The 57,671-nt window shown below is 52.1% G+C and carries 53 protein-coding genes and 1 pseudogene (1 of these 54 running past the window's edge); 22 read left to right on the top strand and 32 right to left on the bottom strand.

What is annotated here, in order from left to right; genetic code table 11:
- The 6 genes from MWU62_RS06975 to rpoE all read right to left on the bottom strand — a co-directional run.
- Positions 1 to 1,619, bottom strand: partial view of an EAL domain-containing protein gene (locus MWU62_RS06975; protein ID WP_247114180.1) — the 5' portion only. 1,105 nt of this gene lie to the left of the window's left edge; 1,619 of the gene's 2,724 nt are visible here — the first part of the coding sequence; it begins with the start codon at positions 1,617 to 1,619; its stop codon lies beyond the left edge, outside the window.
- Between the two features lie 138 nt (positions 1,620 to 1,757).
- On the bottom strand, positions 1,758 to 3,158 hold the full coding sequence (locus MWU62_RS06970) for a DegQ family serine endoprotease (protein WP_247114453.1): 1,401 nt from the start codon (positions 3,156 to 3,158) through the stop codon (positions 1,758 to 1,760).
- A 93-nt stretch (positions 3,159 to 3,251) separates the two neighbouring features.
- Positions 3,252 to 3,719, bottom strand: coding sequence for a SoxR reducing system RseC family protein (locus MWU62_RS06965; RefSeq protein WP_247114179.1), 468 nt, complete (start codon positions 3,717 to 3,719; stop codon positions 3,252 to 3,254).
- Positions 3,716 to 4,747 carry a MucB/RseB C-terminal domain-containing protein gene (locus MWU62_RS06960; RefSeq protein WP_247114178.1) on the bottom strand — a complete coding sequence of 344 codons (1,032 nt, stop codon included), beginning with the start codon at positions 4,745 to 4,747 and terminating at the stop codon, positions 3,716 to 3,718. Before MWU62_RS06960 ends, MWU62_RS06965 begins: the two co-directional genes overlap by 4 nt.
- 21 nt (positions 4,748 to 4,768) lie before the next feature.
- A complete protein-coding gene (locus tag MWU62_RS06955) occupies positions 4,769 to 5,344 on the bottom strand; it encodes an RseA family anti-sigma factor (RefSeq protein WP_247114177.1) in 576 nt (191 codons plus the stop codon).
- 15 nt (positions 5,345 to 5,359) lie between these two features.
- Complete coding sequence (rpoE, locus tag MWU62_RS06950; RefSeq protein WP_247114452.1) at positions 5,360 to 5,977, bottom strand: RNA polymerase sigma factor RpoE; 618 nt, start codon at positions 5,975 to 5,977, stop codon at positions 5,360 to 5,362.
- A gap of 204 nt (positions 5,978 to 6,181) precedes the next feature.
- Here rpoE and nadB point away from each other — a divergent pair, with 204 nt between their 5' ends.
- The 5 genes from nadB to MWU62_RS06925 all read left to right on the top strand — a co-directional run bounded on the left by nadB (position 6,182) and on the right by MWU62_RS06925 (position 10,510).
- Complete coding sequence (gene nadB / locus MWU62_RS06945; protein WP_247114176.1) at positions 6,182 to 7,786, top strand: L-aspartate oxidase; 1,605 nt, start codon at positions 6,182 to 6,184, stop codon at positions 7,784 to 7,786.
- A gap of 22 nt (positions 7,787 to 7,808) precedes the next feature.
- Complete coding sequence (locus MWU62_RS06940) at positions 7,809 to 8,081, top strand: succinate dehydrogenase assembly factor 2 (protein ID WP_247114175.1); 273 nt, start codon at positions 7,809 to 7,811, stop codon at positions 8,079 to 8,081.
- Positions 8,065 to 8,526 carry a hypothetical protein gene (locus MWU62_RS06935; protein WP_247114174.1) on the top strand — a complete coding sequence of 154 codons (462 nt, stop codon included), beginning with the start codon at positions 8,065 to 8,067 and terminating at the stop codon, positions 8,524 to 8,526. The genes MWU62_RS06940 and MWU62_RS06935 overlap by 17 nt, the downstream gene beginning before the upstream one ends.
- A 21-nt stretch (positions 8,527 to 8,547) precedes the next feature.
- Positions 8,548 to 9,558 carry a folate-binding protein gene (locus MWU62_RS06930; RefSeq protein ID WP_247114173.1) on the top strand — a complete coding sequence of 337 codons (1,011 nt, stop codon included), beginning with the start codon at positions 8,548 to 8,550 and terminating at the stop codon, positions 9,556 to 9,558.
- Between the two features lie 118 nt (positions 9,559 to 9,676).
- A complete protein-coding gene (locus tag MWU62_RS06925; RefSeq protein WP_247114172.1) occupies positions 9,677 to 10,510 on the top strand; it encodes an HDOD domain-containing protein in 834 nt (277 codons plus the stop codon).
- 239 nt (positions 10,511 to 10,749) lie between these two features.
- Here MWU62_RS06925 and ung read toward each other — a convergent pair whose 3' ends face one another.
- The 13 genes from ung to ffh all read right to left on the bottom strand — a co-directional run bounded on the left by ung (position 10,750) and on the right by ffh (position 24,286).
- Positions 10,750 to 11,472 (bottom strand): uracil-DNA glycosylase, encoded by a 723-nt coding sequence (gene ung, locus MWU62_RS06920; protein ID WP_247114171.1) that lies wholly within the window; start codon positions 11,470 to 11,472, stop codon positions 10,750 to 10,752.
- Positions 11,473 to 11,474: 2 nt separating this feature from the next.
- Complete coding sequence (gene lysS / locus MWU62_RS06915; protein WP_247114170.1) at positions 11,475 to 13,022, bottom strand: lysine--tRNA ligase; 1,548 nt, start codon at positions 13,020 to 13,022, stop codon at positions 11,475 to 11,477.
- A gap of 53 nt (positions 13,023 to 13,075) precedes the next feature.
- Positions 13,076 to 14,171, bottom strand: a protein-coding gene (gene prfB, locus MWU62_RS06910) for a peptide chain release factor 2 (RefSeq protein ID WP_247114169.1) whose coding sequence is annotated in 2 segments (ribosomal slippage) — positions 13,076 to 14,098 and positions 14,100 to 14,171 — 1,095 coding nt in all. Because the reading frame shifts where the segments join, the coding sequence is not laid out codon by codon here.
- A gap of 118 nt (positions 14,172 to 14,289) precedes the next feature.
- Positions 14,290 to 16,023: a single-stranded-DNA-specific exonuclease RecJ gene (gene recJ, locus MWU62_RS06905; protein WP_247114168.1), complete on the bottom strand. Its 1,734-nt coding sequence runs from the start codon at positions 16,021 to 16,023 to the stop codon at positions 14,290 to 14,292.
- A gap of 6 nt (positions 16,024 to 16,029) precedes the next feature.
- Positions 16,030 to 17,430, bottom strand: a complete 1,401-nt coding sequence (thrC, locus tag MWU62_RS06900; RefSeq protein ID WP_247114167.1) for a threonine synthase — start codon at positions 17,428 to 17,430, stop codon at positions 16,030 to 16,032.
- 26 nt (positions 17,431 to 17,456) lie between these two features.
- On the bottom strand, positions 17,457 to 18,758 hold the full coding sequence (locus tag MWU62_RS06895; protein WP_247114166.1) for a homoserine dehydrogenase: 1,302 nt from the start codon (positions 18,756 to 18,758) through the stop codon (positions 17,457 to 17,459).
- 150 nt (positions 18,759 to 18,908) lie between these two features.
- Positions 18,909 to 19,640 (bottom strand): DsbC family protein, encoded by a 732-nt coding sequence (locus MWU62_RS06890; protein WP_247114165.1) that lies wholly within the window; start codon positions 19,638 to 19,640, stop codon positions 18,909 to 18,911.
- 135 nt (positions 19,641 to 19,775) lie between these two features.
- Positions 19,776 to 20,678 (bottom strand): site-specific tyrosine recombinase XerD, encoded by a 903-nt coding sequence (gene xerD, locus MWU62_RS06885; RefSeq protein ID WP_247114164.1) that lies wholly within the window; start codon positions 20,676 to 20,678, stop codon positions 19,776 to 19,778.
- Between the two features lie 113 nt (positions 20,679 to 20,791).
- Complete coding sequence (gene rplS / locus MWU62_RS06880) at positions 20,792 to 21,148, bottom strand: 50S ribosomal protein L19 (protein ID WP_247114163.1); 357 nt, start codon at positions 21,146 to 21,148, stop codon at positions 20,792 to 20,794.
- Positions 21,149 to 21,173: 25 nt separating this feature from the next.
- Positions 21,174 to 21,932 carry a tRNA (guanosine(37)-N1)-methyltransferase TrmD gene (gene trmD / locus MWU62_RS06875; RefSeq protein ID WP_348645630.1) on the bottom strand — a complete coding sequence of 253 codons (759 nt, stop codon included), beginning with the start codon at positions 21,930 to 21,932 and terminating at the stop codon, positions 21,174 to 21,176.
- A gap of 3 nt (positions 21,933 to 21,935) precedes the next feature.
- The gene (gene rimM / locus MWU62_RS06870; protein ID WP_247114162.1) at positions 21,936 to 22,463 is read right to left on the bottom strand and encodes a ribosome maturation factor RimM; all 528 of its coding nucleotides are present in this window, start codon (positions 22,461 to 22,463) and stop codon (positions 21,936 to 21,938) included.
- A 27-nt stretch (positions 22,464 to 22,490) separates the two neighbouring features.
- Positions 22,491 to 22,730 carry a 30S ribosomal protein S16 gene (gene rpsP, locus MWU62_RS06865; RefSeq protein WP_200361794.1) on the bottom strand — a complete coding sequence of 80 codons (240 nt, stop codon included), beginning with the start codon at positions 22,728 to 22,730 and terminating at the stop codon, positions 22,491 to 22,493.
- Between the two features lie 164 nt (positions 22,731 to 22,894).
- Complete coding sequence (ffh, locus tag MWU62_RS06860; protein ID WP_247114161.1) at positions 22,895 to 24,286, bottom strand: signal recognition particle protein; 1,392 nt, start codon at positions 24,284 to 24,286, stop codon at positions 22,895 to 22,897.
- A gap of 181 nt (positions 24,287 to 24,467) precedes the next feature.
- On the opposite strand from ffh, the gene ccsA reads away from it, so the two are divergent.
- From ccsA to MWU62_RS06835, 5 genes are all read left to right on the top strand, one after another.
- Positions 24,468 to 25,274 carry a cytochrome c biogenesis protein CcsA gene (ccsA, locus tag MWU62_RS06855; RefSeq protein ID WP_247114160.1) on the top strand — a complete coding sequence of 269 codons (807 nt, stop codon included), beginning with the start codon at positions 24,468 to 24,470 and terminating at the stop codon, positions 25,272 to 25,274.
- Between the two features lie 82 nt (positions 25,275 to 25,356).
- Positions 25,357 to 26,640 (top strand): HlyC/CorC family transporter, encoded by a 1,284-nt coding sequence (locus MWU62_RS06850; protein WP_247114159.1) that lies wholly within the window; start codon positions 25,357 to 25,359, stop codon positions 26,638 to 26,640.
- Between the two features lie 154 nt (positions 26,641 to 26,794).
- Positions 26,795 to 27,397, top strand: coding sequence for a Yip1 family protein (locus tag MWU62_RS06845; protein ID WP_247114158.1), 603 nt, complete (start codon positions 26,795 to 26,797; stop codon positions 27,395 to 27,397).
- 200 nt (positions 27,398 to 27,597) lie between these two features.
- Complete coding sequence (locus MWU62_RS06840; protein ID WP_247114157.1) at positions 27,598 to 29,796, top strand: DUF1631 domain-containing protein; 2,199 nt, start codon at positions 27,598 to 27,600, stop codon at positions 29,794 to 29,796.
- Between the two features lie 80 nt (positions 29,797 to 29,876).
- Positions 29,877 to 30,662 carry a TonB family protein gene (locus MWU62_RS06835; RefSeq protein WP_247114156.1) on the top strand — a complete coding sequence of 262 codons (786 nt, stop codon included), beginning with the start codon at positions 29,877 to 29,879 and terminating at the stop codon, positions 30,660 to 30,662.
- Positions 30,663 to 30,674: 12 nt separating this feature from the next.
- On the opposite strand, the gene grxD is transcribed toward MWU62_RS06835, so the two are convergent.
- Complete coding sequence (grxD, locus tag MWU62_RS06830; RefSeq protein WP_200361801.1) at positions 30,675 to 31,001, bottom strand: Grx4 family monothiol glutaredoxin; 327 nt, start codon at positions 30,999 to 31,001, stop codon at positions 30,675 to 30,677.
- Between the two features lie 242 nt (positions 31,002 to 31,243).
- Here grxD and argF point away from each other — a divergent pair, with 242 nt between their 5' ends.
- Positions 31,244 to 32,158, top strand: coding sequence for an ornithine carbamoyltransferase (gene argF, locus MWU62_RS06825; protein WP_247114155.1), 915 nt, complete (start codon positions 31,244 to 31,246; stop codon positions 32,156 to 32,158).
- Positions 32,159 to 32,163: 5 nt separating this feature from the next.
- Positions 32,164 to 33,237 carry an ABC transporter ATP-binding protein gene (locus MWU62_RS06820; RefSeq protein ID WP_247114154.1) on the top strand — a complete coding sequence of 358 codons (1,074 nt, stop codon included), beginning with the start codon at positions 32,164 to 32,166 and terminating at the stop codon, positions 33,235 to 33,237.
- A gap of 232 nt (positions 33,238 to 33,469) precedes the next feature.
- On the opposite strand, the gene MWU62_RS06815 is transcribed toward MWU62_RS06820, so the two are convergent.
- The 6 genes from MWU62_RS06815 to MWU62_RS06790 form a co-directional block, all read right to left on the bottom strand.
- Positions 33,470 to 35,038: an ATP-binding protein gene (locus tag MWU62_RS06815; RefSeq protein ID WP_247114153.1), complete on the bottom strand. Its 1,569-nt coding sequence runs from the start codon at positions 35,036 to 35,038 to the stop codon at positions 33,470 to 33,472.
- Positions 35,039 to 35,102: 64 nt separating this feature from the next.
- Positions 35,103 to 35,840, bottom strand: coding sequence for a response regulator (locus tag MWU62_RS06810; RefSeq protein ID WP_247114152.1), 738 nt, complete (start codon positions 35,838 to 35,840; stop codon positions 35,103 to 35,105).
- Positions 35,841 to 36,008: 168 nt separating this feature from the next.
- A complete protein-coding gene (locus tag MWU62_RS06805) occupies positions 36,009 to 36,482 on the bottom strand; it encodes a peptidylprolyl isomerase (RefSeq protein ID WP_247114151.1) in 474 nt (157 codons plus the stop codon).
- A complete protein-coding gene (locus MWU62_RS06800) occupies positions 36,482 to 38,692 on the bottom strand; it encodes an acetyl-CoA hydrolase/transferase C-terminal domain-containing protein (protein ID WP_247114150.1) in 2,211 nt (736 codons plus the stop codon). Before MWU62_RS06800 ends, MWU62_RS06805 begins: the two co-directional genes overlap by 1 nt.
- A 214-nt stretch (positions 38,693 to 38,906) precedes the next feature.
- Positions 38,907 to 39,236: a hypothetical protein gene (locus MWU62_RS06795; protein ID WP_247114149.1), complete on the bottom strand. Its 330-nt coding sequence runs from the start codon at positions 39,234 to 39,236 to the stop codon at positions 38,907 to 38,909.
- A gap of 243 nt (positions 39,237 to 39,479) precedes the next feature.
- Positions 39,480 to 40,517: an NADP(H)-dependent aldo-keto reductase gene (locus tag MWU62_RS06790; protein WP_247114148.1), complete on the bottom strand. Its 1,038-nt coding sequence runs from the start codon at positions 40,515 to 40,517 to the stop codon at positions 39,480 to 39,482.
- A 116-nt stretch (positions 40,518 to 40,633) separates the two neighbouring features.
- Between MWU62_RS06790 and MWU62_RS06785 the strand changes: the two genes are divergently transcribed.
- Positions 40,634 to 41,854 carry a glycosyltransferase family 1 protein gene (locus MWU62_RS06785; RefSeq protein ID WP_247114147.1) on the top strand — a complete coding sequence of 407 codons (1,221 nt, stop codon included), beginning with the start codon at positions 40,634 to 40,636 and terminating at the stop codon, positions 41,852 to 41,854.
- Entirely contained in the window at positions 41,820 to 42,392 is a 573-nt protein-coding gene (locus MWU62_RS06780) for a phosphatase PAP2 family protein (RefSeq protein ID WP_247114146.1), read from the top strand. The genes MWU62_RS06785 and MWU62_RS06780 overlap by 35 nt, the downstream gene beginning before the upstream one ends.
- A gap of 2 nt (positions 42,393 to 42,394) precedes the next feature.
- On the opposite strand, the gene dinB is transcribed toward MWU62_RS06780, so the two are convergent.
- The gene (gene dinB / locus MWU62_RS06775; protein ID WP_247114450.1) at positions 42,395 to 43,459 is read right to left on the bottom strand and encodes a DNA polymerase IV; all 1,065 of its coding nucleotides are present in this window, start codon (positions 43,457 to 43,459) and stop codon (positions 42,395 to 42,397) included.
- Positions 43,460 to 43,574: 115 nt separating this feature from the next.
- On the opposite strand from dinB, the gene MWU62_RS06770 reads away from it, so the two are divergent.
- The 5 genes from MWU62_RS06770 to minE all read left to right on the top strand — a co-directional run bounded on the left by MWU62_RS06770 (position 43,575) and on the right by minE (position 46,133).
- Positions 43,575 to 43,853: a DUF1244 domain-containing protein gene (locus MWU62_RS06770; protein WP_247114145.1), complete on the top strand. Its 279-nt coding sequence runs from the start codon at positions 43,575 to 43,577 to the stop codon at positions 43,851 to 43,853.
- Positions 43,853 to 44,239 (top strand): HopJ type III effector protein, encoded by a 387-nt coding sequence (locus MWU62_RS06765; protein ID WP_247114144.1) that lies wholly within the window; start codon positions 43,853 to 43,855, stop codon positions 44,237 to 44,239. Before MWU62_RS06770 ends, MWU62_RS06765 begins: the two co-directional genes overlap by 1 nt.
- A complete protein-coding gene (gene minC / locus MWU62_RS06760; RefSeq protein WP_247114143.1) occupies positions 44,236 to 44,985 on the top strand; it encodes a septum site-determining protein MinC in 750 nt (249 codons plus the stop codon). Before MWU62_RS06765 ends, minC begins: the two co-directional genes overlap by 4 nt.
- 80 nt (positions 44,986 to 45,065) lie before the next feature.
- A complete protein-coding gene (minD, locus tag MWU62_RS06755; RefSeq protein ID WP_247114142.1) occupies positions 45,066 to 45,878 on the top strand; it encodes a septum site-determining protein MinD in 813 nt (270 codons plus the stop codon).
- A gap of 3 nt (positions 45,879 to 45,881) precedes the next feature.
- A complete protein-coding gene (minE, locus tag MWU62_RS06750; protein WP_247114141.1) occupies positions 45,882 to 46,133 on the top strand; it encodes a cell division topological specificity factor MinE in 252 nt (83 codons plus the stop codon).
- Between the two features lie 45 nt (positions 46,134 to 46,178).
- On the opposite strand, the gene MWU62_RS06745 is transcribed toward minE, so the two are convergent.
- Positions 46,179 to 47,186, bottom strand: a complete 1,008-nt coding sequence (locus tag MWU62_RS06745; protein WP_247114140.1) for a DUF2804 domain-containing protein — start codon at positions 47,184 to 47,186, stop codon at positions 46,179 to 46,181.
- 137 nt (positions 47,187 to 47,323) lie between these two features.
- On the opposite strand from MWU62_RS06745, the gene MWU62_RS06740 reads away from it, so the two are divergent.
- The 3 genes from MWU62_RS06740 to MWU62_RS06730 all read left to right on the top strand — a co-directional run bounded on the left by MWU62_RS06740 (position 47,324) and on the right by MWU62_RS06730 (position 50,045).
- Positions 47,324 to 48,064: an START domain-containing protein gene (locus MWU62_RS06740; protein ID WP_247114139.1), complete on the top strand. Its 741-nt coding sequence runs from the start codon at positions 47,324 to 47,326 to the stop codon at positions 48,062 to 48,064.
- Positions 48,065 to 48,131: 67 nt separating this feature from the next.
- A complete protein-coding gene (locus tag MWU62_RS06735; protein ID WP_200361819.1) occupies positions 48,132 to 48,623 on the top strand; it encodes a CBS domain-containing protein in 492 nt (163 codons plus the stop codon).
- A 66-nt stretch (positions 48,624 to 48,689) separates the two neighbouring features.
- A complete protein-coding gene (locus tag MWU62_RS06730) occupies positions 48,690 to 50,045 on the top strand; it encodes a PhoH family protein (RefSeq protein ID WP_247114449.1) in 1,356 nt (451 codons plus the stop codon).
- Between the two features lie 59 nt (positions 50,046 to 50,104).
- Here the strand turns inward: MWU62_RS06730 and MWU62_RS06725 are convergent, their stop codons facing one another.
- From MWU62_RS06725 to MWU62_RS06710, 4 genes and pseudogenes are all read right to left on the bottom strand, one after another.
- Complete coding sequence (locus MWU62_RS06725; protein ID WP_247114138.1) at positions 50,105 to 51,499, bottom strand: methyl-accepting chemotaxis protein; 1,395 nt, start codon at positions 51,497 to 51,499, stop codon at positions 50,105 to 50,107.
- 60 nt (positions 51,500 to 51,559) lie between these two features.
- Entirely contained in the window at positions 51,560 to 55,087 is a 3,528-nt protein-coding gene (locus MWU62_RS06720) for a bacteriohemerythrin (RefSeq protein WP_247114137.1), read from the bottom strand.
- Between the two features lie 270 nt (positions 55,088 to 55,357).
- The gene (locus MWU62_RS06715; RefSeq protein WP_247114136.1) at positions 55,358 to 56,710 is read right to left on the bottom strand and encodes a sigma-54 dependent transcriptional regulator; all 1,353 of its coding nucleotides are present in this window, start codon (positions 56,708 to 56,710) and stop codon (positions 55,358 to 55,360) included.
- Positions 56,707 to 57,576, bottom strand: a pseudogene (locus MWU62_RS06710) (ATP-binding protein); the annotation flags it as partial. The pseudogene MWU62_RS06710 and the gene MWU62_RS06715, both read right to left, overlap by 4 nt.
- Positions 57,577 to 57,671: the final 95 nt, after the last annotated feature.

Raw genomic sequence — 57,671 nt, 5'->3', positions numbered from 1 at the left:
AGCCATTTAGCAACTTGCTGCAAAAGCTCGTCACCCGCATCGTGGCCAAGGGTATCGTTAATACGTTTAAAACCATCAAGGTCCAGGAACATCAAGGCAGCGGGTTTACCACTCCTTCGGCTTCGGCGCACCACATTGTTTAAACGATCCCGGAACAACTGACGGTTAGCCAACCCGGTAAGTGGGTCGTAAAACGCCAATCTGTGCAGCTCAGACTGAGCCGCTTTGAGCTGGGTCAAATCACGCAAGCTAAGCACAACACCCTCAACTCCGGGCACTGCAAGCATGTCGGTATAGGTGCCCTCCATGTTGCGCCAGCTGTCTTGTGCGTCGCAAATACGTGCCAGAATTACCGGCATTTGCTTACCCGGCGACTGCACCGCTTCGTCAAAGCCCTTTTTCAACTGGGGCCAATCATCTTCATGTACAAGTTTTTCCAATGTGAGCGTATGCACTTCACCGGGGTCGAAGCCGAGAATATCGTAGCTCGACGGGCTGGCATAAAGCGGCGCTCCCGCTTCGTCCATAACCAGAGTGACGTTGGCGGCCCCTTCCGTGATAGCGCGATAGCGTCCTTCACTGATTTGCGCCATGAGGCGTGAGCGGATTAGCACCAAAGCGATGACAAATAGCAGCAGGCTTATGACTGCACCACTTCCAAGCACGATGAGCGGGCGCGGATCTGACGCCAGATAATCAAAAGCCGGAGTGGAGCGGGTTTGTAGAAGCCAGTCTCGCCCACCGTGGCTGATGGTTTGGCTCATTTCAAAGCTGAATTCATTATCGAGCGACCCCAAATTCGAGCCGTACATGAGGTTTTCGCGGGCGCTCACGCCATTGTCGTATATGCGAACATCAAGAAACGGTGAAATAAGGCCAATAATGCCATCGAGAAGGTTGTTCATACGGAAGGCGCTGAACACAAAGCCCGCCAACATCATACGGCGTTCAGCCCGGATTTCGGGAACGTCTCCACCTTGATAAACCGGGTAATACATAAGGAAGCTGGCTTGGTCTTCCGCCAGCTCTTCTTGCACCAGAACCACCTTGGCCGTTACCGTCGGAATGGCATTATCCCGTGATTTTTCCATGGCCTTGCGGTGCACCGGATCGCTGAAAGCATCATAGCCAAGTGCTCGCAAGTTTCTCTCGGTACCCGGCTCCAGATACACCATAGGATAGTAGAAGGGTCCTGTTCCGAGGGGCTTAACTAGATACTTGTGCACGCCTTCTTCTCGCACCAGTGCGATATGCTCTGCCATGTCACGCACTTCAATGCGCTCGACAAAACCTATGCCCTGAATGCCCGGGTAATACCGGTCTATATCTACTTTTTGCACATACTCCCGCCACTGCTCACGGGATACGCTCCCGGCAACCGCAAAGAGCCCAGCACTACCAGCCAGAACCTGCTCGTAATTGAGCAAACGCTCCTCGATGGCTGTTTTGAGTTGCAATGACTGGGTTCGGAACCTGGCTTCAGTGCGATCTTCCACCAAGCGTATGGAAAACTGCCAGGACGCAGCGGTTAAGGCGGCTGCCACGACAAGGAGCAGCCAAGCAAGCCAGGAACTGCGGAGTTTAAGAAGCTGCAGGAGGGGGAGATCCTTTCTATTCATAATACGTTAACCTGATCCGTTCCGTGGCAGCTCTAGTTTTGGCGCGAGGCATTATAACAAAAGCCTCCAGACCTGTCGTTTTTAACATCAGGCCTGAAGGCTTTTTTACTATCGCCAGCGGGTTATCGGATAACGCTATTAGGGCTTCATTACCAAATAAATTGCACGCCCCTGACGCACTACGCGAACGGAGACCGCCCGCCCTTCCGGCAAGCTTCTGACAACTTTTCGGAAGTCCTCGACTGAGGATACGGCCTTCCTGTTAATTTCGGTGATAACGTCTCTCGCACGAATGCCCGCATTGTAAGCTGGCCCCCTGCCAACGCCGGTCACTACAACACCGCCGGATACTCCGATGGAATCGGCCAAATCCGGGGCCAATGGCTCAACGGTAAGCCCAAGAGGCGCTGTAGACGAGTTATCACTCGAGGGTGCCGCTTGTTGCGACCCGCGCTCATCCGGCAGTTGGCCGATTTCCACATCCAGCGTAATCTCTTTTCCACTGCGAAGAACGGTCAAGCGAGCGGACTCGCCTACTGGCGTGCGACCAACCATTGGCGGAAGATCTGACGACAAGTGAATGTCTTCACCATCGTACTCAAGAACAATATCTCCAGACTGCAATCCGCCTGCCTGAGCTGGCGAGCCGTCCATCACTTCTGCGATCAACGCACCCCTTGGGCGCATAAGGCCAAACGACTCAGCCAAATCCCGATTCACCTCTTGAATCAGCACACCCAGCCAACCTCGGGAAACTGAACCTTTATCACGAATCTGGCGAAATACGCTCATGGCGTCATCAATAGGAATGGCAAACGAGACACCCATGAAGCCGCCAGAGCGGGTGTAGATCTGGGAGTTAATACCAATAACTTCACCGTCCAGATTAAACAGCGGACCGCCGGAGTTACCAGGGTTGATGGCTACGTCTGTCTGGATGAAGGGTACATAGTTTTCTGATGGGAGTGACCGCCCCAAGGCACTGACAATACCCGCGGTAACCGTGTAATCAAAACCAAACGGAGAACCAATGGCGAATACCCACTCACCCACTTTGAGATCTTTGGAGCGCCCTGTTTTAACGACAGGCAAATCATCGCCATTATCCAATTTCAGTACAGCCATATCTGAGCGAGGGTCTGTACCAACCAGCGTGGCGGGCAACTCACGTCGATCGTTGAGCCGAACGATAATCTCGTCGGCACCTTCAACCACATGGTTATTCGTCAGCACGTAACCATCAGCTGACACAATGAACCCCGAACCCATAGAGCGGCGGGGCTGAGAACTTCCCGGTGCTCCGCCAAAAGGCGATTGAGGCCCACGAAAGAATTCTTGAAAAAACTCTGGCAGCTGGTCGAGCTGTCGCTCATCAAAAGGCAAACCGTGGAAGCGTGTATTCCCAGCTGATGCTGCACTAGTGGTACTTATATTGACTACTGCATCTGCATTTTCTTCAACCAGCCCAGTAAAGTCTGGCAGGCCCCGCGCCAAACTTGTCTGAGTCCAAACCAAAAGTAAAATCGCAAGTAGCATCATCAGCACAGAAGCCGGCACCCTCTGAGTGAGTGATGCCGGGGAAAACCGGGTCATTGCTGGTGCTATTCTCAGCATATCAGGATCCCCTGTTAGTCATGTTAGCGAGTCTGAATGGGAAACCACTCCGGCCGGGATACGGTTAACCCGAAGCAGTCTGGGTTCATAGCTGCCGGCATTCCGGCGTTGTAATTTTCGGCTGATTAAAAAGCCTGATGCAAGCCCGACAGCAGCGCCAGCCATAGCAAAAGCATCGCTGCCACCGGAAAGTTGGTGACCAACCATGCTGGCCACCACCATGAGCAGTAACGGGAGCGCATACACTAGCAGTGACGCACCGAGGAGTGCGCTTTCATCAATACCAAGAGTTACGTCTTCACCCACGCAGGCGTTTACGGAATTAACAACCCGAACCTGATTGGCGCGCCCGCCGGTGGCTGACGCCAAAACTTTCTGCCCGCACCCGTTGCGTGCCGAACAGCTCTGGCATGCACTGGTGCGGATGGTCTGGACCCAAGCATGCCCACCTGTAACGGCCACAACTTTTCCAGTTTCGGTAATCACGGTTCTCTGGCACCCAGTACAAAAGCTTCATCAATTCGAACAGACTCGGCCACCTGACGCGCTGAAGCAGGAGGCAATTCGCCCACCACGGTTACCAGAAACGCTCTATCGCCGCTCTCCAGCTGTCGCATATAAATGGTTGTAGCCCCTATGCGCGAAGCTCCCGTGGGCATAGTAACTTTACCGGCTGGCTCAACAAACACCGAAAACGCCGCCAGCCCATCCGAAAATGCTACCGCCTGTCCTTTTCCGGATCTCGGTGCGGCAGCCGGCTCAAATCCTTCCGGCCGCCAACCAAGATGCCACCCGTGCATGCGCGGCATTTTCGAATACTCTTCCCCTGAGTCTTTACCACCCAAAGTACGGGAAATTTCGCGGCCCTCGGTGCGAATCTGTAACTCACTGTCTGGAATATCGTCGGTAATCTCCAGACTGGTGAACTGGAAGTGCTCGAGTACCTCACCGCCTGCTGTGCGCACATGGCTTTTTACCAAAAGCCCGGTAGATTTTTCCAGCCATAGATTGTGACTGTATCTATGCCGGTCTTTGGCAGTTAACCCGATGGTAACCACCTCATACCCTGCAATTCGGTCTTCACCCTTTAATTCCGCACTGTACCAACGGCTAACCGGAACCAGCTTGCTGGTGAAAGCTTCCGCAAATGGCCCCGATGGAATAATTTGCTCAAGATGCACCTTGCCCTGCTCAGGGAGCACGCAGACTACATTCATGCCCCGGCGTACTATCTCGCCACTGCCGCCATCTTGCATTACCAACCGCTCCTCAACAATGCCATTGTGATAGCGATGCGCAATCTGCATAGAATGAACACTGGCCCCGCGAGCGTATACGAATACACCTCGGTAAGAGGTCATATTGAGGGCAGGCCCCAATTGTTCAAGCCAGTCGGCTGCTGTTTTCTCAACAGCAGCTACATGTGCTGGCATAAACATCGCCAACAAAAGCGCCAAAAACCCGCTTAACGTCAAATCGGTAGGGCTCCGGCCAAAATAACGAGCTTTGCTCATGGACACCTTCATTACTTACAGTCAGTAGCCGCCGCTTGCACTAACAAGGCGGGCATAGCCCACCGAACCCTGTCCGGCACCCACACTATTATGTTGGGCATGCTCCAGCAGGTAGCGGCTCATGTGTTCCCACTGTTTCTCATCAAGCCCCTGTAAAGTAACTTCCTGAACCGGGGCAACCTCGCCTACGTTTTCATTCACAGGCGTTACCGTTACGGAGTTCGATGCTATAGCACCTGCAGGCGATGCTGCACCGGAGTCCCAACCTGTGCCAGCGCCGAAGCCAACTAGCAACGCGGCCGCAACCATTGCAACCGCCGCGGGCCATTGCCACGGCCGTCGCGACTCGCGATACCGGGAAACCGCAGGCGTTTGCGATTTTGCCCGGCCATCCAGCTCTTCACGCACAGCAGCGCTTACATCGAAACCCTCCGCCGGAGAGTGGCCTCGATGCATCAAATCATGCACACCTTGCCACCGCTGCCATTGGGCACACACATCTGCTTGGTTTTCATGGGATAACAAACGCCGAACCGAAAGTTCGTCGGCCTCATCATCCATCATGGCAGACAATGTTTCTCTGAGACGATCATCCATAGGATGCACCTTCAATTACGTCACCGAATGATTGAGCAGAGGCCCCAGATGCTTATCAACTGCATCTCTGGCCCGAAAAATACGCGAACGCACGGTACCGATGGGGCATTCAAGAATCCGCGCTATGTCCTCATAACTGAGGCCGTCGTACTCCCGCAGGAGGAAGGCAGAGCGCAGCTCTTCCGGCAAGTTGGCAATTGCATTGCTAAGCTCCTTCTGCAACTGGTCACGTTGCAGCAAACGCTCTGGCGAGGCGACATCGCGTAGTCGCCGCCCGCCGTCAAAGTTCTCTGCTTCAGCAGAATCCGCACTGCCCTGAGGCCTTCGGCTGCGGGACTCAAGATGGTTTTTTGCGGTGTTCACTGCAATCCGATACAACCAAGTATAAAAAGCACTATCACCACGAAAGCGGTCAATGGCACGATATGCCTTGATGAACGCCTCTTGAGTAAGGTCCATGACTTCCTGACTGTCGTAGACATAACGGCTGATAATTGAAGCCACCCTTGACTGGTATTTCACAACCAAGAGATCAAACGCTGCGCGATCACCGTTCCGGACTTTGCGAACGAGTTGAAGATCGGTTTGGCTGTCTGGCTGATCTGCCTGCTTTGGTTCGTTATCGGGTGCCATGGACGCTATGCCGGTAAGCTCCGGTTTGGTGGCCAGTTTACCGGCCGATACGAGTTTCTGATGGTTCATATTCACTGTCCGGCGCCCGTGATTAGAAAACGACGACCCAGCCATTAAAGGCCAGTCATCCATCAGGCCAAATAGACAGCAAGCGTAAAGTTTAGTTCAATACACACCCACATTATGGCCTGCGATAACGACCCGATGCCACAGCCTTATGAATACGACGTGCTTATTATTGGTAGCGGAGCTGCCGGCTTAACCGTTGCACTGAACCTGCCAGAGCATTTAAAAATATGTGTTGTAAGCAAAGCCGACATTAGCAGCGGCGCAACACTCTGGGCTCAGGGTGGCATCGCCGCCGTTCTGGACGACCAAGACTCTACCGAAAACCATGTGCAAGATACACTTGCGGCAGGTGGCGGGCTTTGCAATGAAGAGGCCGTGCGCTTTACGGTAGAGAACAGCAAAGAAAGCATTGAATGGCTTATCGGAACGGGTGTTGACTTTACCCGGGACACAGACGCCCAGCTCCACCTTACCCGTGAAGGCGGCCACAGCCATAGACGCATTATCCACGCTGCCGATGCCACCGGGTACGCCGTATCCACAACACTCACCGCCCAAGCGCAAGCCAGACCAAACATTGAACTCAGATCAGGGCGCGTTGCAGTAGATTTGATCACCAACCGTAAACTGGCTTTACCGGGCAACCGCTGCGTTGGCGCCTACATACTGAACCTTGAAGATAACCATGTGGAGCTTTTTAGAGCGCGTTTCACTGTTATCGCAACCGGCGGTGCATCCAAGGCGTACCGGTATACCACCAATCCAGACGGCGCCTCTGGAGATGGCATCGCTATGGCCTGGCGTGCGGGCTGTCGCGTGGCCAACATGGAATTTAACCAGTTCCACCCAACCTGTCTGTACCACCCCCATGCAAAGTCGTTCCTGATAACCGAAGCCGTTCGAGGCGAAGGTGGGCTACTGAAACTGCCAGATGGCTCTCGCTTCATGGATCGTTTTGATAAGCGTGGAGAGCTGGCACCTCGGGATATAGTGGCCAGAGCCATCGACCATGAAATGAAACGGTTGGGTGCCGACCACCTGTATCTTGATATAAGCCACAAACCGGCCGACTTCATCCGGCATCATTTTCCCACTATTTACGAGAAATGTCTGGAATTTGGCATCGACATTACCCGCGAGCCTATTCCAGTGGTTCCAGCCGCGCACTATACCTGTGGCGGCATTGTCAGCGATGAGCGCGCACGAACCGATATCAACCAACTTTACGTGGTCGGGGAAGCAGGATTTACCGGGCTTCATGGCGCCAACCGAATGGCTAGCAATTCGTTACTGGAATGCCTGGTATATGGCCGAGCCGCTGCCGCCGATATAACGCGAAGGGAAGCAGACATTCCACCTCCGCCAGATGCACCGGCATGGGACGAAAGCCAGGTTCGAGATTCCGACGAAGACGTTGTGATCTCCCACAACTGGGACGAACTGCGTCATTTTATGTGGGATTACGTGGGCATTGTGCGCACTACCAAGCGCCTTCAACGGGCGAAGCACCGGGTTGATCTACTGTCCGCCGAAATCAGCGAATTTTACAGCAACTACCGAGTAACCAACGACCTGTTGGAGTTGAGAAACTTGGTCACAGTATCTGACTTAATTATCTGTTCAGCATTGCAGCGAAAAGAAAGCCGCGGCCTGCACTACACACTGGATTATCCGGGACTACTACACGAAGCCCGTGATACCGTACTGATACCAACGACCTACAGAACCCCTTCGCCGTAAAGGGATGACCAAGAGAGCAACTATGCAAGACACCCTCCGTTCTTCAGAAAACCCAGAGTTCAAACGCCTCTGGTGGCACAGCCGTCGTGGCATGCTGGAGTTGGACGTCCTACTGATCCCATTTCTAGAAGAAGCCTATCTTGATTTGGATGCGGGGGATCAGGCGCGCTACGAGAAACTTCTAACCTGTGAAGACACCGATATCTTCGAGTGGTTTATGCAGCGCAGCCGCCCAGAAGATGCCGATCTTCAGCGCATCGTTGATATTATTCTTACCCGTGTCCAGCCAGATTGATCTGAAGCTAACACGCTGTGGTGCTGTTGGCTGCCTAGCTGCCGCACCATGGCTGGCTGTAAGCATTTTCTTATTGATTGCCGGCGCTGCAGGAAAAAACTGGATGTACGGGCTGGTGCCACTAACTCTAGCGGGCGCTCTATTCCAATACCGAATAAACGGGCTTTTGGTTGGGGCATCGGCGGTTGTGGGCTTGAGCCAGAATCAAAACACCCTCTACGCACGCCTCGGCAATGGGCAAGTTCTCGCGGTGAGCGCTTGCCCTTCGAGCCGCATGAACTCCAAGATTGCGCTCTTGAAACTCAAGCCTGTCGCCTCCAAATATACTGCATACTCGGTAGTGTTACTCTCCGCCACACGGATTGCTGGTAACCTACCCGAAGATCAGTTTCGTCGCCTGAGAATGTGGCTCCGACTCGGACGCGCTCAGCAACCCTCTAAATAACATTTTGCCCGGAGTTCTCCAATGACTGGTACAGAAGCACCTGTTTCAGCCCCGGCTGTCTACACATCCGCGGAGTTTCCACCCCCAGCTTCCGGTCGCGCTGTCCTAACCAATCGCGTTCTGGTTCGCATCTCCGGACCAGGAGTAGATAAATTTCTGCAAGGCCAGCTGAGCCAAAATCTTGACGACGTAAAAACCGGCAAATCACCTCGTGCCGCAGGTGCCACACCTAAAGGACGGGCCTACTGCCTGACGCGTTTAGTCCGCGATGGTGAGGACATTCTAATGGACCTGCCCTCCGAGCTGGCAGAATCCATCATGAGCCACTTGCGCAAATACTTGATGCTCTTTCGTGGCACCTCTATGGAACTGCAAACAGAGGCACAAATCATTGGGCTGCTAGGCAATGAGGCTGCATCGAGCCTTGCTGGAGATAATCTAAGCACCCTGGCGTCCTCTGGAGATACTCTGGAGCTGAACTCAGGGTTTTTAATTCGGACAGAAAGTACAGCTGAGGGGCTGCCGCGTTTTGAACTCTGGCAAATCAGTGCAAACGATGTTGGTCTAGAGAGCATCCCCCAGAAAACCCTAGCCGATTGGCAAGCTTCTGAAATTGCCGCCGGAGTTCCAATGTTGAGCACGACTACCAGCGAATCCTATGTGCCGCAAATGCTCAATTGGCAACATCTTGGTGGCATGCATTTCAAGAAAGGCTGTTACACCGGCCAAGAAGTCATCGCTCGAATGCACTTTCTCGGGCAACTCAAAAAAAGCCTATTTCGATTTAGTGCCGCAAAAACCGACTCCATTCCTGCACCGGGCACCTCCATTATGGCGGGCGAACGTTCAGTGGGCGAGGTGGTTAATGCGGTCGGCTTCAATGATGGTTCTTGCGAATTACTTGCGGTGATCAGACACGATGCCGCTAACGGCGAACTCACTGCGAACGGTCTATCAGTGCCTTTGCTGGAGCAAAAGCCCCTGCCCTACACCGTGAGCGAACGTGAGGATACCGAACTAAAGGATACATAAGTTGACAGGAAAACTCGCGAGAGTTTGCTATAAATAGGGTTTACAATTCTGATCTTCGAAGGGCCCGATGAATAACACATCGGGCATCTCGAACTGACAAGCGGATCCTTACAGAACCATGTCGAATATTGCTGAAACCATCAAAGCTGACCTCACAGCCGCAATCGAAAACGACAAGCTGCTACTCCCCACCCTACCGGAAGCTGCACTTCAAGTGCGTGAGATAGCAGAGTCAGAAGACTCTGCAATTGGCGACCTCGTTAAGGTGATTAGCAACGATACGGCGCTTTCTGCTCGTATTATTCGTGTGTGCAACAGCCCTTTGTTTCGGGGTAACCGCGCCATAGAAAATTTGAACATGGCGGTAAGTCGGTTAGGCATGGCTTACACCAGCAACTTGGCTATGGGTCTGGCCATGCAGCAGATGTTTCAGGCAACCTCTGAAATGATCGACAAGCGTCTGCGCGCAACTTGGCAAACCAGTACTGAGGTTGCGGGCGTATGCCACGTACTGGCCCAGCACTACATCAAACTGAAGCCGGATCAAGCTACTTTGGCTGGTTTGGTTCACCTCATTGGTGTTCTGCCCATTTTGCGCTACGTGGAAGACGAAGACTTGCAGATCAGCAGCATTGTGCTGGATAACATCATTGAGGAGTTGCACCCTAAAATTGGTGTCGCCATTCTTAAGAAGTGGGATTTCCCCAAGGATTTGCAGAATGTTCCTCTAGAATTCTCGAACTTCCAAAGGGAAGTACCAGCCGCCGACTATGCTGACTTGGTTATGGTGGCAAACCTACAACTGGTTGCTGGCACTGAGCACCCTTGGGCGCAAATGGACTGGTCTACCATTTCAGCATTTGATCGTCTTGGCCTTGACCCGAATATTGATATGAGCGAAGAAGAAGACCTGAACGCCCAGATGGAAGCGGCTATGGCTTTGCTTCAGTAGCTCTTCTACTGATGGTAGCTGGCGAGTAGTCGTGAGGGGAAGCTTTTCCAAAACACGCTGTGAATACGTCCGTGTACGCTCGGCTCCGCTCCTCACTGCTTATTGCTCCTGCGTCGCAGTGAGGATCCGGGGCTGGCCATCCTTGGCCAACCCGTGAAGAGCTTTCTCTCTTCACCCATGGCTCCGCACGGTTTTGGGAAGGTTCCCCCACGACTACTCTCGCATCATCGGAGTTTGGGTCACAAACAGTCCAAATCGGCTTTGGGCGGCAATTCCCAATTTATTGGATCGAGCCCCTGTTTCCTGAGCCATTCATTAGCTCGGGAGAAATGCTTGCAACCAAAGAATCCGCGATAGGCGCTGAGTGGTGACGGATGTGGTCCTTCGAGGACCAGATGGCGGTTACGGTCGATGTGCTGCCCCTTCTTTTTGGCATAGCTGCCCCAGAGCAGAAAAACAACGCCATCACGTTCGCGGTTTACCGTCTCTATCACTCGGTCGGTGAACGTCTCCCAGCCTTTTCCCTGATGGGCGCCAGCCTGACCCTGAACAACGGTGAGCACACTGTTGAGCAGTAAAACACCCTGCTCTGCCCAAGGCTGCAAGCAGCCGTGATCTGGCGGCAATATTCCAAGATCGCTTTGGATCTCTTTGAATATGTTAACGAGGGACGGCGGCGTAGGAACGCTGGGGCTTACTGAGAAGCATAGGCCGTGGGCCTGGCCGGGGCCGTGGTAGGGGTCTTGGCCGAGGATAACAACACGAACCTGATCCAAAGGCGTTCTGTTGAGGGCATTAAAGCAATGTTCACTGTCGGGGAAGAGTATCTTTCCGGCGCTTTCTTCCGCAGCGAGAAATTCCGCCAGCGCCTGCATGTAGGGCTGGCGGAATTCGTCTGCGAGGTGTTCTTTCCAGCCCCGGTCGGGCCTGAGATGGTTTGCCAGTGTCTCAACCGGGTGCATGGTTACTCCTTGTCTTCAGTGCTCTCGCTTTTCGAGCTTTCGGCTTTGTGCTCAGGGCGCATCGCCGGGAACAGGATGACGTCGCGGATCGATGGTGAGTCGGTCAACAGCATGGCCAAGCGGTCAATGCCTATACCCTCACCCGCAGTCGGCGGCAAACCGTATTCCAGAGCCATCACGTAATCTTCGTCGTAGAACATGGCCTCGTCGTCACCGGCGTCTTTCTCGGCTACCTGCGCCTGAAAACGTTCAGCCTGGTCTTCGGCATCGTTAAGCTCGGAGAAGCCGTTGGCAATTTCACGACCACCTACGAAGAACTCGAAGCGTTCCGTCACAAACGGGTTGCTGTCTTTGCAACGGGCAAGAGGCGATACTTCTTTCGGATATTCGGTTATGAACGTAGGTTGCATCAGGCGATGCTCAGCAGTCGCTTCGAAGATTTCGATTTGAATCTTGCCCAAACCCCAACCGTTTTTGACGTGAATACCCAAGTCCTTGGCAACCTGACGGGCAGAAGCTTCATCCGCAAGCTGCTCAGCAGTCACATCGGGGCAGTAGCGCAGAATGGCGTCTACCACTGTCAAGCGCTCGAAGGGTTTGCCGAAGTCGTATTCAATCGACTCTTCCGTACCGTCGGCCAAAATACGGGTGTTCACTACCGTGGTGGTGCCCAACACTTGCTCCGCAATCGTGCGCAGCATGTCTTCGGTCAAATCCATCAGGTCATTGTAATCAGCGTAGGCCTGATAGAACTCCACCATGGTGAATTCTGGGTTATGACGGGTAGAGAGCCCTTCGTTTCGGAAGTTGCGGTTAATCTCAAACACCCGCTCAAAACCACCCACAACCAAGCGCTTCAGGTACAGCTCAGGTGCAATGCGCAGGTACATATCAATACCTAGAGCGTTGTGATGGGTCATGAACGGCCGTGCTGTTGCTCCGCCGGGAATCACTTGAAGCATGGGCGTTTCCACTTCCATGAAGTCGCGATCAGCAAAAAACTGACGCATGGCGGTAATGATCTTAGAGCGCGCAAGAAATACCCTGCGGCTATCTTCGTTAACCATCAAGTCAACATAGCGATGGCGATAGCGCGATTCCGTATCCGTCAGGCCTTTGTGCTTCTCCGGCAGCGGGCGCAGCGATTTAGTGAGCAGTACGTACTCATCCATGGTCACATACAGGTCGCCCTTGCCGGATTTTGTCAGCATGCCGCGCACGCCCACAATGTCACCCAGATCCCAGTGTTTGGTGTCTTTCTGCACATCTTTGGTAGCGTAAATCTGCATGCGACCAGTCATGTCCTGAATCACTTTAAATGCTTTACGATCAAGCATCATGCGACCGGCCACGGCAACTTTTATGCCCATGGACTCCAGCTCTTCCTTGCTCTTATCACCGTATTTCGCCTGCAGTTCGGCGGCGGTGGCATCTCGGCGGAAGTCGTTGGGAAAGGCGTTGCCGTTCTCGCGCAGCTCTGCCAGCTTGGCACGGCGCTCAGCAATCAGCCTGTTGTCCTCTTGCGGTGCATTCTTGGTGTGTTCAGTCATGTTGGCTCACTAGAAAATCAAAGGTGCTCGGGTTGGCTTGGCAATAGCGCTGGTTACAGCGCCATTTTCAGGCTGGCTTCAATAAACTTGTCGATTTCACCATCCAACACCCCTTGGGTGTTGCTGGTTTCAACCTTGGTACGCAAATCCTTGATGCGGCCATCATCCAGCACGTAGGAACGAATTTGGCTGCCCCATCCAATATCAGATTTTGCGTCTTCAGCTTTTTGCTTCTCGGCGTTACGCTCTTGCATCTCACGCTCATAAAGCTTGGCTTTAAGCTGCTTCATGGCTTGATCTTTGTTCTGATGCTGGCTTCGACCGGCCTGACAGGCAACAACAATACCGGTTGGGTTGTGGGTCAAACGCACTGCGGATTCTGTCCGGTTAACGTGCTGACCACCGGCACCGGAGGCACGATAAACATCCACCCGCAGATCTGCCGGGTTGATTTCGATTTCGAAGCTGTCATCCACTTCCGGTGATACAAACACAGACGAGAAGGATGTGTGGCGGCGGTTGCCGGAGTCGAAAGGCGACTTACGCACCAACCGGTGAACGCCGGTTTCCGTACGCGACCAGCCGAACGCATACTCACCTTGAATGTGAATAGTGGCGCTTTTTACGCCTGCTACATCACCTTCCTGCAGTTCTACAATTTCGGTCTTAAAGCCTCGGCTCTCTGCCCAGCGCAGGTACATACGCAGAAGCATATTCGCCCAATCCTGGGCCTCGGTGCCGCCCGACCCAGCCTGAATTTCAAGATAGGCGTTATTGGGGTCCATCTCGCCGGAAAACATGCGGCGGAATTCGAGCTTTTCGAGTTCGGCATCAAGTGTTTCAAGATCCGATTCGATTTCGGTTACTGTATCTGCGTCGTCTTCCTCCACAGCCATTTCGAGCAGGCTTTCTGCATCGGATAGTCCGGTTGTGAGGTTATCGATGGTGCTAACAATCAGATCAAGGTCAGAGCGTTCTTTGCCCAACGCCTGTGCGCGCTCGGGATCATCCCACACTGTGGGCATTTCCATTTCTCGTTCTACTTCGACCAGCCGTTCACTGCGCTGATCGTAGTCAAAGATACCCCCTGAGCGTCTCAGTGCGCTCACGAAGCTCTTTAATCTTCGTCACAATGGGATTAACTTCCATAAGACCATTACTCAATGTTGGAAAATGATGCGAAAAACAGTGGCGAGATTCTACCCGAATTCTGGCGGTAAATCAGCCGCGAAAACCGAGCTTCAGCATTGGTGCAAGCGCTGGTCAGCTAGGAAAGCGGCTCCAGATAATCCACCAAAAGCTGTAGATTAGTCCGCCCCCGAAATGTGTTGGCATCAGGCTTATAAACCACACGAGCCCCAGTGCGCGTGTAATCAGGAACTTCCGGCCCGGTGTTGAACGCTATGCCATCAATAATGCCGCTGCCATCCACAGGCTGCAAAACCAGCTTCAAGTGGTTTTCGCCCACAATACGCTGGCTGACCACCCGAAACTCGCCATCGAACAAAGGCTCCGGGAAATGTTGCCCCCAAGGGCCCGCTCGCTTGAGCAGTGCTGCCGTTTCCAGCGACAGTTCATCCGAACTTAGCGGGCCGTCGGTGGTGATCGCCGCCTCAAGATCTGCGGCTGTGAGAGTATCCCGCACAGCCTGATCGAAAGCATCCGAGAATGTATCGAGGTCACTCCGGGCTAAGGTCATTCCAGCCGCCATCGCGTGGCCGCCGTATTTATGCATCACACCTGGATACCGTGAATCCACAACCGCCAACACATCGCGGATATGAAGTCCCGGAATGGATCGGGCTGAGCCTTTTATATCCACACCGTTTTCATCTGGCGCAAACGCGATGGTGGGTCTATGGGTCTGTTCGCGGATTCTGGCCGCAAGAATACCAATGACCCCTTGGTGCCAATCCTGATCAAACAGCGCCAGCCCCCAGGGTAGCCCTTGCAGATCCAAAGACATGGAGGCGAGTAAATCCTGCGCCTGGGTTTTCATGTCTTTTTCGATGGTGCGCCTTTCCCGGTTGAAGGTATCCAGTTCACGGGCAAGTCTGCGGGCTTCGTCCGGGTTGTCTGCCAGCAGGCAGGCTATGCCAACACTCATGTCGTCGAGCCGACCAGCGGCGTTGAGCCGTGGGCCAACCACAAATCCGAGATCGGTTGAGCTTATGTTCCCATGCTCTCGGCCAGCCACTTCAAGCAGAGCAAGAATACCCGGGCGGGCTTCGCCTTGGCGGATGCGACGCAAGCCCTGCTCGACAAAAATGCGGTTATTGTGATCCAGCGGAACTACGTCAGCGACTGTGCCCAACGCAACCAGATCCAACAGGTTACCCAAGTTGGGCTCTGGCTGTGGCAAGAGGCCAGCTTCCCTTAGTTTTTTGCGCAGAGCAGTGAGCACGTAGAACATAACACCCACGCCAGCAGCATTTTTACTCAGGAAGGCACAACCGGGTTGATTGGGATTTACAATCGCGTCGGCATCTGGGAGCATTTCGCCAGCAAGGTGGTGGTCCGTAACCACCACTTTGATACCCAGCTCCTTCGCTGCGCGTACACCCTCGATGGCTGAAATCCCGTTATCCACCGTCACCAAAAGATCCGGCAGTTCACCCTCTTCTTTCAGTCGCTCAATAATCCCCGGGGTCAGCCCATAACCATCCGAAAAGCGGCTGGGCACTCGAAAATCGATGCGTTGCAATCCGAGCATGGAGAGCCCGAGCATGGCGACTGCTGTGCTGGTTGCGCCGTCAGCATCAAAATCACCGAGTACAAGCACACGCTGGTTCTGGGCAATGGCACCTGCTAGAAGTTCAACCGCACGGTCGATGCCGCGCAACTCAAAAGGCGAAGCCAGGTGCTTGAGAGTGTAACTCAATTGGCTATCGGAGGTAACACCGCGAGCGGCATAGAGGCGGCGGAGTAAAGGGGGCAGATCTTGCCCCCAACCCGGAAAGTTTTCCGGACGGGGGCGACGCAGGATCTTTTTGGGTGTCATACAGGGTTATGCATTCTTCCAGTGCTTTGCGATAAACGCCTGAACCCCTGCTCTATCGTTGTCGAGCACGGTGTATCGCTCCTCCCGCTCGAACAGATCCGCCATGTGAGCCGGAAGTGCCGGTTTAACCGTCAGCCCGGATTCAACGATGGCATCAGGGAACTTGGCAGGATGAGCGGTGCCAAGGGTGATCATCGGAATTTGATCATCACGGCGACAAGCCCTAGCAGCATGCACGCCAATGGCGGTGTGGGGGTCTAGCAGATATTCGTTCTGCTGATAGACTTCACGGATGGTGTCACACGTAGCCTTATCATCAACGGCAGCACTGTCAAACAGCTTACGCGCCTTCTTCCAGCGGTAATCTTCAATGCTAACAGGGCCTTTAGCCGCGTTTTCGAGCAGTTCTTTAACTGCAAGCCCATCACGGCCGTGAAGATCGAACAGCAAACGCTCAAAGTTGCTGGACACCATAATGTCCATACTCGGCGAAAGGGTGTGTTCAAGTTTATGTTGCTCGTATTTGTTGCCACTCATGAAGCGATGGAGAATATCGTTTTTGTTGGTGGCGATAACCAACTGCGATATGGGAAGCCCCATCTTCTTTGCCAGATAGCCGGCAAAGATATCTCCAAAATTACCGGTAGGCACAGAAAATGCCATGCTGCGATCCGGGCCACCGAGAGCTAGGGAAGCATGGAAGTAGTAAACAATCTGAGCCATGATCCGGGCCCAGTTAATAGAGTTCACTGCTGCCAGCTTGGCTTTACCACCCAGAAACGACTGGTCGCCAAAGCTCTCTTTAACCATGCGTTGGCAGTCATCAAAATTGCCTTTAATGGCAATATTGTGAATATTGTCACCCTGCACCGTGGTCATCTGGCGGCGCTGTACTTCCGATACACGCTCGTAAGGATGCAGAATAAAGATATCCACGTGCTCGCAGCGGCGACAGCCCTCAATAGCCGCAGACCCGGTATCCCCGGAAGTCGCACCCATAATTACTGCGTGTTCCTGACGCTTTTCAAGCACATAATCCAGCAAGCGGCCTAGCAACTGAAGGGCAAAATCCTTGAATGCCAAGGTTGGCCCGCGGAATAGCTCCATCACCCATTCGTTTGCGTCAAGCTGCACCAACGGAGCAACCGCTTTATGGGCAAAGCCACTGTAGGTGTCATCAAGCATCTGCCGGAAATCAGCCTCTGGAATGGCCTCTTCCACAAACGGATACATAATATTGAACGCAAGCTCTGTGTATGGAAGCCCGCGCCAGCCTCGGATTTCTTCCAAACTAAAGTGCGGGAGTGATTCCGGCACATAAAGGCCGCCATCGGGGGCTAAGCCTGTGAGCAAAACGTCTTCAAAGCCCAGTGCGGGTGCTTCTCCCCGCGTACTGATGTATCTCACGTGAGTACCTGCTGGTTATGGTTTTCTCAGTTAAAGTTTTCGGCGCGAATGCGTACAACCGGGCCATCTGTATCAGAGAGGGACTCCAGCTCTTCAATAGCGCGGTTGATCTGTCGCTCTTGCACAGTGTGAGTGAGGATAATGACCGGAATGCGACCGTCTTTCATTTCCGACTCTTTCTGCATGATCGACTCAATATTGATGCCGTGCTCACTCAGAATGGATGCTATCTTGGCCAGCACACCCGGGCGGTCCAAAGCGGTTATGCGCAGATAGTAGGCAGACTGAATATCTTCCATTGAAAGCACATCCAGATTTTCCATGGCATCTGCGGTAAATCCAAGATGAGGCACTCTCAATGAGCTTTCGCTCGCAACAATGCGCGCAACATCCACAATATCGGCAATTACCGCAGAAGCCGTCGCTTCATCACCAGCACCAGGGCCGTAATACATGGTTTGGCCAACCGCATCACCATCCACGAGAACGGCGTTCAGTACACCGTCAACCTGAGCAATCAGGTGGCTTTTAGGAACAAGTGTTGGATGTACACGCAGTTCGATTCCCTCATCCCTACGACGCGCAATACCAAGATGCTTGATGCGGTAACCGAGTTGCTCCGCATGGGCTATGTCGTAAGGTGTTAGTGATGAGATCCCTTCGGTAAAGGCTTTCTCAAACTGTAGAGGAACACCGAGGCCTGCCGAGGCAAGAATGGTCAGCTTATGGGCCGCATCGATACCCTCAACATCAAAAGTCGGGTCTGCTTCCGCGTAACCGAGATCCTGAGCTTCTTTAAGCACTTCAGCAAACGCACGGCCTGCGCGCATTTCGGTAAGAATATAGTTACCCGTGCCATTGATAATGCCAGCAATCCAATCAATGCGGTTACCCGCCAAGCCTTCACGGATTGCCTTCATTACGGGAATACCGCCTGCAACACCCGCTTCATAAGCAACCACAACGCCAGCTTTTTCTGCAGCGGCAAATATCTCGTTACCATGAACTGCAATCAACGCCTTGTTGGCCGTAACTACGTGCTTACCATTACCGATTGCTGCTAGCACAAGCTCACGTGCGGTTTCATAACCACCGATCAGCTCTACCACAACGTCGACCGCCGGGTCGTTCACCACATCGAAGATCTCGGTGCTGAAGGCCACATCGCCAAGATCTAAATCGTCACGGTTACGCCGGCTAGCTACCCGGGTAATCCGGATGTTACAGCCCGAACGGCCCGCTATAAGTGCAGCGTTACGAGTCAATACATTGAATGTACCGCCGCCAACGGTTCCCAGTCCGCAGATTCCGACATTGACGTCTTTCAAGCTCTCACCTCTGATCCCGAAGGGTTCCTGATGTATTGTAGTAGTGCAGCAAAGTGCAATTGCGACACTGAAAGGCCGCATAGTATACCGATTCAGGGCTTGATGAATAAGCCCTGAACCAAACGCAAGTCACAGAAGTTCGTAACCCTTTTAAAGCAGGCCAAGCCCATCGGCAAGACTCTTGGCTGGCACATAGCCTCGCACAATATTGCCGTCCTCCAGCACAATTGCAGGCGTGCCCGTAACACCAATCCGCTGACCAAGCTTAAACTGTTCCAACACAGGGTTTTCGCACTTGGCCGCAGGCACTACTTTACCGGCTTTTGCTTCGCTCATCGCAGCTTGCTGGTCCTCCGCGCACCAAACGGATTCGTATTTCACAAACGATGGCTGGCCAGGACCGGAGCGCGGATAGGCATAGTAGTTCACAGTAATACCGTACTCATTGAGTTGCGGTACTTCATCATGGAGTTTGCGGCAATATGGGCAGTCAATATCGGTAAACACGTCGATCACGGCCTTTTCATTGCTCGCTTTGAATGTGATAAGTCCATCTTTGCCATAGCTTTCCATGGTCATATGACGCTGACCAGCTCTAGCTTCTTCTGTTACGTTGGCGATGCCTTTTTCAGTAATCTTAAGCAAGTCACCGGTAAGCAGATACTGCCCGTCAGACGTGGTATAGATGGTTTCACCGTTAGCGCTTTGAACTTCGTAAAGCCCCTCGGCTTCGGACTCTTGCACCGACAGAATCTTCAGCCCCGGCACAGCATCAGAGAGCCTCTCGCTGATGCCATCTTCAACATCGCCTGCAGTACCGTAGGGCGAGCCCAGAACACCAACCACCATCGCAACCGTCACAAAAAACCGTTTTACATTCATTCTGGCAAACACACCTATTCCGTTGAATAATAATTGGACTTGCGGGAACACCCACGCCAGCCATGAAACCTAGAACCCTGCGACACCCGCGTGGAACAAAAGTTCAAAACACCACCTTACCGAAAAACCACATACTCAACCACGGGGATGATGAGCCTGATGCAGCGACTGCAAGCGCTGGCGTGCAACATGGGTATATATTTGGGTAGTCGAAAGGTCAGAGTGACCCAGCAACATTTGAACCACACGCAGGTCAGCACCATGGTTTAGCAAATGGGTTGCAAAAGCATGCCTGAGCGTATGGGGTGATAAATGCTTGCGAATACCAGTGCGCACGGCGTATTGACGAACACGGTGCCAAAAGGTTTGCCGCGTCATGGCTGCTGCTCGGTTACCAGGGAACAACGCATCGCAAGCACGACCCTTGAGAAGCTCCGGGCGTCCCTCTTTCATGTATCGCAAAAGCCAGTCTATCGCCTCTTCTCCCAAAGGAACCAATCGCTCTTTGCCGCCCTTACCCGTCACACGTATAACTCCTTGGCGCAGGTTTACCTGATCAACACGCAACTCGGTGAGTTCAGACACCCGGAGGCCGCACCCATAGAGTATTTCCAGCATAGCCTTGTCGCGCTGCTCGATGGGCAATCCGGGATCCGGCTCAGCCAGCAGCGCGTCTACTTCCTGCTCAGTCAGTGAGTCGGGCAGTCGGCGCGGTAATCGGGGGCTGTCGATACGCAGTGTGGGGTCTTCAGTTATCAAGCGTTCGCGAAGAAGAAACCGATAAAAGCGTCGAATACCAGAGAGCCGACGGGCTGCCGTGGAGGTTTTAAGGCCTTGAGCAAGGCCATTGGCCATCCAGTCCAGTAGATCTGTTCGCCGTACCTGCGCTAACAAGGGCTTATCGGGGCGACCCTCTAACCAGACGGACAACCGCTGCAGGTCGCTACGATACGCCTGACGGGTCTTTTCACCCAGACCATCCTCAAGCCAAACCGCATCGACGAACCGGACAACGACTGCTTCATCTTCGGGCCTCATAGACTCGCTCTCTGACTTCCTCATTCACAATACTGCATTCTGGCTCGCCAGAACCGAAAAAGGCAGCCCTAAGGCTGCCTTTCTCACTGCAAGGTTGCTCAGCAGATAGCTGATCAGCCCAGCTTTTCCTTGATACGTGCCGCCTTACCGGACAGCTCGCGCAAGTAGTAAAGCTTGGCTTGACGCACATCACCACGACGCTTAACTGAAACACTGTCGATCAGCTTAGAGAAGGTCTGGAAAGTACGCTCAACGCCTACGCCGTAGGAAATCTTCCGTACGGTGAATGACGAGTTCATGCCACGGTTACGCTTACCGATTACAACACCTTCGAACGCCTGCAGACGCTCACGGTTGCCTTCCGTTACACGAACCTGAATAACCACGGTATCACCCGGTGCAAACGGGGGGATTTCCTTGGTCATCTGCTCTGTTTCAATTTGATTGATGATGTTGTTCTTGCCGCTCATCGCAATGCTCCTGATACCCAATCTTTTAATGCCCTGATGATTCAGAGGCACACGGTTCGTTTAAAATCTCACCCAGCAACTCACGCTCTTCATCCGTAAGCACCCGCTTTTGGAGCAGGTCGGGGCGTCGTTCCCGGGTTCGCCTCAGCGACTGCTTGAGTCGCCAACGCCGGATCTGATCATGGTGACCGCCCAACAAAATATCCGGCACCGCCTGACCTTCGTAAACTTCGGGCCGGGTGTAGTGCGGACAATCCAGCAAACCGTCAGCAAATGAATCTTGCTCTGCCGACTGCGCATGACCCAGCGCTCCGGGGATGAGGCGTGTAACCGCATCAATAACAGTCATCGCTGCTAACTCGCCGCCAGAAAGCACGAAGTCTCCCAAAGATATTTCCCGGTCGACTTCTGTTGCTATCAGGCGCTCATCAACACCTTCATAACGGCCTGCAACCAGAATCAAACGCTCTTCTGCAGCCAGTGACTCGACTACAGCTTGATTCAGCGTTTCACCCTGAGGTGATAGATAAACCACACAGGCTTTTCCTGGCGCTGCTTTCCGTGCTGCGTGGATGGCATCTCGGAGCGGCTGAATTTTCATCAGCATACCCGGGCCACCCCCGTAAGGACGGTCGTCAACGGTGCGGTGACGATCTTCGGTAAACTCGCGAGGGTTCCAGCTATTGAAGGTCAAAAGACCATCACGCACTGCCCTACTCGTTATCCCGTAATCCGTTACCGCCTGAAACATTTCAGGGAACAGGCTAACTGCGCCAATCCACACCCGTCAGAACTCCGGATCCCAGTCTGCAACCAACTTGCGCGCTTCCAGATCAATTTCCCGAACCACTTGGTCAGGAAGATATGGAATCAGGCGCTCACGCTGATCTATTGAATCAGCCGTTGCGTGCACAACCAGAACATCATTGGAACCGGTTTCTATTAGGTGGTCCACTCTACCGAGGCACTCACCCTCAACCGTAAACACATCAAGGCCCTGCAACTGACGCCAGTAAAACTCGCCTTCAGGGAGCTCTGGCAACTCAGCAGTCGGAACCTTGATCTCAGCGCCACAATAGGTACGCGCCAGCTCACGATCGCCAATACCTTTAAGCCTGACAACGATCGCTTTACCTTGGCGGCGACCTTCCTCAAGCTTTGCAGGAATACGCTTACCTTCCAGATCAAGAACCCAGTTGGTATAGCCAAGTATTCCGTCTATGGGGTCGGTAAAGGAATAGACTTTAAGCCACCCTTTAACCCCAAATACCGAGGTAATCCGACCGATCACAGTTTCCTGCGAATTCTGCGTCATACTACAACCTCGGCTGTCAGTAAAAGCTTACTCAGCAGTCTTTAGCAGCTGCGCAACGCGATCGCTGGTTTGTGCACCCTGACCCACCCAGTAATTCACTCGGTCGCGATCAACACGCAGACGCTCTTCCTGACCGCGGGCGATCGGGTTGAAGAAGCCAACGCGCTCAATGAAAGCACCGTCACGTGAATTACGGCTGTCAGTTACTGTTAGGTGATAGAACGGGCGCTTCTTGGAACCGCCACGAGCCAAACGGATTGTTACCATTTAACCAATATCCTGTTCTGTTATACGAACTTTGTACGTTTCACGCTTGCCACAACCGTGGCTGACGCGGAGACCCATACTCGAAAGGGGCGCTATTCTATGCTAAAAATACGCCAAAGAAAACAGGCAAACAGACTGAATGCAGGTTTTCCTTGTAAGGCTTTTTACATACGGCCAAACGGAGGCATTCCACCGCCACCACCACCGCCCGGCGGCATCATACCACCAAGACCGCGCATCATATTCGCCATTCCGCCCTTTTTGCTAAACTTTTTCATCATCTTTTGCATTTGCTTGTGCTGTTTGAGCAGGCGGTTGACGTCCTGTATCTGCGTTCCAGAACCTGCAGCTATGCGGCGCTTACGGGAATTATTGATAACATCAGGGTGACGACGTTCTTTTGCGGTCATGGAACAGATGATCGCTTCCAGCTGCCCCATAGATTTATCATTGACCTGCTGCTGGGCTACCTGTGCCATTTGCCCCATGCCCGGGAGCTTATCCATCAAGCCACCGATGCCGCCCATATTCTTCATCTGCTGAAGCTGATCCCGGAAGTCCTCCAGATCAAAGCTTTTACCCTTTTTGATTTTTTTGGTGAGCTTCTGGGCCTTTTTCTGATCAAGCTTGCGCTCCGCCTCTTCAATAAGAGACAGCACATCGCCCATGCCTAGAATCCGGGACGCAACCCGATCTGGATAAAATGGCTCCAAAGCATCGGACTTTTCACCGACACCCATAAATTTAATAGGCTTACCGGTAATATGCCTGACCGAAAGCGCAGCACCGCCACGGGCATCACCGTCGGTTTTTGTCAGTACCACACCAGTCAATGGCAGAGCATCGTTGAACGCTTTCGCTGTATTAGCGGCGTCCTGCCCTGTCATGGCATCAACCACGAAGAGAGTTTCCACCGGCTTGACCGAATTATGCAGCCGACCAATCTCGCCCATCATCTGCTCATCAACGTGCAAGCGTCCGGCGGTATCCAGAATTACAACATCAATGTGCTTCTTGCGGGCCGCCGCTACAGCTCCCTCGGCAATGGTAACCGGGTCCTGATCCGCGGTACTGGGGAAAAATTCAACGCCCACCTCGCCCGCCAGCGTTTCCAATTGCTTAATAGCTGCAGGTCGGTAGATGTCAGCACTCACCACCAAAACAGATTTCTTTTGGCGCTCTTTTAGAAAACGCGCCAGCTTTGCAACTGTGGTGGTCTTACCTGCGCCCTGAAGGCCTGCCATCATGATCACAGCGGGGGGCTGAACTGCTAGGTTAAGGGTTTCATTCCCCTCACCCATCACTCGTTCCAGCTCCTGCTGAACCACCTTCACAAATACTTGGCCGGGAGTGAGGCTGCGCTGAACTTCTTGCCCGATTGCCCGCTGCCGGACACCTTCAACAAAGTCCTTTACTACCGGCAAGGCGACATCGGCCTCCAGCAGCGCCATGCGCACTTCCCGAAGAGTGTCCTTTATATTGTCGTCGGTGAGCCGCGCCTGACCGGAAATCTTGCGCAGGCTACCGGAAAGTCGGTCTTGGAGGTTTTCAAACATGTTGCTCTTCCGTACCCCGGGTAAATTGAGTGCACAAACCTCAGAGCCAGCTTTGGCTCCTTGATTCCTGTTGCATAATCGCGACATTATAACCAGACTATCGTCCTGAAACGACCAACCCGGTCAAATCGGCAGCCAAGCTTGCCGATCTCCAGCCAGCACAGTGGTGAATAAGGAAGTTATGGGAACGCTGATTCTCGCGGTCACCTCTCTTTTTCTGTATAGCGTCGGCACCGCTTTGCAGGCGCTCCACTTTCGTGGGCGCGTACAAAGTAACATTGCCATCACAACCCTTATTGGCATGCTGGCACTCACATCCCACGGACTCCTGATCACCCAAACCATTCACCATGACGGCGGTGTTGATCTGGGTTTTTTCAAAAGCTCAGTGTTAATTTCCTGGCTGATTGTATTTCTACTGCTAGGGCTAAACCTGAGAAAGCCGGTACAAAGCCTTTTTTTAGGCGTTTATCCGCTGGCAGCCTTCACCATCATAATGGCCTTAATCACGCACACACCGTCGCGACTGGTTTCCGATGAGAGCTATGGCGTACTTTCTCATATCGCATTATCAGTGACAGCCTACAGCCTGTTTTCTCTGGCGGCTATACAGGCATCTCTGCTTTACTTCCAGAACCGACAACTTAAACAGAACTACAATAGCCCCTTACTACGTAATTTGCCGCCATTGCAAACTATGGAGTCCCTGCTTTTTGAAATGGTCTGGGCAGGAGTGGTTATGCTCACTCTTGCCATTGTGACGGGTGCAGTTTTTATAGAAAACCTATTTGCCCAGAACTTGGCCCACAAGACTGTTTTCTCCATACTCTCGCTACTGGTTTTCGTAGCCCTACTAGTGGGACGGTACACCAAGGGCTGGCGTGGTATGACCGCAAGCCGTTGGACACTGGCTGGTTGCGCACTCTTGATGCTGGCGTTTTATGGCAGCAAGTTTGCACTTGAGCTTGTCTTTCAGAATGGCGGCTAGCTCTCGCCCCATTACCTCTTGACACCGGGCGCAATCAGAACCAAATTTCGCTAAATGCCAGCAACATAAGGACACCTTTAGTTTGGACGGTACATCGCTTACTGCGCTGTCGATAATTCTTGTCGGGCTTATCATGCTGTCGGCATTTTTTTCCAGTTCCGAAACCGGAATGATGTCACTGAACCGGTACCGCCTGAAACACATGGCGAAGACCGGCCACAAAGGCGCAAAGCGCGCCCAAGGCTTGCTGCAGCGTACCGATCAGCTGATCGGCATCATTCTTATAGGCAATAATTTCGTTAACATTCTGGCCTCGTCCATAGCGACGGTCATAGCCATACGCATATGGGGCGACGCAGGCATAGCCATAGCAACACTTCTGTTGACCATCGTGATTCTGATTTTTGCAGAAGTCACACCGAAAACTCTTGCCGCACTATTTCCCGAAAAAATTGCATTTCCTGCAAGTTACATTCTCGGCCCCTTACTGAAGGTTCTTTACCCCGTGGTATGGGCGGTCAATCTGTTTACAGGCGCCATTCTACGAATTTTGAGAATTTCGCCGAACGACGCTGCCAGCGACCACCTGAGCCGAGAAGAGCTCAGAACACTTGTGAACGAAGCTGGCGCGCTTATACCAGCTAAGCACAAAGACATGCTGGTTAGCATTTTGGATCTCGAAAAGGTGACGGTGAATGACATCATGGTTCCCCGTAACGACGTCTCTGGCATCGATTTGGACGACGACACAGACACCATTTTGCGCCAATTGAGAAACAGCCAGCACACCCGCCTGCCCGTTTTTAAAGGCGACATCAATGAGATACAAGGCATTCTGCACCTACGCAGCGCTACCAAGCTGTTACAGCAAGAAGAAATAAACAAAACCATGATCTTGCAGCTCTGTCAGGAGCCTTACTTTGTGCCGGAGAGCACGCCCCTTAATACCCAGCTAATCAACTTCCAAAAGGGTAAGCGCCGGTTTGGCATAGTGGTGGATGAATACGGCGATGTGCTCGGGCTTGCCACTCTGGAAGACATTCTTGAAGAAATCGTTGGTGAGTTCACTACCGATTACGCAGCAACCAGTCCCGACATCATTCCACAGGAAGACGGCACGTTCATTGTGGACGGCACAACCGCTGTGCGCACAATCAACAAAACTCTGGGCTGGAAACTGCCCATCGATGGCCCGAAAACCCTCAATGGCCTGATCACCGAGACTCTTGAGAACATCCCCGACACCAACGTCTGCCTCAAAGTAGACGGCCACCGGGTAGAAGTACTTCAAATCAAAGACAACGTTGTGAAAGCGGCAATTGTTCATCCGAAAAAACGTAAAAAACGGACGCTCTCCATCACCTGATAAAAGCCAACCCCCACTCTTCGCTATAGACGTTCCAGTTATAGCGAAGCCTGTTCTAGAAAGATCAAAATGTAACCAGCTCCTTGACGCATATCAATCTGGCGCCAACACTTAAGGCGTATGCGAAACAACAATAATCGCAAGGAGTTTTTCCATGAGTCTGACACACACCTTTGGCTTGCTGACCAATCCTGACAACCAATGGAAAGCTATTCGAAAAGATTCGGAATCTGTTACACGCCTTTATACGGGGCACGTATTGTTGCTTGCACTTATACCTGCCATCGCGGGCTTCGTTGGAACCACTCAGGTGGGCTGGCAAATCGGTGACGGTCAGGTCACCCGTCTGTCTATAAACAGTGCATTAAGCCTGTCCGTGCTGTTTTACGCTGCCATGCTGGCTGGCATATTCATTCTTGGAAAGTTTATCGATTTCTTTGCGGCGACCTACGATGCGGGTGACCAAACACCGCGAGGCGTTGCCATGGCGGCCTACACCGCAACACCTATGTTCCTGATTGGCGTCATCGCGGTTTACCCTAATATCTGGGTGAACATGCTGGCAGGGCTTGTTGCCATTGCCTACGCCGTATACCTGCTTTACGAAGGTCTACCCATTCTCATGAAGATCCCTGAAGACCGGGGATTCATGTTTGCCACGGCGGTACTCACGGTTGGGCTGGTTATGTTTGTCGGCCTACTTGCCATTAGCGTGGTCATTTGGAGCGTAGGAGTTGGCCCGATATACGTTAACTGATAACGGAAACTCGCGAACCAATATAAGTTATCTGTAATAAGGGTGTTCTTCCGGAACACCCTTTGTTTTGTTGATTGAGTGCGCAACTTTGTTTTTAATTATGTTAACCAAGCTGAAAATGGGGTAGATTTAGTCTATAACTCAAAACAGGCAGTCTGGCTCGATTATAAATTCGGTTGAGCCATCAACAGGAGTCGGCTATGAACAAGCGGTCCGGCATACATTACCTCCGCGAGCACAAAGGAACCGCTAATAGCGAAGCAGTTCCCACGGAGGTTGCCCGCATCCGCGACACCGTTGTCGCCGGACTAGGCGATTTGCTGCAGGGCGCGTTTGATGCCGTTGATGATTCGCTGTTCGAGCTGGCCAACAATGCCCGCAGCAACAACGAGCAGAACCGCTACTTTGAAGCCATGCGAGAAATTCGCATCAAGCGCAAGGGTGTGGAGCGGCACTTCCAAAATACCGTTGCGCAATTTTTTGCCAACCCTCCTCATACAGACCAACTGCACGAAGACTCTCTTGGGCAACACGCAAACGCAGATGGTCTAGCGCTCGTTGGCAATGATGATCTTGAAGAGCAAGTAGCTCTGAACGCCATGATCACCAAAGCTAAGGCCCATTTTCAGGGACCCCTTATCCAGCTGCAAGCTCGCTTTAGCCACGTCTATGAGGGTGCATCGGATCAATCACCGGTCAACCCTATGGCCCCTGAGCACCTTTGCAGCGCCTTTACCGAGGCTATTCAAGCTTTGGAGATACAAATCCGTGAACGATTGATTCTGCTAAAGCAGTTTGATCGCTACGTGGTCTCCAATTTGGGCATGCTGCTAGACGAAGCCAATAGAATTCTCGTTCAGGCAGGCGTCATCCCCAACTTTCGCTTTCACGGCAAAACAGGCCAACAGCACAGTGCTTCAGGGAATCGCGAGAGCCAAGAACACGCTTCTGAACAGAAACAAAACCGGCCTGATGGCGACGCTGCAAGCAACAACGCGGTTTTTGATCAGATCCACCAGCTGTTGGCACGCCAAAGGGCTAACTCTGGCATATCACCATCGACGCACGACCCAGACATACGGATTATCGGAGGCAGCGAACTCTTTAGCCTGCTTGCTTCGCTGCCTTTGGGCACCCAGACGGGCAATGAGCACAACCTTAGCGAAGGCGAACCCCTAACGATTGATCTTCGCAGCGCGGTTAAACAAATTCTAGCCCAGACCAATACCAGCGACGGCAAGAAGCCCGCCTTGAAAGAAGTAGACGAGGACCTAATAAACCTTGTCTCTATGCTGTTCGAGTTTATTCTTGATGACTACAGCTTGTCCGCTCCGGTGCAAGTTCTCATCAGTCGGTTGCAGATTCCCATTTTAAAAGTTGTCCTCAAGGATAAAAGTTTTTTCAGCAAGACAACCCATCCTGCGCGCAAGCTACTCAATGCTCTCGCCCGAGCAGGAATCGGTTGGAGCAACAGCGACGAAAAAGCGAGAGACAAGCTCTACGAAAAAATCCACAGTATTGTGCAGAAAATTCTTTGTGAGTTTGATGGCGACGTCACACTCTTCGAGAGCCTGAATCAAGAGTTTGAAGAGTTCCTTGCAAGAGAAAACCGAAAGTCATCTCTGGTAGAGCAGCGCACTCGTGAATCGGAGCGCGGTCGGATCAAATCCCAGAAGGCACAAGAGTTGGTCGACCGGGTTTTAAAAGAGCGAGTTGCACGCTACCGCCTTCCAGAACCGGTGCACAACATCCTCATCAATGGCTGGAGCCGGTTTATGTTTCTGGCCTACCTTAGGGATGATGTGGAGCATCGTTGGCAAGAAAGCGTAAAGGTTGTTGATGATTTGATCTGGTGCTTGCTCCCACATGAGGATGACTCCGAACGGGATCAGTGGGTTCGCGTTGTTCCAGGCTTACTTAAGTCGCTGCGCGCAGGGCTGGAAGAAGTTTCTTACAATGCAACAAAGCTTGACGACACCATGAGCCTGCTCAAGCATGAATTGGCTGAAGCTTTCCGTGCGAGCCCAAATATTGAAATAGCGGAAGAGCTGCCAAATCAAGAGGACTCCGTTACCGAGGCCCATAATGCTGCATACCTTCAGCCCGAAGACTCAGCCATGGCGGAGCACATGGTTGAGGTTGACAGCATTGAGGTTGGTAACTGGGTAGAGTTCCGGCTGGTAAATGGCGCAAACTTCCGCTGTAAGCTCTCAGCGATTATCGACGAAGCAGACTGCTTTGTTTTTGTTAACCGTATGGGGCTGAAAGTCATTGAAAAAACTCGCATTGAACTTGCCCAAGAAATGCGACGCGGCCGAATGACTCGGCTCGAACAGGGAGCGCTCATTGACCGGGCTCTGGATGCCGTGGTTGGTTCACTGCGCAGCAAAACCGCCTGATTAAGCTTGGGGCCTCAACCACTTGCGGGCCCAAGCCCAACGCAGCGATCATTCCGCAATATAGGAGAAATCTAGGTTAAATGCTGGAGTATGGCAGCAACAACAGCCTTCCGGCGAAATATCGGATCGCCCTCGCGTTATCAACCGCCTTCCTGATTCATACGGTACTATTGTCCGGGGTTCCTTCTATTGTTCAGGACCCACCTGTACAGCACCGAGAACAGCTGAATCTGGAGTTGGTAGCGGCAGATAGCCCTCATAGTACAGCGGCATCTGCTAGCGAGCAGAGCCCTTTCGAAAAAAGCTTGTTCCATAATCCGCCCTTCGAAGCGGAGCCAGTGAACACCAAGCCGAAGCCTATCGAACCATCGCTTTTAACGAATCAATCACCGCAAAAGACCCTGGTAAGCGCAAGCTCGCAAGCTACGCCTGCCAAACAAAAGGTGGATTCACTCCAACCATCTCCCGTTACACCCCCCATCAGCACACCGTCTAACCCCGGGGCTCGCAATCAGATTGCGGAAAAGCCTAGTACTGAGGAGGTCACAAAGGTTACGCAATCACCTTCTGAGCAAGACCCCTACCTAATAAAACTCGCAATGCATTTGGCCACTAAGCTCGAATCATCGCGCATTCCGGCAATCAGGGAGCTGACTGCAACGAGTACGATGGAGTTGGAGCTGCAATTATTAGGAAATGGTGCACTGACTAGAGCGCGGGTACTTAAGTCGACAGGAATAGAGCCGCTCGACAGAGCCGCGTATCAGGCTGCACTATCGGCTAGCCCATACCCCGCGCCACCGCCGGATCAAAACAATAAAAGCCGCTTCGAAGTAAAACTGGTATTTGCTCCGTCGCGGCTCTAATCGGCAAAAAACTCAGGCTTCGGCTTGCTTTGCAGCCTCCTTCACCAGAGTAGCCAGCTCACCGTTTTCCGACATCTCCATAATGATGTCACAGCCGCCAACTAACTCACCGTTAACATACAGCTGGGGGTAGGTCGGCCAGCTTGAATAGACCTTCAAACCTTCTCGCAACTCTTGGTTATCAAGAATGTTCACAAATGCAAAACGCTCTCCGCACGCCATTAGCGCCTGAGAGGTCTTTGCAGAGAAGCCGCACTGCGGAGCTTGGGGTGACCCTTTCATGTACAAAATAATCGGGTTTTCAGCGAGTTGATTTTTAATGGTTTCGTTAATATCCATGAACATTCACCTCTGGTTAAAACGGAGCGGTCTGTGCGCTTGTTTGCGCTGTTTATCCCACCCAGACTGGCGCCCATTGTACACGCTGGCTAGGCTCCTCAACAAACACGGCAATTTGATACAGGACAAGCCTGTGCGCCGCAGCGTTGTCATCACTGGCGCGAAGGGCTAGACTTGTTCCCCCCGTTTTTTTCACCAGTATTTATACTCACCCAGGGCTTCATCAAGGTAAGGGCCATCCCATGGCAGCAAGGCATTTTCTGACACTGAATGACATGTCTACAACCGAATTGGAGAATTTAGTAGATCATGGCACTAAGCTCCGGAACGAATGGCGTCAAGGCAAAGTCAGGGACTCTCTAAAAAATCGCGTGCTGGCGATGATTTTTGAAAAGTCCTCAACCCGCACCCGGGTTTCTTTCGAGGCTGGCATGGCCCAATTGGGCGGCTCCGCGATGTTTCTCTCTCCTCGGGATACGCAACTTGGGCGCGGCGAGCCGATTGAAGACTCCGCCATTGTCATCTCCAGCATGGTCGATGCGGTAATGATTCGCACCTTCGCCCACGACACAGTTGAAAAGTTTGCGCGGGCTTCCACAGCGCCAGTCATCAATGCGCTCACAGATGACTTTCACCCCTGCCAGCTATTGGCTGACATGCAAACGTATCGAGAGCACCGGGGAAGCATTCGCGGCGCCACCGTCGCCTGGATAGGTGATGGCAATAACATGTGCCACTCTTATATCAATGCCGCCACGCAGTTTGATTTTCATCTAAACATTGCAACACCCGAGGGTTACGAACCGTCTCCAGGGCTGGTGAAAGCCCATAGCGACCGCATTACACTGATGCGCGAGCCAGAGGAAGCTGCGCGCAATGCAAATCTTCTGGTCACTGATGTTTGGGCGTCCATGGGCCAAGAAGACGAGCAAAAGGCCCGGGAAAAAGCTTTCAGTAACTACCAGATCAATCAGGCGCTGATGGATGTAGCCGATAAAGATGCTCTGTTAATGCATTGCTTGCCAGCCCATCGTGGCGAGGAAATTTCTGCCGAGATGATCGAGCATCCTAACTCAGTGATATGGCACGAGGCCGAAAATCGGCTTCACGCCCAGAAAGCACTGCTGGAGTTCTTGATTCTGAACCGCCTGGACTAAAACCTATGAGTTCGCCCGATACTACCGCCCACAACTGGTTGCTTGAAGTAAACAACCTAACCTGCGGCTATGGCGGCGACGCCGTTGTAAAAGATGTAAGTTTTGCGCTCAGCCACGGGGACATTGGTTGCCTGCTGGGGCCTAGCGGATGCGGCAAAAGTACCATTTTGCGGGCTTTGGCAGGCTTTCTTCCGCTAACTGGCGGCGAGATACGCTTGCAGTCTCAACCCATCAGCTTACCCGGCCGCACACTGGCACCGGAAAAGCGCCGCATCGGTATGGTTTTTCAGGACTATGCACTGTTTCCGCACCTGAGTATTGCCGACAACGTTGGCTTCGGTTTGCGCGGGCTCGACAAGGCCGAAAAGCGGCACAAAGTTATGGAGCTGCTGCACGTTGTTCACCTACAGGATCTGGCAGACAACTATCCCCATGAGCTTTCAGGTGGCCAGCAGCAACGGGTTGCATTAGCTCGTGCACTTGCCCCGGAACCAACACTCATTTTGCTTGATGAGCCCTTTTCCAATCTGGACACTGATCTGCGCCGCAGGCTCAGCCTCGACGTTCGCGAGATCCTGAAAACCTTAGGCATCAGTGCCATTCTGGTCACTCATGACCAGCAAGAAGCTTTTGCCATGTGTGATCAAGTCGCAGTGCTTCAGAGTGGAAAAATCCAACAATGGGACGTGCCTTATAACCTATACCACGAGCCCGTAAATCGCTTTGTAGCAAGCTTTGTGGGGCAAGGTGGGTTTATCCCGGGGAAGGCCGTAGGGCCAGATATCATTGAGTCCGAGCTTGGCATCATCCACGGCAACCGAGCTTACAAGTGGCCAAGCGGAACTCTGGTGGATGTACTTATCCGCCCCGATGACATTGTGTATGACGAGGCCTCCAACTTGCGCCCGAAAGTTGTCGAGAAAACCTTCGCGGGCACCTCAACGCTTTATCGCTTCCGTTGCTCTGAGGATACAGAATTTGAGGCGCTGTTCAGAAGCCATTTAGACTTCCATCTGGGCGAGACAGTTCCAGTGCGGGTAGAAGCCGACCATCTTATAGCTTTCGAGCGCAATAGCTGATCAGCAAAAGACACAGAAATGAATGCAAGGATGCTAAAAAAGAAGTAAAAAAAAGGGTCGGAAAACCGACCCTCAAATGACGAATGAAACAAGGAAAGTTCGTAAGAACCACAACCTCAAAAGTCATCCCTTACGCTTTTGAGTATCATGGTTGCCAGCCAAACGTTCAGTAGCACTTGTGTAGTCGCTTTGTTACATCAGGTTAATGCCCGAGACCTGCTTCACAAACTTTCTATAGCCCTGACTCTATCGGTTTTTTGCGGGGCCAGACCAAACTAAAGCGTGCACCACCAAGGCTATCACTTCGGCTCACAAACGCCTGCCCGTTATGCCAGTAAAGAATTCTTCGTACAATGGATAAACCAAGCCCGTATCCACCAGAGGTACGGGTTCGACTGTCGTCAAGTCGAGCGAAGGCAGTGAAAACCTTCTCCCACTCATCTTCGGGGATGCCCGGGCCATCGTCCTCGACATCAACCCGACAATGATCCTCGTCGATACTGCACCGAACAAGCACCTTGCCCGAAGCATAGCGCCCTGCATTACCCACTAGGTTCTGTACAGCGCGATGAATATAGCGCGGCTCAACATCGGCCATGGCTAATTGCTCGGAAGCCTCATCAATTTCGCCCACGATGCTAAGAGCCGGGCGCACAAGCTGCTGCTCGGTTACTACCTGCTTAACAATGTCGGTTACGGACGCTTCTTCGAGGGAAAACACAGGGCCACCCTGTTCGAGGCGAGCATAGGTCAGGATTTCATCAATAAGCTCATCCAACTCCTGAATATCGCCATCAATGCCATCAAGCTGTTTCTGGAGGGCCTTTTGGCCCTGACAATCCTCTATCATCTGTACGCCAAAGCGTATGCGCGCAACCGGTGTTCGTAATTCGTGGGACACCGCATGGATCATTTCACGCTGAACGTCTACAAGACGCTGTATATGCTCCGCCATGCCATTAAAGGCGGCAGCCAATCGGGAGACAATACTGCCTTCACCAGATTCCACTCGAGCACCCATCTCCCCCCGAGCAATACGCACCGCCACGGACTCTACTTTACGGAGATTACTGTCCAGGCCTCGTAGCACAAAAAACAAGGCCAACGCCAAAACACTTCCGGACACCACCAACAATAACAAGATGACCGGCCATGCCCAGAGATTGAACGCTGCTGGCACAGAAACCAGAACGAGCTCGCCATCTGCCAACTGCAAAAGCACCCGCGCTACTTGGTTGTCGTAGTAAAAAGCCGAGCCTTGGCGGTACACTCGTTCGAGAACCTCATCATCAGGCAAGGCTGCCGGGCTCTGCACTCTCCGAACACGCGCCTTCAAACTTTCTGAAAGGCGCTCAATAGCTTCCTCTCGCTCATCTAATCCGACAGAATCAAGATAAACCCGCATTACCTGTGCAGACACGTTGGCTATATCGCGATAGGGCTGGGAAGCTCTAAGTTGCAATGCTTCGCCATGAAATCCGCTTATCAAAAACCGATAACCCAGGCTGCCTTCAACCGCAACAACCTGACCATACCCCAAGCGTTCTCGAATCACTGGTGAGAGTGGCGGGTCTCCTGCGTCTACAACCTGAAACCCATACTCGGGGGTCAGCCAGTGATACTGTTGTTCCGGTGCCGGCGAAGACGCCAGCCAGCGCATCAACGGCTCGGCAAAACGTTCATGCCAGAACTGTGAACGCACGGAGTTTATGCCGACAAACAAGACAATACAGAGGAGTATTACCAGTGCCGTAAGGCCAGCAAGGCGGGCATATAATTTGAGGAAAAAGTTCAGGGGCATGTCGGAGAACCCTGGCAAGGAAGCATCGGCCGAGACAACCGTACCGATGCAAAAGACTGAATCGTCAGACTTCCTTCACAAACAGGTAGCCTTTGCTTCGAACGGTCTTAATCCTGCGAGGGTGAACAGGGTCATCGCCAATTTTTGGGCGAATTCGGGATACTCGAACGTCAATCGATCTATCCTGACCATCGTATTCAATACCCCGCAAGGCAGTGAAGATCTCTTCCCGGCTCAACACTCGCCCAGCATTACTGGACAGCAGCCAAAGCAGATCGAACTCGGCACTGGTCAAATCTATGCTGTCTTCGCCAAGCCAAGCCTCGCGCATAGCGCGATCCACAATTAGATCGTTGAACTGAAGACGTGAAGGCTCTTCGCCGCTCACTTCTTCTGCACTATTTTGCGCATTTTCCGTAACACGCCGCAACATGGCGCGTATTCTCGCCAGTAACACGCGGGGCTTAACGGGCTTGCTGATGTAATCATCCGCTCCCATCTCAAGACCAAGCACCTGATCCAGATCATCAGTGCGTGCAGTAAGCATGATGATAGGGCCAGAATAAAACGGCCTCACACGCCGACAAATGGAAAGACCATCTTCACCGGGCAACATCAAATCAAGTACGACAAGATCTGGTTGCTCGTTGCGGATTCGCTCCACAGCGGGACTTCCATGGGTTTCGAGTGACACAGTCAGGCCATTGCTTTCAAGGTATTCACGGGTCAACTCGGCCAGCCGCTCGTCATCTTCGACAATAAGAATTCGCCAACTTTCGTTTGTCTGTTCCACGGGATCCATCTCTGATTTTATTTTTCCGGGTTCAGTTTTTTGCCTGTAACCGACGGCGCAGGCAACCTGATGTAACCGTAATTATACATGCTATTCAGAAATATACATGGAACTACACTGCGGTTACACCCAATTACAAACGATAGACTCTAGATGCTGCCCCCTAAAAAAGCCAACTCACTCGAAAAGTGGTCGGCCCTGAGCAATTTCATCGGCAGTTGCTGCGCGGCGCTCAATGATTTCCAAATCGAAATACAGAGTAAAGCCTGCAAGCGGGTGATTGGCGTCAATTCGAATAAGATTGCCGTCGATTCCCATAACCTGGACAATTTGAGCATTATCGCCGGTGTTGGTCTGAAACTTCATACCGACGCGCAGGTTTTCTACCCCCTCAAACATCGAGCGCGGCACCTTGCGGACCAAATCCTCCCTGTGCTCACCGTAGGCCATGGACGGAGGTACAGTAACCTCCAAACAGTCTCCCGCGTTGCGGTCTTTCACAGCCTCCTGAATACCCTTGATGACATCGGGGCTGCCGTACAAAAAATGTAAAGGCTCACCGCCCTCAGATGTGTCGACCAGCTCGCCGAGCTTATTCTTCAAAACATAGTGAACCGTAAAAACGTCAGGTTTTTCTTGAGGAGCTTGCATCAGGCTTTTGAACTTCCTGTGTCTGATGGATTTTCAGTAAGTTGCAAACCATGGATCACAAGGCGTTGATCCAGCTTTTCACGCAGGCCCGAGGGTTGATGCAACCCCATTCGCTGGAGTAGTTCAGCATAACGCCCTTGCTCATCTTTGGCTTGAACAGCTTGCAATAGAGTCGATATTTTACCACGACTAGTCGCCGTTTCCGCCTTCAGCCTTTTTAGCGCTTTACCCAATTTCAGCTCTTGATCGGTAAAATCCCGACCAAAAGGAAAGGCGGGGAACCAGTCTTTATCGCCAGCACCAGCAAATGCCTTACCGATAGCCTCCGGCGTATTGTTCAGCCAACTGGCCGGTAACTGGAAGTTCTTGTCTACCTTACCGGCCTTCTGCGCCTTTTCGAGTAGATCCGGCTGGAAGCGTGAATCAGCGATGCGTATCAGGCGCAGATAAACCTGCTCATCCGACTGGCCGCGCAGATCAGCAATACCGTATTCGGTAATGACCACATCCCGCAGGTGGCGCGGAATCGTGCAGTGGCCATAATTGAACACGATATTAGACACCGCCTTGCCCCCGGTATTTCGACAACTGCGCAGTGCAATAATTGAGCGGGCGCCCGGCAACTCGTGGGCCATGGAGACAAAATTATACTGGCCGCCCACACCGCTGAGCACCCGGCCATCTTCAAGCCCGTCAGATACAGCAGCACCGCTAAGCGTGTACATTATGGCTGTATTGATAAACCGGCTGTGTATCCGCTGGGCCGCTTTAAGTCTTTGATTACCGAACGGATGGTCGTAGAGGTGATTTATATAGTTAACGCTGGTCATGCAAATGCGGTTTCGTTCCTCATCGGAAAGCTCCCGCAGGGACTGGTAGAATTTTTGCGGGCCCACGTAGAAACCGCCGTGCATAGCAACGCCACCAACGAGCCGCTCGCCAAGAGCCAGAGTTTCTATCGCCCCTCTCGCCTCTGGATCATCCAGATCGGCATTTAGCGAGTGATCGCCTACCTTTAATCTACCACCCTTGAACTCGACTGTTTCACGGAGAATGCCATATCGCCGCAGCCAAGCTACGTCGCGTGCCCGCATGGGCGAGTCAATCAACCCTTCCCTGCGCAGGACATCAAGGGTAGCAACGGAAATCTGCCCATCAATCTCACCGCTGTTGATGAGAGTTTGCAGGTCGGCATGGTCATAGACCTCACGCCGGATAACACCCGCTTCCATCAGATAAAGAAAGCCGTCGACCATCATCTCGCTACAGCCATAAAGGCCTTTTTCGAACGGCCCAGTACCACCTTCCTTTTCCGCCAGCGGAAAGTTCTCGGCAACTTTCAAATAGTCGAAAACCGCCCGCCAGGCTTCGTTGTTCTTGTGGCGCAAAATGGCACTGTGTACAAGGGCCGCCCCAAGAGAACCTATGCCTACTTGCAAGGTGCCGCCGTCCTTCAACAGGGTGCTGGCATAAAAGCCGATTAGATGATCTGCCGGGCTGATGGCCATCTGAGGTGCGGAAAACAGCGGGTACTCAGAGGCTTGGTGCTCGAACACCATATCAAATTCGTCTTCAGCAACCGCAGCATCACGTCCGAACCAGGGTAACTGGCGATTGATTTCTCCCACCACAGCCACCGGGCTTCCCGCCGCCTCGCGCTCCCTCAGCATTGGCAGCAAATCTATACTCAGATCGGGGTTGCAGCTCAGGCTTACCATGCCCGGTGCATCATGCAGCTCGCCCGGCGCTATCATTTGCGCCACCACGTTAACCCCTAAATCCATAAGATCACGTGCGGCATGGGTATAATTGGTGGACACATAGTGGCGCTGCTGACTGCGATTATTGAGATAACTGCCAGCCTTGAAGAAAAACTCCGATACTTGCACATTATGGGGCAAGCAGTTGTCGCTTACATCCCGGGCATATTGCAGTTCCGGAATCCCGCCATAAAGGCGTTCTGCAAAGGGGCCCATAAAGCGCTTTTCTAAAGAAGAACTTCCTACAGGCGCCAATAATGAGAGGGCAGTAAAAATGTGCAGTTTTATCTCAGGATCGTCCTTTGCCCGCTGATAAAGCGCATTCACCAAGCGGACGGGTTTTCCCAACCCCAAAGGCAACCCTAAGTTAATGGTCTTACCTACTCGGCGGATGACTTCATCCACGCAACGCTCTGTGCTGTTCACGCGCTGTCTGCTGTTTACCGCCATACAAAGATCCTCATTGATCATTCGACATGTGACTACCTGTTAAAGAATCATCACATGACAGATGCACTCAAACAATGCACCAGATCATGAATCCTGCGTTAAACCTATGTATTGTCAAAAATAGACTTTACAGAGCGTACAGAAAGCAGTTAAGAGCAAAAAGAGGGGGAAAATGCTAAGAGAAGAAAGAGCCAGAGTGTTGCGGACTAGAGAATCAGAAATTCCACTTAAGATTGAGGCAAGCGCCCTCATTCAATAACGCTATGCCGTGATCAGCCTGAGCTGGCTGGGAGGCATAATGCTTGCCGGTGCTGCTTGAATGCACCAGAGAAAGACTCAACAAGCGGGAACCGATTTCGGCAACGGCAATAGTATCTGAATCGTCTTCGTCAATATCGCCGGAAACCCGCTGTTGAAGCTCGTAGACATCTTCAACGGTCATGGTTTCGTTTGTCGCCTTGAACGCGCGCTCAGACGCATCGGCGCGAACAACAAACGCGGCGACGTTGAGAACAAGCAATGCGACAAAAATGCGGATAATCATGATACTTAAGGCGACCTCTTAAACGGAATGGAAGTTTACTCATACCCTAGGCCAAAGTCTAACCCTTGAGCTGCAAAATAATGTGAAACGACGCGCAATGACACCGCTTTTTTGTCACGAGTTCACAGGCTTTTTGTCAAAATATGATCAACTAGGTTTCTAAACGTAACTTAATCTTCACCAAGCACGGCCAATTCCTTTTGGCCTCAAAATCTTAGCGTTTATTAATAAACACCCGTCTAATCACGGGCAAGGATAGGTGAACTCTTGGTGAATTGCCTCAATAGCTTCCAGAGTTTCTTGGCTGAGGCTCACGTTGCTTGAGTCTAGATTTTCGCGGAGCTGTTCCATATTGGTGGCGCCAATAATGTTACTGGTCAGAAAACTGCGGCTATTTACGTAGGCCAGCGCCATCTGGGCCGGAGCCAACCCTTTCTGCCAAGCGAGCTCCGCGTATGCGCGAGTGGCATCAGCTCCGCGCTCGTTGGTATAGCGGCTGAAGCGTTCATAAAGCGTGAGACGCGCCTTTTCTGGCCACTTTCCGCCCATATATTTACCCGACAACATACCGAACGCTAGCGGGGAATAAGCCAACAACCCCGTTTGCTCTCTATGGGCTATCTCAGCCATACCGGCTTCAAACGACCGATTTAAGAGGCTGTAAGGGTTCTGAATACTAGCAATGCGCGGCCAACCATTCTTTTCCGCCAAACGCAAATACTCCATAGCGCCCCAAGGTGTTTCATTGGAGATCCCTATGTGCCTGACTTTACCGGCTTGTACAAGCTCATTGAGCGCTTCCAGAGTCTCCTCGATCGGCGTGGACTTCTCTTTCGGGGCGTGATGGTAGCCAAGCTTACCGAAAAAGTTCGCGTTACGATCCGGCCAGTGCACTTGGTACAAATCAATGTAGTCAGTTTTCAAGCGCTTTAGACTGGCGTCACAGGCTTCGATGACGTGATCACGGGTGAGGCGCGGACCACTCCGCAAATAGCCGAATCCATCCCCCGGTCCAGTAACCTTAGATGCAATCACCAAATCGTCACGACGACCACGTTGTGCCAGCCAGTTGCCCAGAAACGTCTCAGTCAGCCCCTGAGTTTCAGCCCTCGGTGGCACGGGGTACATTTCTGCCGTGTCTATAAAGTTCACACCTTCAGACGTGGCGTAATCCAGCTGTTCAAAGGCTTCCTGCTCGGTATTCTGCTCGCCCCAGGTCATGGTGCCAAGGCATATCAGGCTCACATCAATGTCTGTACGGCCTAGTTTTCGGGTTTGCATAGCGCCTCCGCTTCAGGTTTTTGAATGCGTAAAGAGAATGTCATAAGAGTGTCGCACGCCTGTCACCGGCCGCTCCCATAGTAAAAGCATACCAATGAAAAGCCATGGGGAACGTCGTGACAGAAACTAGACTGGCTGGCCCGCGAAAACAACACATTACCATCGTTTCCGAGACGTTTCCGCCAGAAATCAACGGGGTTGCCAACACACTAAGACACCTTTGCCTTGGACTCGTTCAACACGGCCACGAAGTTACCATTGTACGGCCTAGACAACGCTACGAGAGAAAGGGTTTGATACCGAGTGCCGGCAATGCATTGTTTGCGAATGAGCATGTTGTAGCTAGCCTGCCCCTCCCCGGGTACGCCGACTTACGTGTTGGCATCGCCAGCAGCAGCCAGCTTCAACGACTGTGGCAAACAAACCGCCCCGATGCAGTCTACGTAGCCACCCAAGGGCCTTTGGGCATAGCAGCTGTTTCAGCAGCGCGAACAATGGGGCTACCTGTCGGCTCCGGCTTCCACACGAACTTTCACCAGTACAGCCGATATTACGGCTTTGGGGCCTTGGAAAAGCTAATGTGCGCTTATGGCCGTTGGTTCCACAACCGCACAGACATCACACTTGTTCCAACAACCAAGATGCAACACGTCACCTCAAACATGGGCATCACGCCAACTGGCCTTTGGAGTCGGGGTGTGGACTGCCAACGCTTCACCCCAGATAAGAGGGACGAATCTCTGCGCGCGAGCTGGGGGCTTGAGGGAAATGACCGGGCAGTGCTCTATGTCGGACGACTAGCAGCCGAGAAAAACATTCGAACAGCCGTCGCATGCTATGAACGAATACGCAAGCTATACCCACGAGCCAAGTTCGTGCTGGTGGGCAACGGCCCCATGCGCAAACAATTGTCTGAGAAGCACCCAGACTATATTTTTTGCGGCGCCCAGTCTGGCAATGAGTTGGCTCGCCACTATGCATCCGGCGACTTGTTTTTGTTTCCAAGTAAAACAGACACCTTCGGAAATGTTGTACTTGAAGCAATGGCCAGTGGCCTCGCCGTTGTGGCGTACAACGATGCAGCCGCCCATGAACACATTCGCCATGAAGAAAACGGCATCAAGGCCCCCCTAGATCAGGATGAGCGGTTTATTAACGGAGCCCTTCGATTGGCAAATCAGCCAAGCCTGCTCAAACGTATTCGCACCCAAGCGCGGATTGAAGCTCTCAAGCTGAACTGGGAGTCGCGGATCAAACAATTCGAAAAACTTGTGTTGAACCAAAACCCAAAGGCCCGACTCCATGCCCGAAACAAGCAAAGCATTTCGATTCTTTGAACTGGCAGATCGGCGTGAGTACGCATTCTGCCAGTCCATCAACCGAGTCGTTAAGTTCCGACCGGTCATGCGTTACTTCCAATGGGTAAGCCGGTTGGGAGACGGTTGGTTCTGGTACGCTTTGATTTTAGCTATCCCTTTCCTAGAGCCTGAGATGGGCGCTGGCCTAGCATTGTTAATGACCCTAACCGGGCTGACCTGCACCCTAACCTACAAACTTCTTAAACGCTGGCTAATCCGCGAAAGGCCTTTTATATCGTTCCCTTCCATTAACTGCGGAACGCCGCCTTTAGACCGCTACAGTTTTCCTTCAGGCCACACGCTCCACGCTGCCTGCTTTCAAACCATACTGTTCATGACAATGCCAAAACTGGCGCTGGCAACGGCTCCGTTTACTTTGAGCGTAGCTGCATCGCGTGTTGTACTGGGCTTGCACTACCCGTCAGACGTTGTAGCTGGCGCCTTTATTGGTGGTCTAATGGGGTACCTTTCAGCCGCTTACTTTTTCAGTACCTCTCTAGGCTTATTTTCGGGGTGAGCTTAATCGAAGAGCCTTAACTGGGTAACGGGTGCATCATCATTCCTAAACCGCACGCCCAAGCCTAACAAGCGAACCGGTCGCTCGCGATTGGTTACCAGTTCATTGAGAAGCGGTAAATAATCGTCAAGCTCAGGCTCCTTTATGTTGTCTCGTACTCGCTCCAGAGTGTGTGTTGAAAAGTCGCTGTAACGTATTTTTATAAACAGTTTATGAATGGGTTTATCTTTGGCCTTTCGGGCGAGCCGTAAATTCAGATCGGCCGCCAGCGACGCCAATACGGTTTCACAAGCGGCCAAATCTGGTAAGTCCTGAGAGAAAGTGCGCTCTACGCTCACAGATTTGGCAATTCGGGAAACCACCACCGACCGCTCGTCCCGGCCGTGCGCCATTTCATGAAGCCGATAACCTTGTTTACCAAAACGCTCGATCAATACATCCACGCCCAACGCCTGCAAATCTCCGCAGGTTTTAACGCCAAGCGCGTGAAGCTTGGCGGCCGTTACCTGCCCCACCCCAAACAGTTTTTCAACGTTGAGCTCGCGAACGAAATCCTCCACCTCATCAGGCTTCACCACAAACAGCCCGTTGGGTTTTTGCCAGTCGCTGGCAATCTTGGCGAGAAACTTATTGGGAGCAACCCCGGCGGAAATGGTGATCCCGACTTCTTTTTCTACCCGCTCTCGCAAATAGCGAGCCATCAGCGTGGCACTGCCCTTATGGTCGGTTACATCGGATACATCCAAAAACGCTTCATCCAGCGACAGTGGCTCAACCAGATCAGTGAGTTCCCGCAGTATGCTCATGACCTTCTGTGATGCCGCGCGATAACGGGGCATATCTGGCGGAACAGTAACTAGGCCGGGGCAGAGCCGGCGGGCCTCTCCGCCAGGCATGGCCGAGCGCACACCGAAAGCCCGGGCTTTATAGTTGCAGGTTGTTACCACCCCTCGGCCGCCCTCACCCCCTACCGCCAGCGGAACATCGCGCAATGTTGGATCATCTCGCATCTCAACTGCTGCATAAAAGCAGTCGCAATCCACATGGATGATCTTGCGTTGAGGCATAATTACTGGGCTCACGTCGGGTTTCTGTACATTCATACAGTCTTGTATCTTAAAGTAAGATGCTGAGAATGTCAGGAATCTCCAAAACAACCATCGGATAGCATAACGAGGCCCCATGTCGAACCCTATTCCAGACTCTGAGCGCACTGAAATTGAAGCAGCAGCTTTTCGCCGTTTGGTTAAGCACCTAGGAGACAACCCTAGCGTTCAGAACATTGATCTGATGAATTTGGCCGGATTTTGCCGCAACTGCCTTTCTAAATGGTATCGCGCAGAGGCCAGTGAACGCGGCTTCGAGATTTCCGACCCGGCTGCGCGGGAAGAAATTTACGGCATGCCATACGAGCAGTGGAAAGCCCAGCACCAAACGGGTCCAAAACAGGATCACAAGTAATGAAGGTAAACGAAGCGCTACGCATCCACTTGGCTTCGATCGATGGCCGCCATGCAGACTTTGATGACACTCTGGCCCTAATCGAGCGCTATTTCGACTACAAGCCCACAAGCTTTCAGAATGGCCCTTTAGTGAATGCCGAGGGAGAAAACGCAGGTTCATGCAAAGTATTTGCTCTCGGCCTTCATTGCTCTCTCAACGAGGCAGACACCCTGAAACTGTTCGCGCAACACTATCAGCAGGTGCTAAATGACCCAGCCGGCGAAAGCCATAGCAATATTCGTCAGTTTATGGGCTCTGGCTGGTCGGGTATACGTTTTGAAGATTCACCACTACGCCCACGCAGCCCATCAGAGCCAACCATCAAGGAAGAGACCCACTCATGAGTGACACCGCTACTACAAGGGAACAGCAGGTATTCCAACTAAAAAGCGCCAGTGTTTCCATGACCGCTCTAGAACTCTATTACTTTGATAACGACGAGTTTGAAGACACGCTGAGAAACAAAATCAGTCAGGCTCCCGGATTTTTTCGTGATATCCCCCTGATTATAAGTCTGGAAAAGTACGAAGGTCTGGACAGTGAGTTGGACTTTTTTAAGATTATCGGTGCCTGTCGGCGCAATAACATTCACGTTATTGGTGTTCGTGGCGGCAATGATGACCAACGCCGCCTTGCTCGTGGCGCTTCTCTCGCGCTTATGCCCGGGAACGGTCAACGGGATAGAAATCACGAAGCAGAAGCCGAAACTATACAAACACCGGCAGCGCCGGAACCTCAGGTAGTGAAAGAAGCACCCGCAACCAAGGTCATCAGCCATCCAGTGCGCTCAGGCCAGCAAATTCATGCGCCAGAGGGCGATCTGGTTATACTGGCACCGGTTCAGGCGGGCGCAGAAGTGCTCGCTGCTGGCAACATCCATGTTTACGGCCCACTGCGCGGCAGAGCCTTGGCGGGCATTCATGGCGCCGAATCTGCACGAATTTTCTGTCAATCCCTTGAGGCAGAGCTTGTGTCCATCGCCGGACACTATAAAATCTCCGAAGATCTTCAGAATAGCGGCTGGAAAAGCGCTGTGCAGATTCAGCTCAGGGATGACCTGTTAGTGGTGGCACCACTGGACAAGGCCTGACACTGGAATCGAACAGAATAATGTGACCGGGCCAAAAGCCGGCAGACACGACGAATCCATCGAGATACAGGAATTAAACCTTGGCTAGAATTATTGTCGTTACCTCAGGAAAAGGCGGTGTTGGTAAAACCACCACCAGCGCCTCCATCAGCACAGGCCTTGCCAAGCGCGGCCACAAAACCGTCGTGGTTGACTTCGACGTAGGCCTGCGCAACCTAGACCTGATCATGAACTGCGAGCGCCGTGTAGTGTATGACTTTGTTAACGTCATACAAGGCGATGCTACCTTGAACCAAGCACTGATCCGGGACAAGCGGGTAGATACGCTCTACATACTCCCAACGTCCCAAACCCGAGAAAAAGAAGCTCTGACTAAAGAGGGCGTTGAAAAAGTTATCAACGAACTCTCTGAAACCTTCGACTACATCATCTGCGATTCACCCGCTGGGATTGAGCACGGGGCCCAAATGGCTCTGCACTTTGCAGATGAGGCCATTGTGGTTACCAATCCTGAGGTTTCATCCGTTCGAGATTCGGACCGCATTCTTGGCATCCTGCAAAGCAAATCCCGCCGCGCAGAAATGGGTGAAGACCCAGTTAAAGAGCACCTGCTGCTAACACGGTATAATCCAGATCGCGTCGAGCGGGGCGAGATGCTTTCCGTTGCAGACGTTGAAGAGATACTGGCCATCCCTTTACTGGGTGTGATTCCCGAGAGTCAGGTGGTTCTCAATGCCTCAAATCAGGGGTTGCCGGTTATTCTTGAAACCGAAAGCGACGCAGGTCAGGCGTATGACGACGCCGTTGCTCGCCTGTTGGGTGAGGAGCGTGAACACCGCTTCATGACCAACCAGAAAAAAGGTTTCTTTTCACGGATGTTCAAGGGGGGCTAACGGATGAGTTTCCTCGATTATTTCAGAGGCAAGAAATCAAGCTCCGCCAGCACTGCAAAAGAGCGTTTGCAAATTATTGTTGCCCATGAGCGTGGGCAGCGAGACCAGCCCGATTATTTGCCGCAAATGCAGCAAGAAATACTGGCGGTCATTCGCAAATATGTGCAAATCAGTGATGATATGGTTCAGGTGGAAGTGGACCGAAATGGCAGTTGTTCTGTGCTCGAACTGAACGTAACCCTGCCCGAACGTTGAGCTTAATTAAGCGCCTGCACACTTCTTGGATGCAGGCGCTATGTATTACCACCGCGCGAAATGGTCCTCGACCAACCCCTTCATATTTTGAACGGCAACCTTATTACCACTCTCATCGATAATAGTTCCGTTAAACCTTCCCACGTATTGCCGAAAATTAGATGCCAATACCCCCGCGTTAAGCTTTTCTTTACGCGCAGCGGCAGGCTCAAAGTGTAGGTCAACGCGATTATCATCCGTTGTTACGTGCCAGTTGCCTCCAGACTGATAGCGATCGAAGCGAAACTGAGCTGCGCCAAGCTTATGGCATTTACCCTCCAACCAAAGTGCATTTTCTGTCATACCGGTTTCGTTTACGCCCGCAGCCAGATTGAGGCCCAGCGACCGTCCGTCTTGCAGCTGCCCTGCCAAACTGGCCCAATTCCAAGCTGTTTCGCGGCGCATAAAGCCGCAACTCCAATCAATGGCACCACGGGCGGTTTCGTCACATCGCCAAATACGATGATCCCAGCGAATTTCACCTTCAACCGGCACACCTGCCGACTTGCGTGTGAATACCCAGCCGTTGTAACCCGCTGGGCAAACTAGTCGCAAAGGATCGTTATCCTCTTTCAGTGTTAACTCCACGCGGATACCATTAGGCGCAGACACCGAGATGGATCTACCCCCGACGAAAGGCAAAATGCGCATAGAAACGTCTCCTTTTCTGAAAGACGCCGAGCCATGTTCAGGGTTAGGTTCTATTCGAGTTCCTATCGCTAGTGGGCTCATGAAGCTGTGCTCAAGCATTTGCCCGGATGCGAAATCATAGAGGTAGAAAAACCCGCTCCCCACCAGCTTCAGGTCGACCAGCGCCATGCCAAAGACCCAATCTGGCCCAGTGGCACTTACAAATTGGAACTGGTTAAACCGCCAGCGCCGAGCCAGCTTCGAGCGCGGTCGATCCATCACCGTACGCAAGTCGTAGTCCATGTAGTTTATTTCATCTACAGCTTGGCTCAGCACTCCAGGCGAGAATTGCCCTTTCGCATCAATCAGTTTTTTTATCGTCATGTTCTTCGTCAGATCGGGCCAATTTAACGAATTGCTACATCGGGTGGTTACCTGGTTCACAATCCCCTGTTTCGGCGGCTAAAGCACCCCACTGCGCATGTTAGACTCCGCCCACATTATTCTAGGAAGTGTAGCTTATGAGAAACACCCATGCCCAAAGCTTTAAAGGCTGGGCCTTAGTTGTCAGTGGTGCGCTTTGCGCCCTATTGGTTTCAGCCATGGCAACCACCACCGCACACGCAGCTTTACCAGAAGAAGACAGCGAGGCCTGGACCTTGCGCAAAGAAGCTGGCGATATCCGAATCTATACCATGGATCAAGGCAGCTCCAGTTTTCAGGCATTCAAGGCCGTGGCTCTTCTCGACGCCCCCATTGAAACCATAATGGCGGTGATGGTGGATCCAGCATCGTGCGTTGAGTGGGTACTCAATTGCAGCGAGTCCTACGGCATCGGTAAAGGCAACTTTCACGACCGCTATGCCTACTCGGTAAACGACATGCCTTGGCCGGTAACAGATCGAGACTATGTTCTGCACATCCGCACAGAGGGAAACGAAGCGTCTGGCGAGATTATTATGGAAATGAGCGCGACACCAGGCATGCGAGTAGAAAACAGCAGCCGCGTAAGAGTTGAACACTCAGAAACGTTTTACCGCTTTATTCCAGAAGGCAATAAAACCCGGATGATCTGGCTGCAACACACAGACCCTACGGGCGCTCTGCCGGGCTGGCTGGTCAACTCACTTCTGGTTGATATACCAGTGCAATCCATGGAGGAGCTGGAGCGGCTAGCAGGCCATGAACGCTATCAGGGTTTTGAACTGACCTATGACGAGAGCGGCAATCTGGTTGATGTAAGGCAAACCGGCAGCAACTGAGGGGTGACGAACAGGGTATGAAAGGCTAAGCTCTGGACAAAGGACTTTACAAGGCAGATACCACCTAATGACCGTACTCGCATACGAGATAATGACGCCCAGTATCAAGGCGGTGCCCCAATCCTGGACAATGGATCGTCTAGCGCGGTTTCTTACCGACAACGAAATTACCGGTAGCCCTGTTACGGATGAATCTGGCGAAATTGTTGGCATTGCCACCCTCAAGGACATCACAGAATTTCGCTGGAACGCCACCCGCTCTGATGCTGACAAAGAGCTTACAGCAGAGGAGCATCAGGAAGCACGACGCTTACGTATGGTGCTTTTTGAAGAGATGGGGAAAGTGCCGGTAGAAGTGCGCGATATTATGACGCCCATCGTATTATCGGTTGACGAGACAACACCGGTGCGCGACATTGCCAACATTATGATGAATGAACACCTGCACCGTATTTTTGTCACACGGGATTCAAAGATAACCGGTATTGTCACCACCTACGATATGCTAAAAATCGTCTCGGATGAGGAGCTTACAAAACGCTGCGCCCGTAACGACTGAACCATCACAGAGGTAGCGCCCCTTATGCCCAGAACACCGGAAAGTGCACCGCAAGCTCGAAGAACCATGTATGTCCTCGATACCAACGTCCTGATCCACGACCCGAACGCCCTCCTCAATTTTGAAGAACACGATGTCATAATCCCGATGACCGTCCTGGAAGAACTCGACGGCCTGAAAAGCGGGAAGCAGAGCGTGGCGGCGGATTGTCGTCAGGCTATCCGCACCATCGACAGACTTCTTGGTGATGCCAGCCCCAAAGATATCGAAAAAGGCGTTCCGATCGTGCGCGCAACAATGGCAGAGCCCTTAGGCACCCTGTCCATTTTGATGAGCACCGAACACACCGGCAACCACTCACTGCCGGAGCACCTGAACGACAACAAGATTATCAACACACTCGCAGCACTTCAGGGGCGGCACAAGTCACGGGACATCATACTGGTCAGTAAAGACATCAACATGCGCCTGAAAGCCCGAGGCTTCGGTGTAGAAGCTCAGGACTACCAAAACGACCAGTTGGTTGATGACATCGACCTACTGCCAAAAGGCTACATTGAGTTCCCCAATTCGTTTTGGGACACCATCGCCAAAGTGGAAACTGTGCAAAGGCAAGGCGCAACCGAGCATATTCTCAAACGCGAGGGCGAGCTGGCAAAACTCAACATCAACGAATTTGTGCTTGATGAACAGGGATTTATCGGCAGAGCCGTTGAGATTACAGACACCCAAGTGGTTATCCGTGATCTGCACCAGCACGACCTGATGAACGAAGAAGTCTGGGGCCTAGTACCTCGGGATATCTATCAAGCCATGGCACTGAACCTGCTGCTGGACCCCGATATCCATTTGGTTAACCTCACGGGCTCCGCAGGTTCCGGTAAAACCATTCTGGCGCTGGCAGCCTGCATTGAGATGACCGTGGCCAGCAAGCTCTACAAGCGGATTATTGCTACACGTTCAACACAGGGGCTGGATGAAGACATCGGCTTTTTGCCCGGCACAGAGGCGGAAAAAATGGAGCCCTGGTTGGGTGCCATCGTGGACAATCTGGAAGCCCTACACGAAGACGATGAGAATATGACCGCTAGCGTGGACTATATTCTCAGCAAGGTGCCTTTGCACTTCAAATCCATGAACTACATTCGTGGTCGCAGCTTCCAACACAGCCTGATCATTATTGATGAGTCCCAGAACCTGACTCCGCACCAGATCAAAACGATCATCACCCGCGCAGGTAACGGCTCCAAGGTGATCTGCCTAGGCAACTTGGCACAGATCGACACGCCGTATCTTAGTGCATTGAGTTCTGGCCTCACCTATATGACCGAACGCTTCAAGACCTTCAGCCATGGTGGACATATTCACCTGCAAGGTGTACCACGCTCACTACTCGCGGAGTTTGCAGAAGCCAACCTCTGATGAGGTTGGCGGTTGCTAAGGTTTTTCAGCTTTCGCGATAAGCTACCGGAGTAATCCCTTTACTGATGACGGACAGCACTGCTGGCAGTGGTTTCTGTTATCAGTGCATCTAGTAGTTCAATCACCTCTAATGATGACGACTTTAACTTACTCATCAGCTCTTGGGATTGAGCATTATAGTTGTCTGGATCAATACGGCTGCTGTTGAAGTCTTGTGCCAACTTGAAAAGCTCTCTCCCTACAGCATGTACTTTGGGGTGAGCTTCCTTGATCAGGCGCTCTGCACTACTTAGTTTCAAAACTCCTTTGGCTTTTTCACTGATCAGGAACTGACCAAGACGGCATTCGTTATGATCTTTGATTTCATCCTCTGTGATCGTTTTTTCACCGAAAATTGCGAAACGAATGATCCTGTCAACCCAAACAACGTGATCACGTTTTGCACTGGCAAGCGCCAGACACGGTGTAACTACGCGCACGTTCGAAAAGATATCCCTAGCATCGGTTCGTAGCGGTGCCAAGGCTTCCATCAGCCCACGAAAAATTCGGGCCATAGCATCGGAATCTTCAGAGTTGGAGCTAACTTGTTCCGCCATGTCATGGGAGACCTGACTCTGTTCTTCAGCGGCTGAAGCAATAGCTGTCGCCTGATCAAAGTTCTGATTCGCAGATTCCCGTGAATGCTGTATAGCATTATAAACTCGCTCCCGGCTCTCCCCAGATTTTTTCACGGCATCAACGGACCGGCTCAACCGTTGCTGGACTCCTCCAGAGCTAGCTGTAATGTTAGTAACGATGTCGTTAATTTCTTCGGCCGCCTCAGCACTGCGTGCGGCAAGCTTACGCACTTCATCTGCAACCACGGCAAACCCACGCCCGGCTTCACCGGCACGTGCGGCTTCAATGGCAGCGTTAAGCGCAAGCAGGTTTGTTTGATCTGATATTTCGTTGACGGTATTCGTTAGGAATTCAATGCTTTTAGTCTTCTCCGCGAGGGCTGCCATCTCTTCATACGCCTGAGTTAGAGAGACATCGACTTCTGCCAAACGAGCTTCCATTTCATCTAATGCCGAACTTGATTCCTTAGTATACCCATGAACACTAGACGCTTGATGTAAGACATCTTGACCAAGGCTACCTACCTCTGAGGCACTGGCTGACATTTCTTCGATAGCGGCTGCAAGGGTTTGGATTTTGTTAACCAGATTATTAATCCGGGCGTCAAACTCCAACGCATTTAATCCCAGCTCGGAAGTGTGCAAAGAAACACTTACCACACCATTAGCGATACCCAGTTCTTTTTGGCTCGAATCTTTTAAGTAGGCCACCAAAGGTGATAACCACTCAGGCGCACTCTGCCAATTCTTGCCATCCAGAACGTCCTCGAGCATGTGTCTGGCATTCTTTTTCGTTAAAAGCATAGCGTTAAATTTACCTTTATTTCGATTAGCCATTTAATGTCTAAGATGCGGAACTTTAGCAGCTAAAATTCGATGTTCTTTTGTGTCATAAATCTAGCTCTGTAATCGTCTCAGAGCCAATAAAACCCGATCCCTGCATTCACGTATTTCAGACAGCTTCTCGTTAACCACATGCTCACCGCCATGGGCATGCGCGGCCACAGCCTCATCTCCTGCCTGATGCAAGCGTTCGTGATCAATCACTAATTCGATAAAAGCCGGGTTATTTTTGAAACGACGGCGCCCATCTTGTTCAATCCAACTACCGACCTTGCAGTGGGTGGCCTGCAAAGTTGGTAAAACATCAACTTTACCTTGTAGCCACTGCTCTAACCGGTTCACCCAATATCGGTGCTCCACCTCAGCGTGGAGAAGCAGTATGTTCTGGAACGCGACTGGCTTCTGCTCATGCCAGTCACTGGGGATCTGCCAGTTGAGAACCCAGCCCGGCAGATCTTCAGCTTTCATTGGCCGGGCGATACCGTAGCCTTGGCCCAACTCACATCCAAGGCGTAGCAATAGATCACCATGCTCTTCTGTTTCTACACCTTCAGCAAGAACCTGCAAACCGAAAGCCTGCGACATACCCACTATGCCGGAGATGATAGACAAATCACCTGGATCATTGAGCATGTTGCGAACAAAGCTTTGATCAATTTTTAATATGTTGGCAGGTAAGTGTTTGAGATAAGAAAGCGAAGAAAAACCTGTGCCGAAATCGTCTAAAGCAAACTGTACGCCCAGTTTCCGGCACTCCCTCATAACCCTGCTGACTTTCTCCAAATCGTGCAACGCGCTGCTTTCCAGTATTTCGATTTTAAGCGCTCGCGCCGGCACCAGAGGGTGAACTGCCAACTCTGCTTTCAGTTTACTCGTAAAGCTGTCGTCCAGAATTTGTAAGCTGGTCACGTTCACGCTTACTTCCAGATGTAACCCATGTTCCTGCCATACCCCTATCTGGCTCAATGCTGCATTGATAACCCAGTCCCCAATTTCCACTTCTAACGGGTGATCCTGAATCACGGGTAGAAAAACTCCCGGTGGCACAATTTCACCCGACGGTTTCTGCCAGCGTATAAGTGCCTCCACCCCGAGGACGGTTCCCTCGGCCATACTGACCTGTGGTTGGTAGTAAAGTACGAACTCTCCATCCAACAGCGCTTGTTTGATCTCCTCCAGTTTGCAAGTCAATGCTCGCGTGTTGTGTTCCAGCTGGATGTCATATTGCTCCAAGCGATTTTTGCCCTGCATTTTGGCTTGATAAAGTGCCTGCTGAACCTGCCGGAATAGTTGTTCTTCTGCCGGATTCCCAGGTTGCGGATAAGACGTGACACCGATGCTGACGGTTATATTCACCTCTACACCTGAGACGACCAGTGGTTCGTTGATTGCGGCCAGCAACCTGCGCAGTTGTGGAAACGCATCGTCATCTGGAACCATTCTCGGAAACAACACCACAAATTCATCGCCACCAATACGGCTAACAACTGCGGATTCGCCGCAAACCAGTTGCATGCGACGACTCAACGCCACCAGTATTTCATCCCCCAGCGCTGGGCCGTAACGGTCGTTTGCTTCACGAAAGTTGTCCAGATCCAGCAAAGCCATAACCAAATGCTTACCATGCTGTTTACAGTGCTCAACTTCCTGCTGAAGTTTCTTATCAAGTGCTCTTCGGTTTGGTAAACCGGTCAGTTCATCTTCATAGGCAAGGCGACGCAATTGTTCCCTGTGCTCTACTCGCTCACTTACATCTTGAACCGTACCTTCTACTCTGGCTGGCTTGCCATCGGGCCCAGCTTCAAATTGACCACGAACTTCCAGATATTTGTTCCGATCGCCCGAAAGGCACACCCGATGCTCTGTTTGCAGATGACTTATTTCGTTTTTGGCTTTCTGGAAAGCCTCGTAGGCTTCCTTACGGTCTTCTGGATGCACCATATCCAGATATGTTGGCGCTGAAAATGTTAGATCCCGTTCGATAATCCGGGAGGTTTCCTCAGACCAGAATACCTCGCCCGAATTCAGGTCATAGCCCCAGTGGCCCACATGAGCTTGCTGCTCCGCCCGCTCGAGACGACGCCTTGCTTGCTCGCGGTGCTTTTGTAACTGCCTGTATTCCAGAGCAATACTCAAAAGATCACTCATCAACCCCAAAAACTCTAAAACATCCGCACCCCAATTCTGTGCCGCTTGAACCGCATCGTTTCCCAAAAACCCTGTAAGCTCATCTTTCATATACAGCGGGTACACACAGACAGACTTAATACCCTGAGACTCCAGAATGACATATTCGGCATGCGCTTCAGGGGGCATACCACTCACCTCGGGAACCAGCACATAGCCGGTAGAACTCAATTGTTGCCACCACCAAGGAACCAGATTCGAAGGAATGTTCTTCAAATTATCTATTTCTGGAGAAATGCCGGCCGCACACCATTCATGGGTATTGCTCATGTACTCGCGATTGTCATCAACAAGAAAAATGTAGGTGCGGTCTGCCCCCATGTATTCACCGCCTCGCTGCAAGGCTCGTTCTATAACCGTATCGAATTCTTCCGGCGCAGACGTCATAAAGTCTGATGCAAAATCACTAATCAATAAGCGGGTATCCCTTTCCCGCAGTAGAACCAACTCTTGCGTTTTGCGCTCAGTGATATCTGTTTGGGTGCCAATTATACGTAACGGGCGACCATCGGAATCATGAGCAATCACTTTGCCCCGTGACTGCACCCAACACTCTTTGCCGTTGCTTTCCAAAACACGATAGTGATGGCTGAACACCTCAGTGTTGCCCAGCAAATGAGCGATAAGATCTTCTCTCACACCCGGCCAGTCTTCGGGATGAATCCGCTGGCCGGCTTTGGTTAAAAATTTCGCAGTGTCTTCACGGTCGGTTACATCCGAAACTTGCAGGTTGCAGTCCCAAAGAGAGTCATTAGTTGCCCCCAATACTGACTTCCAGTAGCTCTCCTGTTCCCGCAACTGTCTCTCGGCCATATCACGAGCATGCACCTCTCTCTGCAACGCAAGTGTGTAGCCCGATAGCTGCTTGTACATCGCGAGTACACTATGAATCAAGCTCGATGCCTGACCACTCAGTGCCTTTTTCGATATCGCTTTGGCGTCGGCCAGTGTCTGTCCCTTGCGGAGCTCTTTGAGTGCAAAGGCCATGCTTCTATCGTCGTGTAAAATATGATGCGCAAGCCAACTAATCAAAAACGAAAGTAAATCATCAATACCAGACAAAGTTGCGCTGTGTTCAACCTGTGCCTGCATTTCGCGAACTTTCCCAACAAAGCCATCATGGGAGTTGCGGTGCTGAACAAGCCATTCATCACCTTCGAACGCTTCCTCCCAAAGGCACTCCTCTGTTTCGAAGTGATACTTAGCGTAATCGACCAGACCACTAACAATGTCTTTGAATTGTTCAGCTTCGAAGCCATAGACATATTGGTGTGCAAGATTGTTCAACAGGTTAACCAGCTGGCGATGCTGCTCGTCAATAATTTCTACACCCGTCTCAAAGCTCTGGCTCCAAGGGACAATATCGAATGCGTCGCGAGACTTGTTTCTGGTCATGTTAGCCCATTCAACTTGTGGGTATATATGCTACATATTATGAAGAGTATACGTTCTGCCCACAAAAAAGGGGCGCCTTAAGTGCATCTATTTTTAGAAACTATCGGTAATAACCTATCAGATCTTAGGACACCAAACACTCCACTCCAAAAACTTCTAATCCGCCTTTGGCAGCTGCTGCCATGCTTAACAAACAAAACTATGCCTTGGCCTGAATTAAAGCGCCGGATACCGGTAAGCCAAAACCGGAGCTGTGCACGAGGATAAGGCTTAGTCCTTAAACTGAGCCTTATCCAAGCCATGTTTTTTCATCTTATCGTAGAGCGTTTTTCGAGCAACACCCAGTTGCACCATGGTGTCTTTGATACTGCCGTGACACGCATTGAGGGCGCTGGTCAGCACGGAGTGTTCAAAGCTATCCATCATTTCTGCAAGCGTTCTCCGCCCACTCACATCTGCTTTTGCCACCGGCTCACTGTCATCCAAAGCCAACGGCCCCAACAACACATAACGCTCTGCCAAATTACGCAATTCACGAACATTTCCCGGCCAGCTATGGTGCATCAAGCGCGCAGCCTGACTGGCATCTAGCGGAATGCTCTCCCGGTCATACCGGGCTGCGGCGATCAGCACAAAGTGGTGAAATAACATGGGAATATCTTCTTTACGCTCCCGTAGGGGAGGAATATCCACTTTCACCACATTCAGCCGGTAATACAGATCCGCACGAAAGCTCCCCTCATCACTGAGTGCCTTCAAATCGGCTTTGGTAGCCGCAATAATGCGAACATCCACATCCTGCACTTGGTTGCTGCCCAAGCGCTCTACCTTTTGTTCTTCTAGCACACGCAACAGTTTGATCTGCAGCGGCATGGGCATGCTTTCCACTTCATCCAAAAATAAAGTGCCCAAGTGTGCATGTTCAATCTTACCTATACGGCGTTTATCCGCACCGGTAAAGGCCCCTGCTTCGTGGCCAAACAGCTCACTCTCGATAAGGTTTTCGGGCACCGCGCCGCAGTTAATCGCCACGAAATTGTGCGCGCCCCTTGGGCTGTTCTCATGAATATAACGGGCCAGCGCATCCTTACCGGAGCCAGTCTCACCAAACAACAAAGTGTTGGCAGAAATATCCAGAATGGGCGTGATGGTATCCATCACCTTTTGCATGCTGGGCGTGTCGCCGAGAATTCTCGGGCCGGGGCGGGCCAGGTGGCGCAACTGCGCCTTGAGCCTGCGGTTTTCCAACGCCAAATGGCGCTTTTCCAGAGCATGACGCAGGAGTTCAATCAAGGCATCGTGATCAAACGGCTTCTCAATAAAATCATAAGCGCCCTGCTGCATGGCAGACACTGCCGTACTGATGTCGCCTTGGCCGGTAAGAATGATAACGGGGATGGTCTTGTCCACTGCTTGAATCGCGTTCAGCATCTCAAGCCCATCCATGCCCGGCATGTTGTAATCGCACAGCACAACGCCGTTGTATTCCGGCGTAATAACCTCAAGGCCCGATTCGGCACTCTCAAAGCAACTCACAGGTAAGTCTTCCAAAGTGAGTGTTTGGGTCATGGCTTTACGGATGTGTGGGTCATCATCTACAAAAATAATCGAGGGTTCCGTCATTCCGTGGCCTCCCGTTTTTTCAGGGTAAATTCAAATTCTGCACCTGGCGCATCGCTGCGATTGCGCCCAGTAAGCCGGCCACCCAAGGCATCCGCAATCTGCCTTGAAATAGACAACCCCAGCCCCAGCCCCTGCTTCACTGACTTGGTCGTAAAGAAGGGTTCGAAAATCTGCTCTGTATTTGCTGGTAGGCCTGGACCGTTATCCCGAACAAAACAACGCCAGCTCTCTCCCTGTTCTTCAACATCTACAGTAATGACCGGCTGCTTTTGGTTCTCAACGGCCTGCACCGCATTGGCCAGTAGGTTAACCATAACCTGTTCAATTCGAATCAAATCGCCATGGCATAGCACCGGCTGTTCAGGGCGGTTCCAACGAATATCAATGTCTGCACTGCTCTTCTGCGCCGCGATAATTTTCAGAGACGCATCCACAGACAGGCGAAAATCCACAATGGTTGGCGGCCCTTCCGATTTGCGAGCAAACACTCTGAATTGGCGGGTAAGCTCTGCCATTTTGTCGCACAGAAGCACGATTTCACCGAGGTTCTCATCCACCATATCGGCGGCGCCTTTCTCTAAAAACCGCCGACTGTTTCTGGCGTAAGTTTGGATTGCAGTAAGCGGCTGGCTCATTTCGTGATTAAGACCCGCCGACATTTGCCCCAACACCGCCAGTTTGGCTGCTTGAATCAACTCCTGTTGAGTTTCTCGCAACTCACTCTGGGCGCGCTCGCGTTCGCGAATTTCATCCAGCAGTTTGCGGTTGGAATGTTCCAGATCGGCCGTTCGTTCAGCAACACGGAGTTCAAGTTGCTCCCCTCTTAGGGCCAGCTCTGCTTCACGACGATAACGTTCACGCAGGTACCCCCCTCTGTCAGCCTAGTTGTCCAGTTGGCGATTTCGCCTGAATTTAACCAATCAGGGGCGGCATGGGAGCATTCATGCCACGTTATTCCGAA

The organism is Marinobacter sp. S6332 (assembly GCF_023016045.1).
Taxonomy (GTDB): Bacteria; Pseudomonadota; Gammaproteobacteria; order Pseudomonadales; family Oleiphilaceae; genus Marinobacter.
Note: the sequence above shows the minus strand (reverse complement) of the source record. Positions and strands in the feature narration are given on the sequence as shown.

Bases quoted from the DNA above. Each gene is read 5' to 3' on its own strand.
- MWU62_RS06715 (WP_247114136.1), bottom strand. From the start codon at position 56,710: ATGACGGAACCCTCGATTATTTTTGTAGATGATGACCCACACATCCGT.
- ung (WP_247114171.1), bottom strand. From the start codon at position 11,472: ATGCACCCGGTTGAGACACTGGCAAACCATCTCAGGCCCGACCGGGGC.
- MWU62_RS06845 (WP_247114158.1), top strand. From the start codon at position 26,795: ATGAGTCTGACACACACCTTTGGCTTGCTGACCAATCCTGACAACCAA.
- MWU62_RS06765 (WP_247114144.1), top strand. From the start codon at position 43,853: ATGAAGGTAAACGAAGCGCTACGCATCCACTTGGCTTCGATCGATGGC.
- MWU62_RS06840 (WP_247114157.1), top strand. From the start codon at position 27,598: ATGAACAAGCGGTCCGGCATACATTACCTCCGCGAGCACAAAGGAACC.
- ccsA (WP_247114160.1), top strand. From the start codon at position 24,468: ATGGGAACGCTGATTCTCGCGGTCACCTCTCTTTTTCTGTATAGCGTC.
- MWU62_RS06790 (WP_247114148.1), bottom strand. From the start codon at position 40,517: ATGCAAACCCGAAAACTAGGCCGTACAGACATTGATGTGAGCCTGATA.
- MWU62_RS06890 (WP_247114165.1), bottom strand. From the start codon at position 19,640: ATGAATGTAAAACGGTTTTTTGTGACGGTTGCGATGGTGGTTGGTGTT.
- MWU62_RS06800 (WP_247114150.1), bottom strand. From the start codon at position 38,692: ATGGCGGTAAACAGCAGACAGCGCGTGAACAGCACAGAGCGTTGCGTG.
- rimM (WP_247114162.1), bottom strand. From the start codon at position 22,463: ATGACGCAGAATTCGCAGGAAACTGTGATCGGTCGGATTACCTCGGTA.
- nadB (WP_247114176.1), top strand. From the start codon at position 6,182: ATGCCACAGCCTTATGAATACGACGTGCTTATTATTGGTAGCGGAGCT.
- MWU62_RS06740 (WP_247114139.1), top strand. From the start codon at position 47,324: ATGAGAAACACCCATGCCCAAAGCTTTAAAGGCTGGGCCTTAGTTGTC.
- minC (WP_247114143.1), top strand. From the start codon at position 44,236: ATGAGTGACACCGCTACTACAAGGGAACAGCAGGTATTCCAACTAAAA.
- MWU62_RS06770 (WP_247114145.1), top strand. From the start codon at position 43,575: ATGTCGAACCCTATTCCAGACTCTGAGCGCACTGAAATTGAAGCAGCA.
- MWU62_RS06835 (WP_247114156.1), top strand. From the start codon at position 29,877: ATGCTGGAGTATGGCAGCAACAACAGCCTTCCGGCGAAATATCGGATC.
- MWU62_RS06960 (WP_247114178.1), bottom strand. From the start codon at position 4,747: ATGAGCAAAGCTCGTTATTTTGGCCGGAGCCCTACCGATTTGACGTTA.
- MWU62_RS06730 (WP_247114449.1), top strand. From the start codon at position 48,690: ATGTATGTCCTCGATACCAACGTCCTGATCCACGACCCGAACGCCCTC.
- rplS (WP_247114163.1), bottom strand. From the start codon at position 21,148: ATGAGCGGCAAGAACAACATCATCAATCAAATTGAAACAGAGCAGATG.
- MWU62_RS06940 (WP_247114175.1), top strand. From the start codon at position 7,809: ATGCAAGACACCCTCCGTTCTTCAGAAAACCCAGAGTTCAAACGCCTC.
- minE (WP_247114141.1), top strand. From the start codon at position 45,882: ATGAGTTTCCTCGATTATTTCAGAGGCAAGAAATCAAGCTCCGCCAGC.
- MWU62_RS06805 (WP_247114151.1), bottom strand. From the start codon at position 36,482: ATGCAAGCTCCTCAAGAAAAACCTGACGTTTTTACGGTTCACTATGTT.
- grxD (WP_200361801.1), bottom strand. From the start codon at position 31,001: ATGGATATTAACGAAACCATTAAAAATCAACTCGCTGAAAACCCGATT.
- MWU62_RS06720 (WP_247114137.1), bottom strand. From the start codon at position 55,087: ATGACCAGAAACAAGTCTCGCGACGCATTCGATATTGTCCCTTGGAGC.
- argF (WP_247114155.1), top strand. From the start codon at position 31,244: ATGGCAGCAAGGCATTTTCTGACACTGAATGACATGTCTACAACCGAA.
- rpoE (WP_247114452.1), bottom strand. From the start codon at position 5,977: ATGGCACCCGATAACGAACCAAAGCAGGCAGATCAGCCAGACAGCCAA.
- dinB (WP_247114450.1), bottom strand. From the start codon at position 43,459: ATGCCTCAACGCAAGATCATCCATGTGGATTGCGACTGCTTTTATGCA.
- MWU62_RS06815 (WP_247114153.1), bottom strand. From the start codon at position 35,038: ATGCCCCTGAACTTTTTCCTCAAATTATATGCCCGCCTTGCTGGCCTT.
- recJ (WP_247114168.1), bottom strand. From the start codon at position 16,023: ATGACACCCAAAAAGATCCTGCGTCGCCCCCGTCCGGAAAACTTTCCG.
- MWU62_RS06930 (WP_247114173.1), top strand. From the start codon at position 8,548: ATGACTGGTACAGAAGCACCTGTTTCAGCCCCGGCTGTCTACACATCC.
- ffh (WP_247114161.1), bottom strand. From the start codon at position 24,286: ATGTTTGAAAACCTCCAAGACCGACTTTCCGGTAGCCTGCGCAAGATT.
- lysS (WP_247114170.1), bottom strand. From the start codon at position 13,022: ATGACTGAACACACCAAGAATGCACCGCAAGAGGACAACAGGCTGATT.
- MWU62_RS06745 (WP_247114140.1), bottom strand. From the start codon at position 47,186: ATGACGATAAAAAAACTGATTGATGCGAAAGGGCAATTCTCGCCTGGA.
- MWU62_RS06955 (WP_247114177.1), bottom strand. From the start codon at position 5,344: ATGGATGATCGTCTCAGAGAAACATTGTCTGCCATGATGGATGATGAG.
- MWU62_RS06810 (WP_247114152.1), bottom strand. From the start codon at position 35,840: ATGGATCCCGTGGAACAGACAAACGAAAGTTGGCGAATTCTTATTGTC.
- MWU62_RS06970 (WP_247114453.1), bottom strand. From the start codon at position 3,158: ATGATGCTACTTGCGATTTTACTTTTGGTTTGGACTCAGACAAGTTTG.
- MWU62_RS06725 (WP_247114138.1), bottom strand. From the start codon at position 51,499: ATGGCTAATCGAAATAAAGGTAAATTTAACGCTATGCTTTTAACGAAA.
- MWU62_RS06820 (WP_247114154.1), top strand. From the start codon at position 32,164: ATGAGTTCGCCCGATACTACCGCCCACAACTGGTTGCTTGAAGTAAAC.
- xerD (WP_247114164.1), bottom strand. From the start codon at position 20,678: ATGAGGCCCGAAGATGAAGCAGTCGTTGTCCGGTTCGTCGATGCGGTT.
- MWU62_RS06780 (WP_247114146.1), top strand. From the start codon at position 41,820: ATGCCCGAAACAAGCAAAGCATTTCGATTCTTTGAACTGGCAGATCGG.
- MWU62_RS06735 (WP_200361819.1), top strand. From the start codon at position 48,132: ATGACCGTACTCGCATACGAGATAATGACGCCCAGTATCAAGGCGGTG.
- MWU62_RS06795 (WP_247114149.1), bottom strand. From the start codon at position 39,236: ATGATTATCCGCATTTTTGTCGCATTGCTTGTTCTCAACGTCGCCGCG.
- MWU62_RS06925 (WP_247114172.1), top strand. From the start codon at position 9,677: ATGTCGAATATTGCTGAAACCATCAAAGCTGACCTCACAGCCGCAATC.
- rpsP (WP_200361794.1), bottom strand. From the start codon at position 22,730: ATGGTAACAATCCGTTTGGCTCGTGGCGGTTCCAAGAAGCGCCCGTTC.